This is a genomic window from Limnothrix sp. PR1529 (genome assembly GCF_002742025.1).
Lineage (GTDB): Bacteria > Cyanobacteriota > Cyanobacteriia > CACIAM-69d > CACIAM-69d > CACIAM-69d.
In genome coordinates, this window is record NZ_LIRO01000143.1 from 1 (window position 1) to 57,671 (window position 57,671).

Annotated in this window: 46 protein-coding genes and 1 tRNA gene; 26 read left to right on the plus strand and 21 right to left on the minus strand. The window is 56.1% G+C overall.

Annotated elements, in window-relative coordinates; translation table 11 throughout:
• Positions 1 to 75: 75 nt before the first annotated feature.
• Positions 76 to 1,374: an FAD-dependent oxidoreductase gene (locus tag AMR42_RS19345; protein WP_099535512.1), complete on the plus strand. Its 1,299-nt coding sequence runs from the start codon at positions 76 to 78 to the stop codon at positions 1,372 to 1,374.
• A gap of 18 nt (positions 1,375 to 1,392) precedes the next feature.
• On the opposite strand, the gene gcvH is transcribed toward AMR42_RS19345, so the two are convergent.
• Both gcvH and AMR42_RS19355 read right to left on the minus strand, forming a co-directional pair.
• On the minus strand, positions 1,393 to 1,785 hold the full coding sequence (gcvH, locus tag AMR42_RS19350) for a glycine cleavage system protein GcvH (protein WP_099535514.1): 393 nt from the start codon (positions 1,783 to 1,785) through the stop codon (positions 1,393 to 1,395).
• 167 nt (positions 1,786 to 1,952) lie between these two features.
• On the minus strand, positions 1,953 to 2,396 hold the full coding sequence (locus AMR42_RS19355; RefSeq protein ID WP_099535620.1) for a thioesterase family protein: 444 nt from the start codon (positions 2,394 to 2,396) through the stop codon (positions 1,953 to 1,955).
• A 678-nt stretch (positions 2,397 to 3,074) separates the two neighbouring features.
• On the opposite strand from AMR42_RS19355, the gene AMR42_RS19360 reads away from it, so the two are divergent.
• Positions 3,075 to 3,917 (plus strand): universal stress protein, encoded by an 843-nt coding sequence (locus tag AMR42_RS19360; RefSeq protein WP_099535516.1) that lies wholly within the window; start codon positions 3,075 to 3,077, stop codon positions 3,915 to 3,917.
• A gap of 104 nt (positions 3,918 to 4,021) precedes the next feature.
• On the opposite strand, the gene AMR42_RS19365 is transcribed toward AMR42_RS19360, so the two are convergent.
• From AMR42_RS19365 to AMR42_RS19375, 3 genes are all read right to left on the minus strand, one after another.
• On the minus strand, positions 4,022 to 4,492 hold the full coding sequence (locus AMR42_RS19365) for an NADAR family protein (RefSeq protein WP_099535622.1): 471 nt from the start codon (positions 4,490 to 4,492) through the stop codon (positions 4,022 to 4,024).
• Positions 4,493 to 4,680: 188 nt separating this feature from the next.
• Positions 4,681 to 5,532, minus strand: a complete 852-nt coding sequence (gene murI / locus AMR42_RS19370) for a glutamate racemase (RefSeq protein ID WP_099535624.1) — start codon at positions 5,530 to 5,532, stop codon at positions 4,681 to 4,683.
• A 386-nt stretch (positions 5,533 to 5,918) separates the two neighbouring features.
• Complete coding sequence (locus AMR42_RS19375; RefSeq protein ID WP_099535518.1) at positions 5,919 to 7,511, minus strand: adenylate/guanylate cyclase domain-containing protein; 1,593 nt, start codon at positions 7,509 to 7,511, stop codon at positions 5,919 to 5,921.
• Between the two features lie 520 nt (positions 7,512 to 8,031).
• On the opposite strand from AMR42_RS19375, the gene AMR42_RS19380 reads away from it, so the two are divergent.
• Positions 8,032 to 8,691: a hypothetical protein gene (locus tag AMR42_RS19380; protein WP_099535520.1), complete on the plus strand. Its 660-nt coding sequence runs from the start codon at positions 8,032 to 8,034 to the stop codon at positions 8,689 to 8,691.
• Between the two features lie 75 nt (positions 8,692 to 8,766).
• On the opposite strand, the gene AMR42_RS19385 is transcribed toward AMR42_RS19380, so the two are convergent.
• Both AMR42_RS19385 and AMR42_RS19390 read right to left on the minus strand, forming a co-directional pair.
• Positions 8,767 to 10,293 (minus strand): anthranilate synthase component I family protein, encoded by a 1,527-nt coding sequence (locus AMR42_RS19385; RefSeq protein WP_099535522.1) that lies wholly within the window; start codon positions 10,291 to 10,293, stop codon positions 8,767 to 8,769.
• 410 nt (positions 10,294 to 10,703) lie between these two features.
• Entirely contained in the window at positions 10,704 to 11,153 is a 450-nt protein-coding gene (locus AMR42_RS19390; protein WP_099535524.1) for a photosystem I reaction center subunit II PsaD, read from the minus strand.
• Between the two features lie 412 nt (positions 11,154 to 11,565).
• Here AMR42_RS19390 and AMR42_RS19395 point away from each other — a divergent pair, with 412 nt between their 5' ends.
• Positions 11,566 to 12,291 carry a response regulator transcription factor gene (locus AMR42_RS19395; RefSeq protein ID WP_099535626.1) on the plus strand — a complete coding sequence of 242 codons (726 nt, stop codon included), beginning with the start codon at positions 11,566 to 11,568 and terminating at the stop codon, positions 12,289 to 12,291.
• A gap of 354 nt (positions 12,292 to 12,645) precedes the next feature.
• Here AMR42_RS19395 and AMR42_RS19400 read toward each other — a convergent pair.
• Positions 12,646 to 12,719 (minus strand) — tRNA-Asp (locus tag AMR42_RS19400).
• Positions 12,720 to 13,049: 330 nt separating this feature from the next.
• On the opposite strand from AMR42_RS19400, the gene carB reads away from it, so the two are divergent.
• The gene (gene carB, locus AMR42_RS19405; RefSeq protein WP_099535526.1) at positions 13,050 to 16,349 is read left to right on the plus strand and encodes a carbamoyl-phosphate synthase large subunit; all 3,300 of its coding nucleotides are present in this window, start codon (positions 13,050 to 13,052) and stop codon (positions 16,347 to 16,349) included.
• A 159-nt stretch (positions 16,350 to 16,508) separates the two neighbouring features.
• Here the strand turns inward: carB and AMR42_RS19410 are convergent, their stop codons facing one another.
• From AMR42_RS19410 to AMR42_RS19420, 3 genes are all read right to left on the minus strand, one after another.
• Positions 16,509 to 17,606, minus strand: a complete 1,098-nt coding sequence (locus tag AMR42_RS19410; RefSeq protein WP_099535528.1) for an alkene reductase — start codon at positions 17,604 to 17,606, stop codon at positions 16,509 to 16,511.
• Positions 17,607 to 17,892: 286 nt separating this feature from the next.
• Positions 17,893 to 19,308 (minus strand): mechanosensitive ion channel domain-containing protein, encoded by a 1,416-nt coding sequence (locus tag AMR42_RS19415; RefSeq protein ID WP_099535530.1) that lies wholly within the window; start codon positions 19,306 to 19,308, stop codon positions 17,893 to 17,895.
• A gap of 125 nt (positions 19,309 to 19,433) precedes the next feature.
• A complete protein-coding gene (locus tag AMR42_RS19420) occupies positions 19,434 to 21,176 on the minus strand; it encodes an ABC transporter ATP-binding protein (RefSeq protein WP_099535532.1) in 1,743 nt (580 codons plus the stop codon).
• A gap of 437 nt (positions 21,177 to 21,613) precedes the next feature.
• Here AMR42_RS19420 and AMR42_RS19425 point away from each other — a divergent pair, with 437 nt between their 5' ends.
• From AMR42_RS19425 to AMR42_RS19435, 3 genes are all read left to right on the plus strand, one after another.
• The gene (locus tag AMR42_RS19425) at positions 21,614 to 23,647 is read left to right on the plus strand and encodes a serine/threonine-protein kinase (protein WP_099535534.1); all 2,034 of its coding nucleotides are present in this window, start codon (positions 21,614 to 21,616) and stop codon (positions 23,645 to 23,647) included.
• 294 nt (positions 23,648 to 23,941) lie between these two features.
• Complete coding sequence (locus AMR42_RS19430; protein WP_099535536.1) at positions 23,942 to 25,978, plus strand: serine/threonine-protein kinase; 2,037 nt, start codon at positions 23,942 to 23,944, stop codon at positions 25,976 to 25,978.
• 40 nt (positions 25,979 to 26,018) lie between these two features.
• The gene (locus AMR42_RS19435; RefSeq protein WP_199858253.1) at positions 26,019 to 26,678 is read left to right on the plus strand and encodes a DUF3124 domain-containing protein; all 660 of its coding nucleotides are present in this window, start codon (positions 26,019 to 26,021) and stop codon (positions 26,676 to 26,678) included.
• A gap of 98 nt (positions 26,679 to 26,776) precedes the next feature.
• Here the strand turns inward: AMR42_RS19435 and AMR42_RS19440 are convergent, their stop codons facing one another.
• The 7 genes from AMR42_RS19440 to AMR42_RS19470 all read right to left on the minus strand — a co-directional run bounded on the left by AMR42_RS19440 (position 26,777) and on the right by AMR42_RS19470 (position 33,948).
• Complete coding sequence (locus AMR42_RS19440) at positions 26,777 to 27,823, minus strand: hypothetical protein (protein WP_099535538.1); 1,047 nt, start codon at positions 27,821 to 27,823, stop codon at positions 26,777 to 26,779.
• 79 nt (positions 27,824 to 27,902) lie between these two features.
• Positions 27,903 to 29,162: a SufS family cysteine desulfurase gene (locus tag AMR42_RS19445; protein ID WP_099535540.1), complete on the minus strand. Its 1,260-nt coding sequence runs from the start codon at positions 29,160 to 29,162 to the stop codon at positions 27,903 to 27,905.
• A gap of 131 nt (positions 29,163 to 29,293) precedes the next feature.
• A complete protein-coding gene (gene sufD, locus AMR42_RS19450; protein WP_099535542.1) occupies positions 29,294 to 30,691 on the minus strand; it encodes a Fe-S cluster assembly protein SufD in 1,398 nt (465 codons plus the stop codon).
• 2 nt (positions 30,692 to 30,693) lie between these two features.
• The gene (sufC, locus tag AMR42_RS19455; protein ID WP_099535544.1) at positions 30,694 to 31,476 is read right to left on the minus strand and encodes a Fe-S cluster assembly ATPase SufC; all 783 of its coding nucleotides are present in this window, start codon (positions 31,474 to 31,476) and stop codon (positions 30,694 to 30,696) included.
• A 320-nt stretch (positions 31,477 to 31,796) separates the two neighbouring features.
• A complete protein-coding gene (gene sufB, locus AMR42_RS19460; protein ID WP_099535630.1) occupies positions 31,797 to 33,233 on the minus strand; it encodes a Fe-S cluster assembly protein SufB in 1,437 nt (478 codons plus the stop codon).
• A 135-nt stretch (positions 33,234 to 33,368) separates the two neighbouring features.
• Positions 33,369 to 33,716 (minus strand): ferredoxin-thioredoxin reductase catalytic domain-containing protein, encoded by a 348-nt coding sequence (locus AMR42_RS19465; RefSeq protein ID WP_099535546.1) that lies wholly within the window; start codon positions 33,714 to 33,716, stop codon positions 33,369 to 33,371.
• Positions 33,717 to 33,768: 52 nt separating this feature from the next.
• The gene (locus AMR42_RS19470) at positions 33,769 to 33,948 is read right to left on the minus strand and encodes a hypothetical protein (protein WP_099535548.1); all 180 of its coding nucleotides are present in this window, start codon (positions 33,946 to 33,948) and stop codon (positions 33,769 to 33,771) included.
• An 18-nt stretch (positions 33,949 to 33,966) separates the two neighbouring features.
• On the opposite strand from AMR42_RS19470, the gene sufR reads away from it, so the two are divergent.
• The 3 genes from sufR (at position 33,967) to AMR42_RS19485 (ending at position 35,806) form a co-directional block, all read left to right on the plus strand.
• Positions 33,967 to 34,647 (plus strand): iron-sulfur cluster biosynthesis transcriptional regulator SufR, encoded by a 681-nt coding sequence (gene sufR / locus AMR42_RS19475; protein ID WP_099535550.1) that lies wholly within the window; start codon positions 33,967 to 33,969, stop codon positions 34,645 to 34,647.
• Between the two features lie 262 nt (positions 34,648 to 34,909).
• Complete coding sequence (locus AMR42_RS19480; protein ID WP_234407109.1) at positions 34,910 to 35,182, plus strand: hypothetical protein; 273 nt, start codon at positions 34,910 to 34,912, stop codon at positions 35,180 to 35,182.
• 186 nt (positions 35,183 to 35,368) lie between these two features.
• Complete coding sequence (locus tag AMR42_RS19485; protein WP_199858254.1) at positions 35,369 to 35,806, plus strand: hypothetical protein; 438 nt, start codon at positions 35,369 to 35,371, stop codon at positions 35,804 to 35,806.
• 318 nt (positions 35,807 to 36,124) lie between these two features.
• On the opposite strand, the gene AMR42_RS21450 is transcribed toward AMR42_RS19485, so the two are convergent.
• Positions 36,125 to 36,220 (minus strand): cytochrome b6-f complex subunit PetL, encoded by a 96-nt coding sequence (locus tag AMR42_RS21450; protein WP_099535552.1) that lies wholly within the window; start codon positions 36,218 to 36,220, stop codon positions 36,125 to 36,127.
• 131 nt (positions 36,221 to 36,351) lie between these two features.
• Between AMR42_RS21450 and aroB the strand changes: the two genes are divergently transcribed.
• From aroB to AMR42_RS19515, 5 genes are all read left to right on the plus strand, one after another.
• Complete coding sequence (gene aroB, locus AMR42_RS19495; RefSeq protein WP_099535554.1) at positions 36,352 to 37,452, plus strand: 3-dehydroquinate synthase; 1,101 nt, start codon at positions 36,352 to 36,354, stop codon at positions 37,450 to 37,452.
• 129 nt (positions 37,453 to 37,581) lie between these two features.
• Positions 37,582 to 38,631: an MraY family glycosyltransferase gene (locus AMR42_RS19500; RefSeq protein WP_099535556.1), complete on the plus strand. Its 1,050-nt coding sequence runs from the start codon at positions 37,582 to 37,584 to the stop codon at positions 38,629 to 38,631.
• A gap of 10 nt (positions 38,632 to 38,641) precedes the next feature.
• Positions 38,642 to 39,391: a GUN4 domain-containing protein gene (locus tag AMR42_RS19505; RefSeq protein WP_099535558.1), complete on the plus strand. Its 750-nt coding sequence runs from the start codon at positions 38,642 to 38,644 to the stop codon at positions 39,389 to 39,391.
• A gap of 669 nt (positions 39,392 to 40,060) precedes the next feature.
• A complete protein-coding gene (locus tag AMR42_RS19510) occupies positions 40,061 to 41,431 on the plus strand; it encodes a cation:proton antiporter (RefSeq protein WP_199291579.1) in 1,371 nt (456 codons plus the stop codon).
• Between the two features lie 305 nt (positions 41,432 to 41,736).
• On the plus strand, positions 41,737 to 42,474 hold the full coding sequence (locus AMR42_RS19515) for a proteasome-type protease (RefSeq protein ID WP_099535562.1): 738 nt from the start codon (positions 41,737 to 41,739) through the stop codon (positions 42,472 to 42,474).
• A gap of 125 nt (positions 42,475 to 42,599) precedes the next feature.
• Here the strand turns inward: AMR42_RS19515 and AMR42_RS19520 are convergent, their stop codons facing one another.
• A complete protein-coding gene (locus tag AMR42_RS19520; RefSeq protein WP_099535564.1) occupies positions 42,600 to 43,211 on the minus strand; it encodes a nitroreductase family protein in 612 nt (203 codons plus the stop codon).
• 200 nt (positions 43,212 to 43,411) lie between these two features.
• Here AMR42_RS19520 and AMR42_RS19525 point away from each other — a divergent pair, with 200 nt between their 5' ends.
• Both AMR42_RS19525 and AMR42_RS19530 read left to right on the plus strand, forming a co-directional pair.
• Positions 43,412 to 43,879 (plus strand): DUF4079 domain-containing protein, encoded by a 468-nt coding sequence (locus AMR42_RS19525; protein ID WP_099535566.1) that lies wholly within the window; start codon positions 43,412 to 43,414, stop codon positions 43,877 to 43,879.
• Between the two features lie 274 nt (positions 43,880 to 44,153).
• Positions 44,154 to 46,283 carry an S-layer homology domain-containing protein gene (locus AMR42_RS19530; RefSeq protein WP_099535568.1) on the plus strand — a complete coding sequence of 710 codons (2,130 nt, stop codon included), beginning with the start codon at positions 44,154 to 44,156 and terminating at the stop codon, positions 46,281 to 46,283.
• Here AMR42_RS19530 and AMR42_RS19535 read toward each other — a convergent pair.
• Positions 46,280 to 46,510: a hypothetical protein gene (locus tag AMR42_RS19535; protein WP_099535570.1), complete on the minus strand. Its 231-nt coding sequence runs from the start codon at positions 46,508 to 46,510 to the stop codon at positions 46,280 to 46,282. The two genes, AMR42_RS19530 and AMR42_RS19535, sit on opposite strands and share 4 nt — an antisense overlap.
• A gap of 30 nt (positions 46,511 to 46,540) precedes the next feature.
• Between AMR42_RS19535 and AMR42_RS19540 the strand changes: the two genes are divergently transcribed.
• The 8 genes from AMR42_RS19540 to AMR42_RS19580 all read left to right on the plus strand — a co-directional run bounded on the left by AMR42_RS19540 (position 46,541) and on the right by AMR42_RS19580 (position 57,615).
• Complete coding sequence (locus AMR42_RS19540) at positions 46,541 to 49,318, plus strand: S-layer homology domain-containing protein (RefSeq protein ID WP_099535572.1); 2,778 nt, start codon at positions 46,541 to 46,543, stop codon at positions 49,316 to 49,318.
• Between the two features lie 207 nt (positions 49,319 to 49,525).
• The gene (gene corA, locus AMR42_RS19545; protein WP_099535574.1) at positions 49,526 to 50,728 is read left to right on the plus strand and encodes a magnesium/cobalt transporter CorA; all 1,203 of its coding nucleotides are present in this window, start codon (positions 49,526 to 49,528) and stop codon (positions 50,726 to 50,728) included.
• A gap of 333 nt (positions 50,729 to 51,061) precedes the next feature.
• Positions 51,062 to 53,614: a mannose-1-phosphate guanyltransferase gene (locus AMR42_RS19555; RefSeq protein ID WP_099535578.1), complete on the plus strand. Its 2,553-nt coding sequence runs from the start codon at positions 51,062 to 51,064 to the stop codon at positions 53,612 to 53,614.
• Positions 53,615 to 53,933: 319 nt separating this feature from the next.
• Positions 53,934 to 54,641, plus strand: a complete 708-nt coding sequence (locus tag AMR42_RS19560) for a Crp/Fnr family transcriptional regulator (RefSeq protein WP_099535580.1) — start codon at positions 53,934 to 53,936, stop codon at positions 54,639 to 54,641.
• Complete coding sequence (locus tag AMR42_RS19565; RefSeq protein WP_234407110.1) at positions 54,635 to 55,900, plus strand: class I SAM-dependent methyltransferase; 1,266 nt, start codon at positions 54,635 to 54,637, stop codon at positions 55,898 to 55,900. Before AMR42_RS19560 ends, AMR42_RS19565 begins: the two co-directional genes overlap by 7 nt.
• A gap of 162 nt (positions 55,901 to 56,062) precedes the next feature.
• Entirely contained in the window at positions 56,063 to 56,314 is a 252-nt protein-coding gene (locus tag AMR42_RS19570) for a BolA family protein (RefSeq protein ID WP_099535582.1), read from the plus strand.
• A 246-nt stretch (positions 56,315 to 56,560) separates the two neighbouring features.
• Positions 56,561 to 56,884, plus strand: a complete 324-nt coding sequence (gene grxD, locus AMR42_RS19575) for a Grx4 family monothiol glutaredoxin (RefSeq protein ID WP_099535584.1) — start codon at positions 56,561 to 56,563, stop codon at positions 56,882 to 56,884.
• Positions 56,885 to 57,051: 167 nt separating this feature from the next.
• A complete protein-coding gene (locus AMR42_RS19580; RefSeq protein WP_199291570.1) occupies positions 57,052 to 57,615 on the plus strand; it encodes a glyoxalase-like domain protein in 564 nt (187 codons plus the stop codon).
• The last annotated feature ends 56 nt before the right edge of the window (positions 57,616 to 57,671 follow it).

The window sequence follows — 57,671 nt, forward strand, 5'->3', positions numbered from 1 at the left end:
TGAGCGACTAGGGCATGGACTTGGCATGACATTGCTACCTATCCCACATTAATTTGATTCACTACCTAACCCCCTATGGCAGCCTGCTACGAACAACACGATTGGATCATTTTGGGCGGAACCGCGGCCGGACGGCTGGCGGCCCAACAGGCGACCCGATCGGGGTTGCGGGTGGCGCTGATTGAGCCGTTGGAACCGGAAACGCGCCCTTGGGCTGAGTTGCTGGTGAGTCAAGGGGCGGCCCTGGCGGCCGGGACGATCGATTGGCGATCGCTGCAACGCCAGGCCCAATGGCACGATCGCCTCTGGGGCGATCAACGGGCTGCCTTGGCGGCGGGTGGGGTGGACTGCCTGGTGGGCGATGGGTTGCTGATGCGACACCGGAACCAGTGGCGGGTGCAATTGGGCGATCGCCTGTTGGCGGGGCGGCGTTGTCTGTTGGCGTTACCGGGCCGATCGACCGTGCCCCTGTGGACAGAGCAGGCCCCCGTGACGGCCTACACTCCGGACACGATCGCCCAATTGGCCCATCGGGGGGTGCGGCCCGGCGAGCGCTGGTTGGTCACCGCCGACAGTCCCATGGCGATCGAACTGGCCCAGGTACTCCGGGGATTGGGGGCCCAAGTGACCTTGGCGGCGGCGGGCGATCGGGTCTTGGGAGGGTTACCGGTGGCCGCGGCCGAATGGTTGCAAGCGGAACTGGAAGCCCAGGCGATCGAGGTGATTTTGCGGGCTGCTCCCCAACAGTGCAAAGTGTTGGAGGGACAAACCTGGATTCAAGTTGGCGATCGGGCCCGGGAAGTGGATTGCTTGCTCACGGACGGTAACTATCAAGCTCTCTTGCCCAAGGGGTTTGAGCAGCTTTGTCCCCGGGCGATCGGGATTGGCGATTGGCCCGCCAATGACCGGTTGCAATTGCCCCTCGCACCAGAACTATATGGCTGCGGGGCCCTGCTGGGAGGCCACCCGATCGGGGCGATCGCCGCCACCGAAGCCCAATTGATCATCCGCAACAGCCTGCAAACCCCAATCCAACGCCCCCATTGCATCCGCTATGAACAGCAGCCTTGGGCCGTGCGGGGGCCGCTGCCCTTGGCGGTGGTGGGCGGTGGCGAAAGGCCAGAACTACGCAGCGCGGCCTTGGCCCTAGCGGCCGGTCGTTGCCAAATCCAGCACGATCGCCAGGGCCAATTGCAAGGGGCGCTGTTACTCGCGGCGGGGGCGATCGAAGCGATCAGCACCGTCGCCGCCCTGATTGCCCGATCGGGAACCATTGCCGATCTGGCCCACCTGCCCGCCACCGAGTCCCCGGCGATCGACCTGCTGCGGCGCACCGCTCAACAGGCCCTGATCGCCGCTCGCTCCCGCCAGTAAAGAGTCCTCGTACAGGCCCTACTCTTGTCCAGATACCAAGCTGGAGTAGGTATCCGCTGTCATTGCTCGATCCAGTTCCTGCGGATTGCTCATCCGAATTTTCACCAGCCATCCATCCCCATAGGGATCCTCATTCACCAACTCTGGAGAACTATCCATCTCGTTATTGGTTGCCACCACTTCCCCGGACACCATGGCATATAGCTCGCTGACGGCCTTCACGGACTCGATCGACCCCACCGAGTCACCGGCCTCGACCCTTTGTCCTACGGATGGCAGTTCCACAAACACCACGTCGCCCAGTTGGTCGGCCGCAAAGCCCGTGATCCCCATCGTGGCCTCGTCGCCTTCAACCCGGACATACTCATGGGAGTCGCTATATCTCAAATCATGGGGAAAGTGGTTAGCCATTGCTTTGCCATTCCTTGGGATTGTTGGAACTAAAAACTAAAAACTAAAAACTGTGAATTGCGACCTGTTGATCAACCTTGATGGGCCATACATGAGCCACCGGTCACGAACTGAGTGATGAATGACTGAATCGAGTCGCGCGTGAATGATCGTGAATCGCCCTTGGCCTACTGCACGGGCCCGGCGATCGACTGCAACACAGACACCAATTCCGGTGGCCAGCGGCGCATCACTCGCCCCGTTGCTCGATCGACCGGTACTAGGGTGACACAGGCCGTGGCATAACATTCCCCCGTCGCCGCCGATTCCACTTGGTAGTCAAACATCAAGCGTACTCCCTCGATCGGCTCCAGGGCCACCTTCACCACCACCTCTTCGCCCATCCGCGCTGGGCGGTGATATTGGATCCCCAGGTCAACCACGGGCAACTCACAGCCCATCTCCACCAGTTGCTCATAGGCCAACCCGCGCGATCGTAAATATTCCACCCGCGCCGACTCCATCCAAGAAAGATAAGTGCCATGCCACACCACCCCGGCATAGTCCGTGTGGTGGGGCTGAACCCGCGCCGGGTAAGCAAAACCCTGAAAATCCGTTGAATCTTGAGCCATCGGAGCTGAGGAGGCAGTTACAGAGGCATTCATAGCGCACATTGCAAAGCACATTGCAAAAATTGCAGAAGGATTTAATCGGCCAAGGTTCAGGCCGGGCCAATCCCCTTTGGTCGAGCCAGCGATCGCATGGGGCGATCGAACCGGCGATCGCATTGATTAAACCAGGATGAAACCGGCGATCATTAGGCGATCATCATGGGGCCCGAGGTCATTCAGAACACAATCCTCTTGTTAGCAAATGAAGCAGACAGCCTTCGGGCCCACCATCCCCATTTAACACCTCCAGACCCGATCCCGTTGTAATTCTTTAAGGTTTTAATTTTTCCAGCAATTCTTGAAAAATGTAACTATTACAAGGGGTTCTGGCGGCAACTCAGGAATTCGGTGGTAGGCTTTAAATGAACTGTTGAAGCCTGTGGAATCAACTCGTCGATGGTCAGCAAGTGGTGTGCCCACTGGGTTTGTGTCACCCCTGACCCGGTTGATTCACACAGCAAAGAGACATCCTTAAATAACACCAACTCTCAGCAATACCCATTTCAGGATATTTACTTGATATCCAGTTGGTTAGTCTTAGGTTGGCGTTAGCGTTTTATTGATTTTCTCTGGATCAAATTTCAACATTGTTCTTGAGTAGTTCTTGATCGGTCTAGCAACGCGACTCCTTCAGAAGCCATGATTAAAAAAATCTTGTTCGCTGACTCGGGCACGGGACAGTCAGAAGAAATGCTGAAATTTCTGATGGAGATCCCCGCGATCAAAGATGCCCATGTCACCATTTTGCACGTGGTTCCTGGTCGGATTGGGTCTGACCAAATGACCGAAAAGCTGGAAGCAGGCGGCAAGATGCTGGCCAAGGCGATCGAGTTTTTGGGTCTGCCGCCGGAACAGGTGTCGCCCATGTTGCAGCAGGGTGAACCCAAAGATTTGGTGCTGCGGGTGGCGGACAGTGTAGACGCGGACTTGATCGTGATGGGATCGCGGGGTCTGAAGCGGCTGCAATCGATTCTGGAAAACTCGGTGAGTCAGTATGTTTTCCAACTGTCGGGGCGGCCGATGTTGTTGGTGAAGGATGATATCTACGTCAAGCGGATTAACCGCGTGATGGTGGCGATCGATAAGTCCGATGCATCTCAGCAAGCGCTGCAATTGGGACTGTTTTTGACGCGGGACATCAAGGGCAGCCAATTGATTTTGACCCACGTGGATGCCAAGCGGAAGCCGGATGAGGTGATCAGCGGCGAGAGCGATGAGGTGCTGGCTGGGGCGATCGCGGAGGCGAAAAAGTTTGGGGTTGGCTACAAGGCCATTTCGGCCGGGGGCCGGGCTGGGGAAACCATTTGTCGCCTGGCGGATGATAACAATGCGGATCTGTTGCTGTTGGGGTCGCCCGATCGCCGGCCGTCGGTGGCGAAGGGACTGCCGGATCTCGATCGCCTGCTGGGATCGTCTCTATCGGACTATGTGCGGGTTTATGCCAACTGTCCGGTGTTGCTGACGCGGATTCCGAGTGCGTAAGGTTTTCAACTTAGGCGTTCGAGCTTAGGGCTTTGAGCAAGGGCCAAGCTTTCGGGGGCAAGGGGTTTAAACCCCTTGCCTGTTTGTTTATTCTGTTTGTTTATCTAGAGGAAACTGCGGCTCAAGGCCAGGTTCTCCCGCAGTTGATCGCGCGTTTCCATCAGCACCTTACCGAGTTCGTTTTTTCCGGTGCGATCGGCTCCACATCCCCAGTAATAATCTGTGGGTGAATCTTCAATGAGTTCTTCGCTGCCCGTGCTGAGCAACACTTGCGCCAATTCAGGGTGGCTGGAAAACTTGACCCACACCCCTTGGGCCATGATCGATCGCTTCACCCGATCCCAGTCCGATCGCAACTGATGGGCCGGGTTGCGCCCCAAGGCGGCCGCTTCCGATGCAGTCAGCGCCGATCGAATTCGATCGATCACGGCCGCCGATTCCGTGCCCACAAACTTCTGTGCCTGATAGAAATGTTCCACCGTTGGCCAGTCAACGCCATCAACAACAATCCAATGGGGTGAGAAGTTGGAAAAACACCCATAGGGTTCGCCAACTTTGTAGAAGTAAATGGTCATGGGAGATCGATCGGGCAACGGCGGACAGCCCATCAAACCCGGCAACTATTCCAGCCTGGGATCAATGGGCAGAGATGGACGAGGCGATCACTGTGTTCTCAAGTGTGTTCTCAAGATTTTTGGGAGCGTGCCTATTGCTGATCATCGCATGGCAATGATCCCTGAGGGCAATTTCCCGATCGCCCGGCCTAAGCTGACAACGGCGACTCGATCGGCAAGTAATCGCCTAAGGTTTCCGCCTCCAGCAGTTGCACCTGCTCCACCAACGGCGCACAGCCTAACCAGCGAGTTGCCAAACTGGCAAAGCGATCGGCCTCGCCCGTGACACAAAAGCGAGTGGGTTGCGGTTGATCCAAATGCTTCAGGTTGAGCAACTCCAGCTCTTGGGTTGCGGCGGCCACCACATGGACGGCCGGGTCGATCGTGACCACTCCCGGCGGCAGCAGCGGTTCAATCACCCCTGCCAGGTGTGGATAGTGGGTGCAACCATAAACCAACGTGTCGATCGACTGTTCCAGCAGCGGTTCCAGGTACTGTTGCGCGATCGCTCGGGTGTCGGGTTCGTGCAACCGCCCTTGCTCCACGATCGGCACAAATTCCGGACAGCCCACTTGCCAAACCTGCACCGTGGGATCAATCTCCACCATGGCCCGGCGATAGGCATCGCTGGCGGCCGTGATTGGCGTGGCGATCACCCCCACCCGGGATCCGCGATCGACCGCCACCCGAGCCGCCGGTAAAATCAAGCCCACAATGGGCAAATCAAACTCTGCGCGCACCACATCCAGCGCCAACGCCGAAGAGGTATTGCAGGCCATCACAACCATCTTCACGCCCTGGCGTTCCATCCAGGAGAGGATTTCGCGTGAAAATTGGACAATTTCGGCGGGCGATCGCATCCCGTAGGGCAAGCGGGCCGTATCCGCCAAATACAGCAGCGACTCGTTGGGCAGTTGGCGATATAACTCCCGCAAAACCGTTAGGCCACCCACGCCACTGTCAAACACGCCGATCGGCCGTCTGCGGGCATCCCTCGCGATCGCTCCTGAAATTAGCCCCTTCAAACTCCAGACCTCCAATCCTCAAGGACAAGCAACTGCCTCACCAATCACAACCGCACCATTAAACCGCGCCATTTTGCAACTCCACATCTGGAACGGCATCCGAGATCCTGTTCAGGAAACCCTAGCTTCGAGAAATCCTAGCCTTCAGGAAACTCCGGCGATCTCGCATTCATCGCAGTACCGACGGTAATGGATGGCGGGGAATGGATGAAGGCTGCAACAGCGATCGGGGCAAGTTCCCATCAATTACGCTACAGCTTGGCGGGGATGTCAACTCTGAAGCCGATCGGGAGTCAATGGTGAGTCAAGCGCCGGTTCCGGTGAGGGCCCGCAGGCTTTGGCTCAAGACATCAGCGCGATCATCAGCGAGATCGGGCCCGTCGCCGTCCTCGGTAGCGTTTGCGCTTATGAATCACCTTGCCCTTAATTAATTGCCAGGTATGTTCAGAAGGTGGAAAACCCGCCAAAACCGATCGCTGCAAATAGATATGAGTTGCGCGATCGGTCGGATTCATGCTGAGGCATTCCTCAAACAAAGAAGCGGCTTCCCGATATTGCCGACGATGGAATCGCAGGACTCCTTCCTCAAATAAACTACTGGATGCACGCTTGAGGGTTTGCAATTCAATCGGATCGGCATTCAGGACTTCATAAACCGCCACAGGTTGAGTTCTGCCGCGCACATACAGCCGATCGATAAACCGAATGCTGTATTTAGAGGGGTTATGCAACGCTGCCAATAGACGATGGGAAACCAAAATCGAAACACTATATTGCTTCGTTAATTCCTCTAGGCGAGAAGCCAAATTCACCGCATCCCCGATCGCGGTGGTTTCCATGCGGTGAACGCCCCCGATTGTGCCCAAAATCAGCGGCCCCGTATCCAAGCCAATGCCAATGCGAATGGCCGATCGCCCTGCCTGCAAGCGCTCCTGGTTATATTCACTCAGCGCCTTGAGCATCGAAATGGCCGCATCAACTGCCAGGTCAGCATCCCCTTCAAACAGGGCCATAATGGCATCGCCAATGTACTTGTCGATGAACCCATTATGTTGGGCGATCGCTCGCTCCATTCGACCCAAATAGGCATTCAAAAAACGCAAATTTTCTTGAGGGGACATGGTTTCCGAAAGGGTCGTAAAACCCCGAATATCGGCAAACATGACCGCCATGGTTCGTTCCGTATAGTCCCCCAGGCTCACTTCCGCCAAAGTTGACCGCTGCAACAATTGCAGAAATTGGGTGGGCACAAATCGCCCATCTAAACCATCCCAATCGGCCGAATCTTCCGGAATTTCTGCCAAATCTGTAATGTCAATCTCTGCCAAATCCGTTGCTTCAGGATTGGCCTCGTCATTCATTTCCTCAACTTCTTGATCATCAATTTCTTGATCATCAGCTTCTTGATCATTTTGATCATTCACTTGCCCATGAACAAGTTCGTTAACCGGTTCATTCAACCCTTGATGACGGTTACTGGGGCTATCTTCTCCCTGATGATCATTAACAAATGCAGAACCATCAGCTTCAAATTCAGAACTAATCTTGAAATTGGAATGGGGATGTTGATTGATATCGAAAGAATAATGAGAATGAGAATGGCGATTGGAAGAATGGCGATCGAAACGATTGACCAACCGCAAACGGGACTGGGAATCAGAATCCTGAGGAGAACAAGAATGGGCGATCGCCTGGGCGCAGGTTTGGCGGGCAATCCAAAACCCAATCACACTGGCTGCTGAGGTACTCAAAAAAGCCACCATTGCCACAGTGCTGACGGGGGGAGCCATCTGGCTCAGCTCTGGGGCGGTCTCCGAAAAAATCAGAAGTTGCCACCGCCAGGTGATGGCTCCACTGATGAGGGCCGCCAGGGCCGGCAAGGCAATGAGTAACCATTCCCACGACCAATTGCGAAGTCGCCCACTCAGGGCTTGATAGAACTGAAGTGTTGACATGACTCCCTGAGTGACAGCTTTGGCTCAGATGCTATTTGCATGATGCACACCTTGAGGGAAAAAAATCGGGAAGATGCAGGCAAAAAACGTAGACCGTAGGCGCAAATAGCGCTGTGCTTACCGTAGCCTGATTCGATTCCCTGTGCCAGGAATCGTCGTGGATCGTTGGCCTGTCGTGATTGATCCCAGATCTCGCCTCACAGGGCTGGCGCATGGAGAATGGAAAATCATGTGCTCCAAGAGAGTTGAATTGCAAATCTTAATTGCAAACCTTTACTTAACCGTTGCTTTAGATTTGGATCAACTTCTATCCCGCCTGTGGATGCTGTGGGGTGGAAATAGCAATAGGGTTGTGGGTTGTCCTGAACGGCTGTTTTGAAACGGCCGAATTGCCAAGGGCTGAATGGGTAACTGAGCCAAGGAGCGGCTAAATGGCTGAGTTTTTACTGGATGGCTACTGAATTGTCACTGAGTGGCCGTTGAACTTCTCAAGTGCTGAATTGCTGGGAGAAAAATCGTGATGCGTGCAGTCTTGACCTTGCTTTTGTTGGGTGCTTGTTCAATGGGAGGGCCCGTGACCGGAGCCGATCGCTCGCCGGTTGTGCCGATCGCTCCCCAATCGATCGCGCCGGTTGCCCAAGCTACGCCCACACCGCCCGCCCGCATCACCGAGACGATCATGGTTGAAGGGGAGTCGGAGTCGATCGAGCTGGAGCGGTTTGCGCCCGATCAATTTCCAGTGGTGACCTATTTGGCTCGGGGAGATTTTGCCCCGATCCTGAATCGCCAAGGGGGCCGCGCGATCGCCCGGTTTGTGGCCCAGGGGGGAGCAGTCCGCAACGAAGCGGCCTATGTCAGTGTGATTGTTCCGGAAACGCCCACCACACCGGAACAGTTGTGGCAAAGCTATACGGGCCCCAATGGCTGGTTGGCCACGAATCGGGCCAGCATTGTTCGATCGAGCGACGACCCCAAATTCAAGCGGTTTGGTTGGGTGAAGCGGGCGATCGCCTTCATGCGCACCGACAAAGGCGAGCCGATCGCCGGAGAGCTTTATCTAGGGGAAATGGCGGGTCGCCCCTTTGTGGTGCTCGTGCATTTGCCCATGGAATACCTGGAAGGCTATGGCCCTCGGGTGAGCTTGCTGCTGAAACATTTGGCAGTGCAGCCAGCGCCCTAATTCCAGCTTGCATCAAGGCGCTCAGGCGCTTTGAGTGGCGGTTCTTCTAAGCTACCAGGGTCAACCCTTGCTGAATTAACCTTGCAAGCAACGCAAGGCCTCCAGCACGCCGCGCGCCTTATTTAAGGTTTCCTGGTATTCCTTTTCGGGATCCGAGTCCGCCACCAGGCCCGCACCCGCTTGCACCGACACTTCGTGAGTGCCATCAGCACGGTTGCGCACCAAGGCCGTGCGCAGGGTGATGGCGGTGTTGAGTTGCCCCTCAAAGTCGTAGTAGCCATAGGCTCCGGAATAGGGGCCGCGCCGACAGCCTTCTAGGGCGTGAATGATCTCCATGGCCCGAATTTTGGGCGCACCGCTGACGGTTCCGGCAGGGAAGGTGGCAGCCAACACATCCCAAGCCGTGCGATCTCCCGCCACTTGCCCGATCGCGTTGCTCACGATGTGCATCACGTGGCTGTAGCGCTCGATCGTCATGAGTTGATTGACCGTGACCGTGCCGCTGTTGCAAACGCGCCCCAAATCATTGCGGCCCAAGTCCACCAACATCACGTGTTCGGCTACCTCCTTGGGATCCGCCAACAGATCCGCCGCCAGGGCTTCATCTTCGGCGTGGTTGGCTCCTCGGGGGCGTGTACCGGCGATCGGGCGAACGGTGGCTTGAATGGTTCCATCAACTTGGCGATCGGTCTTGACCATGATTTCCGGGCTGGAACCAATTAATTGCCAATCACCGAATTGGAAATAAGCCATGTAGGGCGAAGGGTTCACCAACCGGAGCGATCGATAGATATCGAAAGGATCCCCTTCAAAATCCGTGCTCAACCGTTGGGAAATCACCACCTGAAAAATATCGCCGGCCTTGATGTGTTCCTTGGCCTTGAGCACGTTGGCATGGAAGGCTTCGCGAGTGGTGTTGCTGCGAGGGTTCAAGGGCGGGCGATCGCTCTGGGTGGCCGGAGTCCAGCGCAGCAGTGATTCTTGGCGATCGATACTGCCTTGGAGGCGATTGATCAATTCATCCACCCGCCCACAGGCCACCTCATAGGCCTGGCGCAGCTCCACCGCCGGATCCCGCAAATCCGCATAGGCAATCACAAACACCTTGCGCTTCACCTGATCAAAAATCATCAGGCGATCGACCTGCATCCACAGCCCATCCGGCAAATCCGCCTCCGTGGGCCCATAGGCCGGCACACGCGGCTCAATCCACTGGATCAGCTCATAGCCCCAAAAGCCAAACAGCCCGCCAATTCCCGGGGGCAACTGTGGCAGCTTCACCGGCCGCACCGACTCCAAACAACTGCTCAAAATTTCAAACGGATTGCCCCGGTGCTCCACCACCGTCCCATCCCGGAACGTTTGCACCGCCAAATCTCCACGCGCTTCCAGCACCCACAGGGGGTCATAACCCAAAAGGCTATAGCGGCCAATGTTTTCGCCCCCTTCCACTGACTCCAGCAAGAAGCTGTAGCGTTGGCCCTGGCAAGTGCGCAACCAGGCCGAAACCGGCGTGTCCAAATCCGCAACCCACTCGCGATAAACCGGGACGAAGTTTCCTTGGCGGGCGAGTTCCGAAAATTGGCTAAAGTCGGGCAACATGGGTCAGCAGCAGATGAGCAAGTCTCAAAATACTAGCAACCGTCTGGATTCCTTGCACCAAAACTTCTCCGATCGGGCGATCGCCCCATGGTGTCGATGTCCCAGCGTAGGAATGCAATGGCACAGCACCGGTAATCAGCCAGCCCAAAACAGACAAGCACAACACAGACAAGCCCAAAACAAAAACGAGCCGCCCCAAAGCAAGGAAGCGGCCCGTTTATTGAGTCGATTTGGCAGTCTTGGAATCGGGGAAAATTCCCCAGCCCATGGACAAACACAGGGATCAAGCGGAGCGGTCAAGCAGAATTCTGAGCAAATTAGCGGTTTAAGTGCAGGAGTCAAAAACCGCCTTGCAATTCAAGCTCAACCCCTCGCCCATCCAAGCACCCACCATGGGCAACCCCAAAAACCTACACTTCGTAGGTTTGCTTGCCGCTGAACTTGACCGTTGCGGGCTGAGGGTTTTCGCCAATGCGGCGATCCTTCTTGCCGTTGAAGTCGCGACCAGCATTCACCTTTTCGGGGAAGGTGCCATCGGCGGGGTGGATGAACTCCTGTTCGCCGTTGGGATAAATACGATAGACCTTATAGTCTTCGATTTTGGGCTTGAACTTGGTGCGCAGTTGCTTACCAAGGGCGATGCACTGCTCCTTGCGGGCCAAGAACAGCAGGTTTTCGCCTGCATTCATGACGGCAGCGCCACCGGTGGGCATTTCAAAAACTTGTTCTTTGGTACTGGTCCAGGTAATGGCGTATTTCTCTTCGACGTTAGCCTTCGAGAGCAAGCCACCCGTGCTACCGCCAAATTTCGGCGTTTGGCCCGTGAGGCCGCTGGTTTCAGGTGTAGGATTTTCGGACATCGCTTTTTGTCTCGCTAGTCTCTAAAAAGTCTTGCGAATTTACGGGAAATCCTAGCACTGGCTTTGTGTTGAGCCATACCCCCCCGGCCAGAACTGTTACAGTTCTTTATTTGAGCCGATCGAGCTGAGAATGGCTGCTGCAAAGGATCTGCGGCGCGATCGCCCCGGTTTCCGAGCGCTATGCTGAGGACGAAAGACCCGCTTCACCCTGGAGCTAACCCGATCGCCCATCAGCACCCAGAAAGGGAAAGTGCGATCGGCCCATGGCCGGGATGGGGGTGTGATCCTGGGACAGGATGGGCTGAAGATCGGCTCAAAATGCTCAAAGCTTCGGTGTGATTTCGACCTGTTTTTCGACCTGTTATTGCGATGTGTTTGGTGTGATCGCGACACGGATGAGGCCCTGCAAATCATGCAAATTCTGATTGTGGAAGATGACACGGAGATTGCGGAGTTGTTGCGCGGCACGCTCGATCGCGAAGGGTTCACCTGTGGGGTTTGTCACGATGGGCAAGCGGCGATCGAGCAGTTTTATCGATCGCAGCCCGATTTAGTCATTTTGGATTGGATGATTCCGGGCATTGATGGCCTCGAAGTCTGTGCCCGCATCCGCCAAAAACCCGGCGACAAGGATCCTTATATTTTGATGTTGACAGCGCGGGGCGAAGAGTTCGATCGCGTTGTGGGCCTGTCAACCGGTGCAGATGACTATTTAGTTAAGCCTTTTAGCCCCCGCGAGATGGTGGCTCGGGTGCGGGCGCTGTTGCGTCGCAGTTTGCGCCAGGCCGGAACCGGGGGCGATCGGGACTTGACCCCCACCTACGCCACCCACCACTTCAGCCTCGACAGCGATCGGCGCGTGGCCCGTCGCCACCTGCCCGATCACGATTCCGAAGATCTTGACCTCACCACCTTGGAGTTCAATCTGTTGGCCACCTTCCTCAGCTATCCGGGCCGGGTCTGGAGCCGCAGCCAACTAATCGACAAACTTTGGGGCGATGACTTTTTTGGCGATGAGCGAGTGGTGGACACCCATGTGGCCCGCCTGCGCAAGAAAATTGAACCGGATCCCGGAAATCCCCAATTTCTGAAAACGGTGATTGGGGCCGGCTATAAGTTTGAAGACCCCGGGAATTAATCTCGAACTCGCCTGATTTTCCATGTCCCAATCGTCGTAACAAGGGGCTTAGGGCTGTCGTCAAATTTCCTGAAACCCTGATGACCTCGTTCTTTAAAGCAATCAGTCGTAGGGGCGGGGTTTCCCCGCCCAGTTCTCGTGATCCTTGGGTGCTCCCAGGGGTGGACAGGGTTGTGGCGATCGCCCAGGTTAGGGTTGGGAGACCCAACCCCTACGGCGATGGAAATGACGACAGGCCCTAAGGATCGATCGCACAGGATCAGCCTACCTGGTTGAGACTGAAGCAATACTGATCGATGCTCCGGCTTCAGGTTTAAAACCAATGCTCTTTGCTCTCAAATCTTATCTTTTGAACGGGTCTGACGGGGCTCGAACCCGCAACTTCCGCCGTGACAGGGCGGTGCTCTAACCAATTGAACTACAGACCCAAATTGCTTTCTGGCTTTTGGAGCGCTTTTGTTTTGCGTCCCGCGCCTTCAGCGATATACATATTTGCGGATAAACCCGAATTTGTCAAACGTTTTTCTGAAATTTTCTAAAAAAATTTTCTGGGCGGTCTTCCAGAAGATTTTCTAAAAAACTTTTTCGCCCCTTTGGCCGCCGATCGCGGGCCTGGGGTAGGAACCCAAAGCGAAACCGGGCCGGAGAACAGTGCGCCCTAAACATTGACGGGACGATCGCACCTCGTACAATAGGCAGGATCTCGGGCCGGGCGGCCCGTGGTCGATCGAAATCGCTAGTCCCCTGGGATTGCCCTTATGCCCCGCCGCGACGACATTCGCAAGATTCTGCTCCTTGGTTCCGGCCCGATCGTGATTGGTCAGGCCTGCGAATTTGACTACTCCGGTACTCAGGCTTGTAAAGCGCTCCGGGCCGAAGGGTACGAGGTCGTGCTGGTGAACTCCAACCCAGCCACGATCATGACCGACCCAGAAATGGCCGATCGCACCTACATTGAGCCGCTCACCCCGGAAGTGGTTGAGAAAATCATCATTAAAGAGCGGCCCGATGCCTTGCTGCCCACCATGGGCGGCCAAACGGCCCTGAACATTGCCGTGGCCTTGGCCAAGAGCGGCGTGCTAGCTCGCTATGGTGTGGAGCTGATTGGGGCCAAGCTGGCGGCGATCGAAATGGCCGAAGACCGCAAGCTCTTTAAGGAAGCCATGGAGCGAATTGGCGTGGGCGTTTGCCCCTCGGGGTTGGCCAACTCCCTGGAAGAAGCCCGTGATGTGGCACGTCAAATTGGCTCCTACCCGCTGATTATTCGCCCGGCCTTCACCATGGGCGGCTCCGGCGGCGGCATTGCCTACAACCAAGAGGAATTTGAAGAAATTGCCCAGTCGGGTTTGGATGCCAGCCCCGTTTCACAAATTCTGATTGAGCAATCCTTGCTGGGTTGGAAGGAATACGAGCTGGAGGTGATGCGCGATCTGGCCGATAACGTGGTGATTATCTGCTCGATCGAGAACTTTGACCCGATGGGGGTGCATACGGGCGATTCGATCACCGTGGCTCCGGCCCAAACCCTCACCGACAAGGAATATCAGCGGCTGCGGGATGCCTCGATCAAGATCATCCGCGAAATTGGGGTGGAAACCGGCGGCTCCAACATCCAGTTTTCGGTGAACCCGGAGACCGGCGATGTGATCGTGATTGAAATGAATCCTCGGGTGTCGCGCAGCTCGGCTTTGGCTTCCAAGGCCACGGGCTTCCCGATCGCCAAGTTTGCCGCCAAGCTGGCCGTGGGCTACACCCTCGATGAAATCTCCAACGACATCACCCAAAAAACCCCGGCTTCCTTTGAACCGACGATCGATTACGTCGTCACCAAAATTCCCCGGTTTGCCTTCGAGAAATTCCCCGGCACGCCCGCCGTGCTGACCACCCAAATGAAATCCGTGGGTGAGGCAATGGCGATCGGGCGGACGTTCCAGGAATCCTTCCAAAAGGCCCTGCGATCGCTCGAAACGGGTCGGGCCGGTTGGGGCTGCGATCGGGATGAAAAAATTCCCAGCCTGGAACAGGTTCGATCGAGCCTGCGCACCCCCAGCCCGGAGCGCGTCTTTACCCTGCGCTATGCCATGCAGCTAGGCATGAGTGTGGAAGATATTTACGAACTGACCGGCGTTGATCCTTGGTTCCTGGATAAGCTGCAAGAAATTCTGGAAACCGAAAAGCTGCTGAAGCGCACGCCCTTAAAGGACATGAGCGCTGCAATTCTGCTGGCGGCTAAGCAACAGGGCTTCAGCGATCGACAAATTGCCTACGCCACCAAAACCAGCGAAGACGAAGTGCGGGCCTATCGCAAAGGCTTGGGCATTGTGCCGGTTTACAAAACCGTGGACACCTGCGCCGCCGAATTTGAAGCCTATACGCCCTACTACTACTCCGCCTATGAAACCAGCAGCCTGGTGTTGACCGGTGACGAAGCGGAAACCGTGTCGGCGGAAACGGAAACCCTGCCGAGCGATCGACAAAAGGTGATGATCCTGGGTGGCGGCCCCAACCGAATTGGCCAGGGGATTGAGTTTGACTATTGCTGTTGCCATGCTTCCTTTGCGCTGCAAGCGGATGGCTACGAAACGATCATGGTTAACTCCAACCCGGAAACGGTTTCCACGGACTACGACACCAGCGATCGGCTCTACTTTGAACCGCTGACCAAGGAAGATGTGCTGAACATCATCGAAGCGGAACGGCCCAAGGGCGTGATTGTGCAGTTTGGTGGTCAAACACCCCTGAAACTGTCGGTTCCGTTGTTGACGGCTTTGCAAAGCAACCCCGACCTGCCAACGGAAATTTGGGGAACTTCGCCCGACTCGATCGACATGGCCGAAGACCGGGAACGGTTTGAGCATGTGTTGCGGGAACTGAACATCATGCAGCCCCCCAACGGCATTGCTCGCAGCTATGGTGAAGCCCTGGATATTGCCCGGCGGATTGGCTATCCGGTGGTGGTGCGGCCTAGCTATGTGTTGGGCGGTCGAGCCATGGAGATTGTCTATTCCGATGCGGATCTGGAACGCTACATGACCGTGGCGGTGCAGGTGGAACCGGATCACCCAATCTTGATTGATAAGTATCTGGAAAACGCGATCGAGGTGGATGTGGATGCGATCGCCGACCACGGTGGCAACGTGACGATCGGCGGGATCATGGAACACATCGAACAAGCCGGGATTCACTCCGGTGACTCCGCCTGCGCTATTCCCAGTTTCTCGCTGCCGACCAGCGCCCTGGACACCATCCGTGGCTGGACGATCGACCTAGCCAAGTCCCTGAAGGTGGTGGGGCTGATGAATATTCAGTTCGCGGTGGTCACGGGCGACAATGGCCAACCCCAGGTGTATATCCTGGAAGCGAATCCCCGGGCCTCGCGGACGGTTCCTTTTGTCTCCAAGGCGATCGGGGTGCCCTTGGCCAAAATGGCCGTGCGGGTAATGTCTGGCAAAACCTTGGCCGAACTGGACTTTGAACAGGAAGTGATTCCCGATCGCTTTGCCCTCAAGGAAGCGGTGTTGCCCTTTGAAAAATTCCCGGGCACCGATACGATTCTGGGGCCGGAAATGCGATCGACCGGGGAAGTGATGGGCGTGGATCCAGACTTTGGCACGGCCTTCGCCAAGGCAGCCCTGGGAGCGGGTCAACGCTTGCCCCTAACCGGCACAGTGTTTGTGTCGGTTAACAGTCGCGACAAGGCGGCGATCGTGCCGGTGGTGAAGGAACTGCTGGACTTGGGTTTTGAAGTGCTGGCCACCGAAGGCACGCGCAAAGTGCTCCATGAGCATGGCCTCAAAGCGGTGCAATTGACCCTGAAGATCCATGAGGGCCGGCCCAACATTCGCGATGCGATCGTCAACGGTCAGGTGCAGTTGGTAATTAACACGCCCGCCGGGGAGCAAGCCCAGTTCGACGATCGAGCTATTCGGCGCACGGCCCTGGTCTACAAAGTGCCCATCATCACCACGATCGCCGGGGCCAAGGCCACAGCCGCCGCCATTCGATCGCTCCAATCCCAACCCCTAACCGTGAAATCCCTCCAGGAATATTTGGTTTAGGTCAAGTAAAGGCGGGGAGGATATCCAGCATTAAGAGGATATCGAGCATCAAACAGACAAGGGGCTTAAGCCCCTTGTTTTTTAGCGGAATTCCTTGATTTCCTCAGCTTTTTTCAAGGGATTCCTAGCCCATTTCAGCGCTATGCAAGTCGAAGCGGCCTACGATGCTTGATAGGCGGGAAAATCCGCGTAGCCCTTTTCGTCAAAAGCGTACCAAACCTCCAACGGAGCTTCCGGAGCCAGGGGCCAATCATGGGCAAACCGCTCAACTAAGTCCGGGTTGCTGATGAAAGGTCGCCCAAAAGCAATGAAGTCTGCATTCCCCGAGGCGATCGCCGCTTCTGCTGTTTCTTGGGTGTAGCCACAATTGCCCATCAAGGGGCCTGAAAATACCGATCGAAACTCGCTCAGGGTCATCGGTTCACCCAAGTTATGGAACCCAATTGCTAGGCCATCCATAACGTGCAAATAGCCCAAATTCAGTGCATTGAGCTGTTGCGCCACGTAGGTAAAGGTTTCCCGATAATCCGGCGAACCCATATCGTTATAAATCCCATTGGGCGCAAGCCGAACCCCCACCCGATCGGACGGGAAAACTGTGATTACGGCTGCCACAATTTCGCTCAGAAACCGATAGCGATTCTCCAGGCTGCCACCGTAGCAATCGGTGCGGTGGTTGGTTTTGGATTGCAAGAATTGATCAATCAAATAGCCATTGGCCGCGTGAATTTCCACCCCATCAAAACCCGCCGCCTTGGCTCGTTCGGCGGCCCGGCGATAGTCTTCCACCACTGCCGCCACCTCGTCGGTTTCCAGAGCGCGCGGGGTTTCGTAGGGGTGTTTGCCCGTGGGGGTGTGGATGTGGTCGTTGCTGATGGCGATCGCGGAGGCCGAAACCGGCAGCGACTCATCGGCGCGGAAACTGCTGTGGGAAGCGCGGCCACAGTGCCACAGTTGCAAGAAAATTTTGCTGTCCCGATCGTGTACTGCTTGGGTGACCTGTTTCCAGGCTTCCGTTTGAGCGTCGTTGTAAATGCCGGGAGAGTTTTGCCAGCCAATGCCCTGTTCAGAAACGACGGCGGCTTCGCTAATCAAAAGGCCAGCACTCGATCGCTGGGCATAATATTCCGCCATCAAGGCATTGGGCAGGCGCTCCACCCCTGCACGGGCGCGGGTTAGGGGAGCCAAAACCACGCGATTTTTGAGGGTTAAGTCACCAAACGTGAAAGGACTTAGAAGCTGAGGAGATGAACTCACAGAACGATTCCCAATGAATGGCAGAGTTAATAGTCGTGACTTTCAATCTAGCAAATTCATTAGGACTTGGGACTCTACTGGCAGATTAAATTGCGTTTAAGTATTTGGATTTGAGCAATGGCCCCTACGAACTCTTTGACCATAATTTAGCCCAAGAGACATCACTCACTGATCACATGAGCGTGAAAAACAATTTAAGATGCTTTTGTTGACATCAAGACAGGAATTTAGTGAAAGATTTCGGTCAAAAATTTAAAAATATTCTGGATCAAACTCTAGGAAGCAATTAAGCAGACCAATGACTAACCCATTGGCGAAGTTGGTTTTGAAATCTAGCCATTAGGCTTTTCGGTTCCGAATCTTCCAAGAGACCCACTGTTTCTAAATGGTGGCGATAGCTTTCCAACACATCTTGACGATCGCCCATGGCCTGCGAAATCACCTCCAACAAATGGGGATGGTTATTCAGAAGTAGTTGAAACCCATCACGGTGAATCAAAAAAAGTTCGGTCGGTTCCGCCGCTCGCATGGTGGTGGGGTAAGGCACATTCAACATCAGCGGCAATTCACCAAAAAATTCACCCTCTGTGAAGGAAAACAACCGGCGGCTAATGCGTTGATTTTCAAAAATGGCTTCGATCGCCCCTCTCAAAACAATGCAAAATTCATGGGCCCCATCCCCTTGCTGATAAAGAATTTCGGCCGTTGTTAATTGCCGCCGGTAGCCTAATTGGATCAAAAATTCAATTTCCAGGGGGGTGAAACTTTGGAAGTAGTCGATCGATCGCAGCAGGTCTTTGAGGGGTTCGTTGGGAATAGTTGCCGGAGCGATCGCCCCGGCCTCGGCCGCTGAGGGTTCCGACTCGGCCGCAACCCAATGAGGAAGGGTTGGTGCAAGCTGGATCTGATGTTGCCGCAAACCATGGGCGATCGCAAAGTGGAGAGCACTGCGAATGCCAGCACGTTGATCAACACGATCGACCCAGGCCCAAAGTTCCAAACTGATGCTGCCTTCTTGAAAGCCTTGAAACATCACCTTGGGTGGGGGCGATCGCAAAATATGTGAGTGAGTAAAAGCCGCCGCCAGCAAAATTTCTGTCACGACTGAAAGATCGCTAGTCGGAACCACTTTCAAGGGAATTTCAATCCGGCTTTGGCAATCTTGATAACTCCAATTTTCAACCATTCGATTTGTTAATTCGCTGTTGGGCACAATTAATTCCGACCCACGAAACGTGCGAATTACAGTTGAACGAATCGAAATATCTTGGATATAGCCCAGCTTATTATTAAATTCAATCAGGTCTCCAACCTTGAGTTTTTGCTCCCCCAGCAGGGTCAAACCACTGGCCCAATTTTTGGTTAGTTCCTTCAGCCCTAAGCCAATGCCAACACCTAGACCGCTGACCACCAAAGCAAAGGACTCCAATTGTAATCCCATGGCTTGGAGCACCAGCACATAACCCAGAGCGCCCATGCTCCAGCTAAACAAAATAGCGACCGCTCCACGGGTTCCTTCGCTCATGCCCAAGCGTTTTAGGATGATGTTTTTTAACAATTGGCGCAGGCCTTTGGTGAATAGACTCACCAGCATCAGCAGCAACGCCACTTGAATCATCCACCCGATCGTGATCGGGGTGGTTCCCAACCTGAAAAGGGGAGCTTGTGTAATTTGCGACCAAGCAACTTGTAAAGCAGCCATGAAGACGTTCCCGATCGGGATTGGGTTGGGAAAGTGGCCAAATTCAGTATTCAGGAAGCATCGTTCAGGAAAGATTTTTCAAACCAAATTCTTCACAAGAACCCTTTCCCAAAAACTGCAACTCTTTATTCACGAAACTGGCGAGCATAGTAGGCGGCATAACGACCGTTTTGGGCCAGTAGCTGATCATGGCTGCCCGATTCGACAATTTGCCCTTTTTCAACCACCAAAATTCGATCGGCTCCACGCACGGTGGCCAGGCGGTGCGCAATGGTCAGGGTGGTGCGATCGCGCCGCAGTCGATCGAGCGCTTCTTGCACCAGGCTTTCGGATTCCGAATCGAGGGCGCTGGTGGCCTCGTCCAAAATCAGAACTTTGGGATCTCGCAACACGGCCCGGGCGATCGCAATGCGCTGGCGCTGGCCGCCGGACAAGTTGGCTCCCCGTTCGCCCACCCAGGTGTTGTAGCCCTCGGAGAGTTGGCTGATGAAGTCGTGGGCGTTGGCAATTTGGGCGGCTTGTTCGATGGCGCTGCGGCTGGCTTTGGGGTTTCCCAGGGCGATGTTGTGGGCGATCGAACCGGAAAAGAGGATCGTTTCTTGGGGCACGATCGCAATCTGTTGGCGCAGGCTGTTGAGGGTCACCTCTCGTAAATCGATGCCATCAATGCACACCTGGCCCCCTTGGGGATCATAAAACCGCAGCAACAGATTGACGATCGTGCTTTTGCCCGCGCCGGAAGCCCCCACCAGGGCGATCGCCTCACCGGGCCGCACGGTCAGATCCAACCCTTGCAGCACCGGTTCCGCCGCGCTCGGGTAGGCAAACTCGATCGCGCGGAATTCCACCCGGCCGGTGATGGTGGGCAGGGGTTGCGCCCCGGGGCGATCGCGCACCGTCGGCGGCACGGCCAGCAGCTCAAACAGCCGATCAACCGAGGCTTCACTTTCCTTGAATTCGTTGTAATTGCTGGTGGTGATTGAAATGGGGTCAATCAACAGGGCCACAGCGGTCACGTAGCTAATGAACCCCGCGCCGGTTAAGTTGCCTTGGCCAATTTGCCAGCTTCCCAACCAAAACAACACCAACACGCTCATGGCTTCCAAAAAGCCCACAATCACAAACTGAGCCGCCTTCGCTTGGGCCGCTTGCAGTTTGGCGTGTCGGGCCGCTTCAGCCTCTTGCCGGAAGCGATCGAGTTCCGTGCGTTCGGCCCCAAAGGCTTGCACCAACCGAATTCCCGCCAAAATTTCCGCGATCGTGGCCGCCAATCCCGCAATTCGATCCTGGCTGCGGCGAGCAAAGCTCAACAGGCGATCCCCAAACCAAGCGATCAAAACCGCAATCAAGGGCGCGATCGCAAAGGTAGCCAAGGTTAACTGCCAGTTGAGATAGATCATGTATCCCAACACCACCACCAGTTGCAGCACACAGGGCACAAACTGGTGAAACACTTTGCCCACCGCATCTCCCACCCGATCGACATCGCCCGTGAGTCGATAGGCCAGGTCACCCGTTTGCGATCGCTCAAAATAGTCCAGGCTCAGGGTTTGTAAATGTCCATACAGCCGCACCCGTAGGGTCATGGCCACCCGCAAAGCCGCCTTGGCCATCAAGGTATCTTGGCCATACTGAAACGCGCCGCGCACCAGAAAAATCAGGGCTGCTAAGCCCGCCAATTGCAAAATTTTGTCTGGCTGACCCGTGCCGATCGGCTCGGCCAACTGCCCCGGCAACCAGGCCAACACCGGCCAAAAAGCCGTGAACCCCACCGTGCAGGCCAACGCCAGGGCGATCGTCTTGGCCTCCGCGCGCACGAAGGGCCACAGTTGCCAATAGTGCGATCGCCCTTTGCCGGTTCGGGACATGGTTTACACCTGCTTTGTGGATAGAGCCAAAATGCTACCTGTTAATCAACCCCGAATCCCGATCGGGATCCAATCTCCTCCTGGGCTGATCCCCGCAATTGCCAGAATCGAAAGCAGGTTGAAAGGGGATTGGAAACGATCGATCTAGTCAACTTAAATGAATGCCCTAAGCATGGTCTAAAAAAGAATGGTCTAAAAATGGCTGATTCAAACGCTCCTTTGCAGCGAATCCCCCCATGGATCGTTAAAAAACATACCCATTCCTCCGAAGGATCCCCAAAGAGTTATGGTGTTAGCCGTCGTAGCCCTCGGGTGGGTGGTTTAAACTTGAAGCGTGCGACCATCCCGCGCGATCGCCCAATTTTGCCCCCGGATGCCGCTCGCTCCCTACAAACCCACTGCTTTGAACGCTGACACAGTAAACGCAGCCTGGCCCTATGGTGACGCTCTCAGTCGGTCAACTTCTCGACCGACGCTATCGGATCGTAGAAATCCTGTCGTCCGGAGCGTTCGGGCAAACTTACCTGGCTGCGGACTTGCGCCGACCGGGCTTGCCCCACTGCATCGTGCGGCAATTCCAATTCCCCAGTAAAAATTCCAAAGCGCTGCAAGTGGTGCAGTTGCTGTTTAAGAAAAAAGCAGAAACCCTCGAAAAGCTGGGCACTCACGATCGAATCCCGCAGCTTTTGGCCTGCTTTGAGCAGGAGGGACAACTTTTTTTCATTGAGGAACTGATCCAGGGGCAAACCATCGCCGAGGAGCTGAAGGCCAATCAGCCCCAACCGGAAGAGTATGTGGTGCGTTTCCTGCAAGATACGCTGGAAGTGCTGGATTTTGTCCACAAAAACGGGGTCATTCACCGTAACTTGCGGCCCGAAACCCTGATTCGCCGCACGATCGATGGGCGAATTGTCCCGATCGAATTTGGCTTGATTCAAGAAATTGCCAATCCCTCAGCCCGGGCTGATGCGATCACGCCGCCCCCTTCGCCGGATTCGGTGGTTTACATGTCGCCGGAACAGTTGCAGGGAAACCCGCTCTACAACAGCGATCTCTACGCGGTGGGGATGATTTGCGTCCAAGCCCTGACCGGGTTATCGCCCAATGCCCTGCCCAAACCCAAAGACAACAATGGCGATCGCCCGCCCCATTTGGATTGGCCCAACCACGGGCAAATTAACCCCGGACTGATTTCTCTGATTGAGCGGCTGATTTCTCCCTACTTCGATCGCCGCTATCAGTCGGCCGCCGATGCCCTGCGGGATTTGCAGGAACTCTATGGCCTGTCCATGGGCAGCGGGGTGAATCTCAGCGGCGCGGGCATGAGCGGCCTGCGGGCCCGGCTGGCCAGCAGCAGCCAAAACTCCCCCGCCCACAGCGAGGCCCAGGAGGCGGCCAAACGCCGTTGGCCCGATCGCCGGTTGTGGTTGGGGGTGGCGATCGCGGTGGTGGGTTTGGGGTTTGGGGCCTTGTTGTTGGCGGGGCCCCTGCGATCGCGCTATTGGGTCGATCGCGGCAGTGACCAACTGAAGGCCGAAAACTTGGAAGAGGCGATCGCCAACTACAGCCAAGCCCTCCAGGTGGATGCCAACAATGCGGAAGCGCTCTACCGACGGGGAGCCGCCTATGAGGAAATTGGGGAATATCAAAAGGCGATCGCGGATTTAGATCGGGCCATTCGCCTGCGGCCCAAACATGCCCCCAGCTATTTCCAACGGGCCAACGCCCGCTACCGTCTCAGCGATGCCCGCGCTGCGATCGAGGACTACGATCGGGCCCTGACCTACGACCCCAACTTGGTGCAGGCTTATCTGAACCGGGGCAACGTTCGGGGCGACATTGGCGACGACAAAGGGGCGATCGAGGACTACAACCGTGTGATTGCGGCCAAGGGAGTGCCGGCCCGCCTCCTGGCCCCCGCCTATCTGAATCGGGGCCTATCGCGATCAAACCTGGATGACCAACAGGGGGCGATCGACGATGCCACCAAAGCAATTCAACTGAACCCCAGCTATGCCCTGGCCTACCAAAACCGCGGCCTAGCCCATCGGCGGGCCGGCAACCTCCAGGCCGCCCTTCAGGACTTCAACATTGCGATCCAACTACAACCAGATGACCCAGACCCCTACTACAATCGGGGGCTAACCCGTTGGGATTTGGGCGAAGTGGAAGGCACGATCGAAGACTTCAACAAGGCGATCGAACTGCGGCCAGAACATGCCCTGGTTTATTACGATCGGGGCGTGGCTCGGCTCAAGCAGGGCGACCAAACCGGCGCACTCACCGACTTCCAACAATCGGCCAAGCTGTGCATCGACGAAGGCCGTTTGGGTTGTTACCGTGATGCCCAGTACCAAATCCAACAGATCCAAGCGGGCAAACTGCCCACCGATCTCAAATTGTCCGATGAGGAAGAACCCGAAGCCCCACCACCCGAACCCAGCCCCGCCGCCAGCCCTCCGCCCTCCTAGTCACGCGGCCGGCTTGCTTTCACCGGCCAAGCTATAGGTCAAGCCATCGGTCAAGCCATAGATTGAGTTAATTAAGTTAAATGACTGTTCCCGTTACCCGATCGTTAGGCAGCAAAGGGCTTCAGCCCCCCGGGATTGCGACTAACTCCGCAATCTGCGCCCAACGAATTAGACCTATCGCGCGACTAGGCGCGGCCATCCATTCACCTGCTGGGGTCTGTCTCACCCTCTAATTCCCCAGACCTCGTTTCTGGATCATTTAACCCGTTGTTTTTGCCCCATCCCTAACTGAACTTGGCCCCCAACACCCCACCTTCTCCTCCACCTCCGGGCGATCGACCTCCCAAATCATCCCTAGGCAAGGATCCTATTACCATCGGCCAACTGCTGGATAAGCGCTATCGCATCTTGCAAGTGCTTGGCTCCGGAGCCTTTGGCAAAACCTACCTGGCTGCGGATCTTCGCCGGCCGGGCTATCCCCAATGTGTGGTGAAGCAACTGCGCCTGTTGCGTCCCAACCCCACCGCCGCCAAAAACGCCCACCGTCTCTTTCAGCGGGAGGCGGAAATGTTGCAACGGTTGGGAACCCATCCCCAAATTCCCCGCCTGTTGGCTTTTTTTGAAGAAAACGAGCAATTTTATCTCGTCAAGGAATTTGCACCGGGCCACCCCCTCTCGCGGGAATTGGTGGTGGGGGAACCGCTCCCGGAACAACGGGTGATTTCCATGGTGGCGGAAATTCTGGAAATTTTGTCCTTTGTCCATGGCAACCGGGTGATTCACCGGGACATCAAACCCGCCAACTTAATCCGCCGCAGCGCTGACGGCCGGTTGGTGTTGATTGACTTTGGTTCCGTGAAGGAAATTTTGCAAACCGATGGGGAATCGGCCGCCGCCCGCACGATCGCGGCGGGTACTCCGGCCTACATGCCGATCGAGCAGTTTTATGGCAATCCCCAGTTCAACAGCGATATCTACGCTGTCGGGGCGATCGCGATTCAGGCCTTAGGGGGCTTTTCTTCGGAGGAATTGCAGGCCCTGCGAGGATCCCAGGAGCCGGTGAGCGGCCGTTTGAATTGGCGGGCCAGCATTTCTGTCAGCACGGCGTTTGGAACCGTCCTCGATAAGATGGTGCATCCTTCCTATCAACAGCGCTACGCCAGCGCCGAGGAAGTGTTGATGGATCTGTTGCCGTTGATGGGCGGGAATGTTGGCGAGTCCATCACCACCGCCGCCGAGGAAGAACTAGGCAACTCCATTCCTTGGGCTGAATGGTGGCGACGTTGGTGGCCTTGGGGGTTGGGGTTGTTGGGCACGGTGGTGGGGCTGGCAACCCTGTGGCAGTCGGGGTTGCCCCAGTTGGCCATTGCCCAGATGATTTTGTCGCGCTGGTCTCAAGTGCCCACGGGATTGGTGATGAACCAAAATGCGTCCCCCTCGGATTTGGTGGGGATTGCGCGGATGTTGGAGGGAAAAACCCCAGCTCCCGATCGCACCTGGGACTACAGCAAGGCCATCCACGATGCAACCCAAGCGCTGGTTTGGTCCGCCAGCAGTTCCGCCTATTTTTTGCGTGGTGTGGCCTACTACAACAGCGGCAACTGGAATGCGGCGTTGGCCGACTTAAACCAAGCCTTGCAGCTCGAAGCCAGTGACGCGATCGCCCGTACCTATCTGGCGGCCACGCAAGATCGCCTGGGCGATTTGCAAAGTGCTTTGGCCAGCTACGATCGAGCCATTCAAGACAATGGCAAGTTGAGTGCGGCCCACTTGGGTCGGGGGTTTGTGCGGTTGCAACTGAGCGATGCGAAAGGGGCGATCGCGGACTTTGACAAAGTACTGTCTCAGCAGTCCAGTTGGTCGGCGGCTTACCGTGGTCGGGCCTTGGCCAAAATGCTGGCGGGCGACTCCGAAGGGGCGATCACCGACAGTTCCCAAGCCATTCGGCTCGATCCCAACAACGCCAGGGCCTATCAGGTACGGGGACGTACTCACTTTGCCAGCGGCAATCTGCCCTCAGCCCTGGCCGATTTGACGGTGGCCATTCGTTTAGACAGCAAAGATCCGGAAAGCTACTACTACCGCGCCCTCACTCGCCAGGCCCTGGGGGAACCCCAAGGCACACTCAGCGATCTGAACCAGGCGATCGCCCTGGACGATCGCTATGCCATGGCCTATCAACAGCGGGGATTGGTGCAGGTGGGCTTGGGGAACCGGGCCCCGGCGGCGGCGGATTTTCGGCAGGCGGCCAAGCTCTGTCTCGATCGGGGGCAATTGGATTGTTATGACGCAGCCCGCCGTGAGCTAGAGAAATTGCAGGCCATGCCTTAAGGGCTGTTCTCTAGGTTATTCTCCAACCCCCCATACCCTCATGCTGTCGATCGGGAAAATCATCGGGAACCCATGGCTCGGGCAAGCCGCCAGCCGCATCCGGCCAACCGGACTGATGGGCGCGGTGGCGGGCCTGTTGGTGGGTTGCCAAGCGCCCCCATCGCCTTCTCTGTATTCGTCGTCCGTGCCGGCCGGTTCGCCCCCGGTGCAACCCTTGACGCGCATCACCCAATCCGGCGGTGGCATTGCGATCGCGCCCGATCGCCTGGCCGTCAGCACCGGTCAGGTCATCTTGGTGCCAGCCTACTCCCATGTGTATTACGGCGATCGGCAGGATGAATTCCTGCTGAGTATCACCCTCAGTATTCGCAACACCAGCCTCACGGAGTCGATTGTGGTGCGATCGGTGCGGTATTACGACTCCCAAGGCAAGCTGATCAAGCAATATGCCAGCAGTGCCTTGAAGTTGCCACCCTTAGCAAGCACAGAATTTTTCATTCCCCAAACCGATCGCAGCGGTGGTTCCAGCGCCAGTTTTGTGGTGGAGTGGGTCGCGGAGCAAAAACAGGTTACGGCCCCGATCGTGGAAGCGATTATGCTCAGCACCAGTTTTCAGCAGGGCGTTTCATTCACCAGTTCTGGCCGCGTAGTTCAAGAGCTTTCGGCCCCGCCAGCCGCCCGATCGCCCAATTCGCAGTGATGACAAGGGGGCACATCTGGTTGCACCATGGGACGGGTTCAGCGAGCAAAATTCTACTTTAGGAACCATGCTGTGGCCGCCGGAGCCAGGGCTGAGAACTACGGGGATCCTAAAGATTGCAGGGAAATGAACGCGATCGCCATGCCTAAATCCTCGTCATCGGTGGCCAACAACAGGCGCGTAGCGTTCGGCTCCGGAGCCAGGGCGATCGCTTCGATTTTGTGGTTGCCCGCTTGGATCAGATTTTGCGGGCGATCGACCGGCTGCCAAACCCATTGACCCTCAACCCAAGTCAGCGACCCCACCCAATATAGGGCCGACTGAAAAGGGCCCCGATCTCCGCCATCAATGGTGGCCAGACCCAACAGGCGACCATCGGCCAAATACACCAAATCCGAGAGCGATCGCTGGGTGGCCAAATCCAAGGGGCCGGTCACGGGGGCGATGCCTTGTAGCGCGATCGCGTTGCTGGCCGGGTCAAACCACCCCCAGTGGAGGGTGGCGGGGCGGCCCTGGCCACCGCGATCGGCAAACAGGATCGCCAGGCGATCGCCCCAGCGCACAATCCGCAGAGTTTCAATGTCGCGATCGGGTTCCGGGGTGGGGGGCAAGTTAAAAACCGCCCGAACGGTCAGTTCACCGGCCAGCGATCGGGGGTCTGGATTCAGGAAAACCTCGGCGATCGAGGAACCATGCTCCAACGCCGACAACCGATAGGCTCGTCCGCGACTGGTCACGGCCAGATAGTCCCCGGTTCCGGGAATGGCGCTGATGGCTTCGAGGTCGATCGGCAGTTCGGCATCGGGGGGCCAAGCGAGGGACGATCGGCCCCGGGGCGGTCGATCGCCCCATTGCACCTGACTGAGCCGATAAAGCGCCGTGCGGGCCCGATCGCCCTTGGTGTCGTGAACCGCCAAAAAGAACTCTTGATCGCCATCGGATCCCTGCCAGGCCAGGCCACTGATGCCCGAGAACCGATCGGCCCCGAGTTCTGTCCAGCGCAGGAGCAGAGGACTACGGGCCCACAGGGGGGCGTTGACCAGGCCGATCGCCCCGATGGTCACCAGCAACAGCAGCACCCATCGGCGAATTCGGCGCGCAAGGGTTGAGAGTCGAGAACGAAGCGGCGTGAGATCTGGCAGCATTCGGAGCAAAATCGACAGCGATCAATCGACTGGGGAGCGGCTTCCCTAGTGTGACCGATGGGCTGAAGCGGTTGCCAGTTTAGGTGACGGACTGGAAGAAGTTGATCGTGGCGTGCAGGGCTTGGGCAAACCGATCAATTTCTTCGATCGTGTTGTAAAAATACAGGCTGGCGCGGGCGGTGGAAGCAATGTTCAGGGACTTGTGCAGGGGTTGGGTGCAGTGGTGACCCGATCGAATGGCGATTCCCTCTTGATCCAAAAATGAGGAGAGATCGTGGGCGTGAATCCCATCCACGGTGAAGGCCGCCAGAGCCGCCCGGCCGGAACCATCCGCCTGGGGACGGGGGCCATAAATGCGCACTTCGGGAATGGCCCCAAGGCGATCGAACAGGTGGCGGGTTAATTCCGCTTCGTAGTGATGAATGGCATCCATCCCGATCGCGCTTAGGTAATCGATCGCCGCGCCCAGGGCGATCGCTTCGCCAATGGCCGGTGTGCCTGCTTCCAGTTTATGGGGCAAGTCCGCATAGGTCGATCGCTCCAAATCCACCTCGGCAATCATTTCCCCACCTCCCAAAAAGGGCGGCATCGATCGCAGCAATTCCAGCTTGCCGTAAAGGAAGCCAATACCCGTTGGGGCGCACATTTTGTGGCCAGAAGCCACCAGCCAATCACAATCCAGCGCTTGCACATCCAGGGCCAAGTGGGGCGCACTTTGGCAAGCATCCAGCAAGACTTTGGCTCCCACCGATCGAGCGGCGGCCACCACCTCGGCCACGGGCAAAACACAGCCCAAGGTGTTGGACACATGCACCAGGGAGACCAGTTTGGTGCGATCGGAAATCAGCGATCGCAACTGCTCCAAATCCAAAGATTCCGTGGCATCCAAGCCCACGAATTTCAGCACTGCCCCCGTGCGTTGGGCCACCAATTGCCAGGGCACTAAGTTGCTGTGGTGCTCTGCCACGGACAGGATAATTTCATCGCCCGCTTGCAGTTGGCTCATGCCCCAACTGTAGGCCACCACGTTGATCGCTTCGCTGGCATTGCGTGTGAACACAATTTCCTGAAACGATCGGGCATTCACAAACTTAGCCACCTTTTCCCGCGCCGCTTCATAGGCATCCGTGGCCCGCATACTTAGGGTGTGAACCCCGCGATGCACATTGGCGTTGTCCCACTCGTAATAGTGCCGCAAGGCATCAATCACCTGTCGGGGCTTTTGGGAAGTCGCCGCATTGTCCAAATACACCAGCGGCTGATCATGCACCCGTTGATCCAGGATCGGGAAATCGGGGCGCACCTGTTGGGCGATCGAGCGGGGCAAGGTGAGGGTCATGGCACAGGGAACAGAACAAGAGGATGAAGTAGACCTAATGACCAACCGGGAGCAAGGGTGATTGGCTCGCGATCAACCGATATCAGTGGCGATTGGTGAATGGCGATTGGTGAATGGCGATTAATGAGGCTCTAGCTTGCGCTGCCTGGATTAATCCGTTGGGCAATTTGGCGAGCCAAGGTCGATCGCAATGAGGCGATCGGGAGGCGATCCAAAATTTCCCCCGCAAACCCATCCAACAGGAGCGATCGAGCCGTGGCCAAATCCAAGCCACGACTACGACAGTAAAACAGCTCCGTTTCCTCCAGTTGGCTGACCGTGGAACCGTGAGAACACTTCACATCATCCGCAATGATTTCCAGTTGCGGCTTGGTGTCCACCCGCGCCTTGGGCGACAGCAACAAATTGCGGTTGAGCTGGGCGGCGTTGGTTTGTTGCGCATCGTGATCCACAAAAACCCGTCCATTGAAGACCGTGTGGCCCCGATCGTCCGCAATGCACTTGTGCAACTGATCGGCGGTTCCGTGGGGATGGCTCAACACCAGGGAGCTATGGGTGTCCGTTAACTGCTCACCCGTGGCCACCGACAACCCGTTCAGGATGGTTTCAGTGCCGGGGCCCGTTTGGGCAATGTCGATCGAGTGACGGGCGATCGACGCACCCTGGCTGATGGTGGTTAGGGTGTAGTGACTGTTCCAGTCTTGGGAAATGGCGGTTTTGCCGATGTGGATCGCCTGTTCGCCTTCCCGTTGCAGTCGCACATGGTGCAGGGTGGCGCAATTTCCCAGCACCACTTCCATCACGCTGTTGGTGCAATAGCCGCCTTGCCCGATCGCCACATAGTCTTCAATCAGGGTGCAATGGCTGTCGCCGGCCTTGGCCAACACCAAGCAACGGGGCTGACTGATTGCCGGTTGATCCGCCGTGGCCACATGTAGCAGGTGAATGGGTTTGGCCACCTGCACGCGGCGTTCCAGCTCAATCACCACACCATCGTTCAGACCGGCCGTATTCAGCACCGAGAAGGCATCCTGACTGCCTTGTTGGCCCAGGTGGCTCGCCAGGCGCTCCCGATCGGTCACGGCCGCCAGCGAGCCGATCGTGACACCATCGGGCAACCCGACCAAATTCGACAGTTCCGGCACAAACCGACCGTTCACCACCACCACCCGCACCGATGCTTCGGGAATGGCGAATGCCGCGATCGCCTCCGGTTCAAGGGTGGTCAGCTCCGGGGCCCGCAACGCGATCGCCAACATGGGCGATAGATCCGTAAACCGCCAATCCTCATCTCGCGTCGAAGGCAACGCCATTTCCTGCGCCACGGCCTGGGCCTGCGATCGCAGCCGCTGCACCAATTCCCAATCAGTTGCCGGAGTGGCCGCCGTCACCGTGGCCAGCAAGCCCGCGTAATAGGTCGATCGCTGGGCTGCCTTGCTCGGTGCTCGATCGCCCGGCGTTGAGTTCGCCGTCAGTGCGTCCAAATCTGCCTTGTTCAAGTCCGTTAAACCACTCAAATCCACGCCCATCGTTACACCCCCACCGGCTGCAACTCGTCCACCCAGTCGTAGCCTTTGGCTTCCAATTCCAGCGCCAATTCCTTATCGCCCGTCATCACGATTTTGCCGTCGTACATGACATGGACATAATCCGGCACGATGTAATCCAGCAACCGTTGGTAGTGGGTGATCACCAGCATCGCATTCTTTTCGTTTGCCAGTTGATTCACCCCCTCAGCCACAATTCGCAGGGCATCAATATCTAAGCCGGAATCCGTTTCATCCAGCACGGCCAAGGTGGGTTCGAGCAGCGCCATTTGCAGGATTTCGTTGCGCTTTTTCTCACCACCTGAAAAGCCTTGATTCACGCTGCGATCGAGGAAGGACGCATCCATCTGCACCACTTGCAGGCGATCGCGCACCACATCCTCAAAATCAAAGGGATCCACTTCCTCCAATCCCTGGTGTTTGCGGCGGGCATTGTAGGACGCACGCAGAAAATCCAAGTTGGAAACCCCGGGAATTTCTACCGGGTATTGGAAGGCCAAGAACACCCCCGATCGGGCCCGTTCTTCCGCTTCCAATTCCAAGAGGTTTTGTCCTTCAAAGACTACCTCGCCACCGGTCACCTCGTAGGCCGGATGTCCTGCCAAAATTTTGGAAAATGTACTTTTTCCAGAGCCATTGCGACCCATAATCGCGTGAATTTCGCCGGCCTTAATTTCCAGGTTCAAGCCCTTTAAAATCGGCGTGTCATTCACATTGGCGGTGAGGTTTTTGACCGAAAGGACGGTCGGTGCATTATCAACAATCATCGTGGCCCTTCAACCCTCAAAAACAGGCTTCCAATTCAACAAATAAGCTCAACAAATAAGCTCAACAAACAGGTTCAACAAACAAGGGACTTAGAGCCTGTCGTCATTTCCCTCGCCGTAGGGGTTGGGTCTCCCAACCCTAACCCGGGCGATCGCTCTAACCTTGTCCACCCCTGGGAACACCCAAGGATCACGGGAACTGGACGGGGAGACCCCGCCCCTACGACTGCTCGGTTGGGAGAACGAGGTTATCAGGGTTTCAGGCGATTTGACGACACACCTTAAGCCCCTTGTTTCCAATCCCGATCGACCCAGTGCCGTTAGCCCACCGAGCCTTCCAACTTCAGGCTGAGGAGTTTGTCGGCTTCCACCGCAAATTCCATGGGCAACTGGTTAAACACATCCTTACAGAAGCCCGAAATCATCATTGAAACGGCATCTTCGGCGGAAATGCCCCGTTGCGCCAAATAGAACAATTGGTCTTCGCCAATCTTGGACGTGGTGGCTTCGTGCTCCACCCTGGCTAACTCGTTCTGCACCTGGATGTAGGGATAGGTGTTGGCTTGGGCATTGCTGCCAATCAACATCGAATCACATTGGGAATAGTTGCGCGCCCCATCGGCATTGGGCCCCACTTTCACCAGGCCGCGGTAGCTGTTTTTGGACTTGCCCGCCGAAATGCCCTTGGAGACGATCGTGCTGCGGGTGTTTTTGCCGATATGCACCATCTTCGTACCGGTGTCGGCCTGTTGACAGTTATTGGTGAGGGCAACGGAATAGAACTCCCCGATCGAGTTATCACCCACTAGCACACAACTGGGATATTTCCAAGTGATGGCTGATCCCGTTTCCACCTGTGTCCAAGAAATTTTGGAATTCCTGCCTTTGCAGAGGCCGCGCTTGGTCACGAAATTATAAATTCCGCCCTTCCCGTTCGCATCCCCGGCATACCAGTTTTGCACCGTGGAATATTTGATGCTGGCATTGTCCAGGGCCACCAATTCCACCACCGCCGCATGGAGTTGGTTGCTGTCATACATAGGAGCCGTGCAACCTTCCAAATAGCTGACGGAGCTGCCTTCTTCAGCCACAATCAACGTCCGCTCAAACTGACCGGAATCCCCGTTGTTGATGCGGAAGTAGGTGGACAATTCCATGGGGCATTCAACGCCCTTGGGAATATAGACAAAGGAGCCATCGCTAAACACAGCGGAGTTGAGGGCCGCAAAGTAGTTATCCGCGATCGGGACAACGCTGCCCAAATATTTTTTAACCAGCTCCGGATGCTCCTTGAGGGCCTCAGAAATGGGGCAGAAAATTACCCCATGTTCTGCGAGCTTTTCGCGGAAAGTGGTGGCCACGGAAACGCTGTCAAAGATGGCGTCTACCGCCACATTAGCCAGCCGCTTTTGCTCCGAAAGGGGAATTCCCAATTTCTCGAAGGTTTCGAGCAGGGTCGGATCAACTTCATCTAGGCTCTGCTTCTTTTGCGTTTGCTTCGGAGCGGAGTAGTAAATGATGTCTTGATAGTTGATCGAGGGATAGTTCACATCAGGCCAGGTCGGCTCCGTCATCTTCAGCCACTGGCGGTAGGCCCGCAGCCGAAATTCCAGCATGAACTCTGGCTCGTTTTTCTTGGCCGAAATGGCGTAGATTGTCTCTTCACTCAGACCCCGAGGCAGGGTATCTGACTCGATGTCGGTGACGAAGCCGTACTTATAGGGTTGGTTAACGAGGGTGCTGACGGATGCGCTCATGGCTCGTGGGGACTGGCGTTCTTCTCGGAGGGGGCGGGGGCCATCGGCGGAATGGACGATCGCACCTTTGGCTACCGGGGCGATCGAACGGATTGTAACCACTCACCGCGCGGAAAATCGCGGGAGTTGGCAGCGCTAGCGCATGTTTAGGATTTCGTCGAGGCCGATTTCCTGCTGCTCGCCCCGGAAATCATTGTCAGGGGTTAGAAACAACATGCAGTGACATTCATAGCGCTCGCGCATGGGCACACAAGGACAGTTCCAATAGGCAGCGGCCACTTCGGCTTCCTTGTCTTCGTAGTGCCGACAGGGGCAAAGGGGCGAGCCGAGTTCGTCCTTGTGGCGGGCGAGACCTTCGATCACGACAGCGGTCACGCCCGGATCAGCGCAAAAGTAAGTGCCGGTACGTTTGGCGTAGCTTTCAGCGAACTTCCGAACTGCATCAAGGCTCTTTTCGCTGGCGTGGGTCGTTGCATTGTCCATGTCGGCGGGTCTCTAGAAATTAACGGTGGGGTTTGTATAATGACCTTGATTGCTAAAACAACTTGATTGTTGCGTAATCGTCTTTAGCGTACTTTAGCAACGCAAAAGTTGTCAAAGCCTGAGCGATCGAGGCCAGAATATAACAATAGGCTGTTTTCTTAACCGGTTGTTTTGAACGGGCCGATTCACGGTCGATCGACTGGCTGCCGCTGCCGAATGCTGCCCAATCCACGATCCACGGTCTGAGCGAATGAGTGCTCTTCAGCAAGCGTCCACGAAGCATGACATTTTGAAATACCTCCTCCAGCAGGGAGAAGCCACGGCCCAACGGCTGGCGGAGGCGCTGGGCATCAGTCCACAGGCCACCCGTCGCCACCTGAAGGATCTCGAAAGCGAGGGGCTGATTTTGCACGAGGCAGCCAGGGGCGGCACGGGTCGTCCCCAGCACCTTTATCGGTTGAGTCCGGCGGGGCGATCGCAATTTCCCGACAACTACGATGAATTTGCCGTGGATTTGCTCCACACCCTGACCGAAACGATCGGGAATGACCAAGTGCAGTCCCTGCTGCGGCAACAGTGGGTGCGCAAGGCCTTGGACTACCGCCGACATCTGGGCGCGGGAAATTTGCGCGATCGGGTGGCTCGGTTGGTGGACTTGCGCCGCGCCGAGGGCTACATGGCCGAGTGGGAAGCGATCGAGCCGGAAGCCGACGGCCACCCACGCTACTTGCTGGTGGAACACAACTGCGCCATTTCCACCGTGGCCGAGTCCTATCCCGGCGTTTGTGCCCATGAGTTGGAGATGTTCGCGATCGCCCTCCAGGGCTGCAAGGTGGAGCGCACCCACTGGATTGTGGGCGGCGAGCACCGCTGTGGCTACTCCATCCAAGAGTCGGAAACCACCCCCACCCCCGCGACCCGTGCCAACTAGGCTCGCTCCACCCGGCCCCGCAACCAGAGGGGCGCGATCAAGAAGAGGCGCAATAAGGAAGGGCGCGATCAAGGTGCAAGCGATCGGGTCAGAAATCGGGCTAAGGTTAACTAGCGGGGGGTTGCCGATTGCAGCACGCCTGTTCAACTCCGCCTGTTAATCCCACCCATTCCAGCCCGCCCATTGCCTCTCGGGTGCTGTCTCCCCAATCTGGGTGAACTGTGCCGAGCGATCGCGATGGAAACCATCCGCCTCGATGCCTATGCCGCTGAACAATCCTATGAATCCTCAGGGTTTGGAGTTTTTGACCCCCGAAGAGTCTGCAAAGGTCGATGCGGCTCTGTTGTCTCAGCCCGAAAAGTTTTTAACGCGGTTGACCCTCTCGTCTTTGAAACTGCTGCGCTACATTGCCGAGGACGAGGGCGTGGCGATCGAAGCGTTAACCCATGATCAGGTGATTGCTTGGTTTGAGCGCGATGCAAAGCGTAAGTGCGAGCAGGGAATTGATGCGACAGTGCTGAAGTGGGATGTTTAGATCGGTTTACAGACCTGTTCTGGCGGGTCTGTTTTTGATAGATTTTGGGTCTAATTTCCTTTTGAATTGCCTTTCAATTTCCCTTTTAGCTTCAACTTCACGTTCAATTTAAGTTCAATCTCACGTTCAATTTAAGTTCAATTCCCACTCTAATCCCAACTCTAATTCCCGATTTACAACAACACCATGCTTGACTGGCTCCACACCCTTCTGGGTCACGATCATCACGCCCTGTCCCAATCGATCCAAGCAAGTTGGCAGTTTGGGTTTTCTGCCTTGCAAACCAGCCCTGCCAGTGAATTTTCGCGGGGCTATTGTGTCCAAATTTGTGCCTTTCTGGTTCCGGCCAATTTGTTGGCGACAATTCAAGCGTTGGTAATGATGGTGATCGATCGCCCTCTGCGCGATCGATTGGTAATTGGTTTGGTCGGTAGTCTTTACGCCACCTTGATGGTGTTGCATGTGGCAACCTGGTTTGCGGTGGGCGTGGTGATGGCTCCGACCTATGTGTTGCTGTCGTTGGCGGTGGTTTGTTTGGTGATGAATGGAGCAATCATTGGAAAAGCAGTTCGATCGAGATCAAACTTGAGCAGCTCCGTCGCCGCTTCGGCCCCAGCTCTCTAGAACTGCACCCTTAAGACTGCTAGGACTGAACCAATCAAACTGCACCATTAAGACTGAACCAATCAAACTGCACCAATCGATACCCATCGATAAAGGCCAGAAGAGATGCCTTTTGCATAGGCACAAGTTCAAACCGATCACCATCCCTAAAGGATCAACTCAAAAAAGCTCTAAAGGTCAACCCAAAAAGCAGACAAGGGGCTTAAGCCCCTTGCCCCCCATCATCTTGTCAGCCCACAATCTTGCTGTGGAAGAATCAGGGCTGTCATCAATTGAATGAACCTGAATGAACCCAGATCAGCTTGACCTAGATCAAACCTAGATCAGCTTGATGGCCCGCAGGGTGAACATCATGCCCGCTGCCACGCCCAACATACCGCCAAAGAAGATGAAATAAGTAATTGCGCCAGACATGGGCCAAGCCTCCCAATGGATTCTGAAAAATGGGTTAGTCCCTAACCATTGAACCATCCCGCGCTAAAATACGGCCCGCTCTGGTTTTTTGCCGTTCGTTCACTGTTGCTGGCGCAATTGCGCTCTGGGTTATGGCCGCTACGATTCGCGTAAATTTACCCCAAAATGCCTACGACATCGCGATCGGGGCGGGCTTGCTCGATCATGTGGGCGATTGGATGCGCGAGCGATCGACCCAAACCAATCCCAAGGTTTTGCTGGTCTCAAACCCGCAAATCTTCAAGCGCTATGGTGATCGGGTGATCGCGTCTCTGCGGGCCGCGGGTTACCAAGTCCAAAGCTGCATTTTGCCCGCTGGTGAGCGCTACAAAACCCCCAGCTCTCTCCAAAAAATTTACGATGCGGCGCTCGATTTCCGTTTGGAGCGATCGAGCGTCATGTTGGCGCTGGGCGGCGGAGTGATTGGCGACATGACCGGGTTTGCGGCCGCCACTTGGTTACGGGGCATCGCCTTTGTTCAAGTGCCCACCTCGCTGTTGGCCATGGTGGATGCCGCGATCGGGGGCAAAACCGGCATTAACCATCCCCGAGGCAAAAACCTGATTGGGGCGTTTCACCAACCGAGGCTGGTGTTGATTGATCCCGAGGTGTTGGCCACCCTGCCGGTGCGGGAATTGCGGGCGGGCATGGCGGAGGTGATTAAATACGGCATTATCTGGGATCCAGACCTGTTCGATCGGCTGGAAGCGGCCCCACGCCTCGATCGATTTGCCGCCATTCAACCCCTGTTGGGCGAAATTTTGCAGCGATCCTGCCAAGCCAAGGCCGATGTGGTGGCCCAAGACGAAAAAGAAGGGGGCCTGCGGGCCATCCTCAACTATGGCCACACGATCGGCCATGCGATCGAGTCATTGACCAACTACCGCTTGGTGAACCACGGGGAAGCCGTGGCGATCGGGATGGTGGCGGCGGCCGAGTTGGCGGCCAAGATGGGCCTGTGGGATGGGGGCAACTGTGCCCGACAACTGGCGGTGATTCAAAAAACGGCCCTGCCCGATCGCGTGCCGGCCAGCCTAGATCCGGAAGCGATCGCTGACTCCTTGCTGTTAGATAAAAAAGTCAAAGACGGCAAAGTTCGCTTCATCTTGCCCACTCGGATCGGAGCCGTTGAAATGGTTGATCAAGTTCCCGCTGATGTGTTGTACCCAGTGCTGCGAGCCTTACAGGGTTAACAGCGGGGCCCCTGAGCACCGGTCTCTGGCTGGATGCTGGCTTTTCCCGGGTTCGGTCAGTGTTCGGCCAAATGTAGTAGACTCTGCCTGACGCGGGTTCTCGTTGCATTCTGAAACGTTGGTAGCCCCATGTTCCCGTATTTGTTTCATTTCATTGCGTTTCTGGCGGCGGCGGCCATTGTGATGTGGACAACGCCGATCGTCCGGGCTGCGGGCCTCAAAACTGGGCGCTTTGATCTCCCCAACGAGCGTAAAATGCACGATCGCCCCATGGTTCGACTGGGGGGAATTTCGATCTTTTGCGGCGCGATCGCAGCCCTCGGTCTGGTGTGGTGGCTGGGCGGCTTTGAAACCGCCAGTTCCCACAAAATCAATGAAATTATTGGTGTTTTAGGGGGTGGGATCGCCTTTTTTGCGATCGGGCTTGCGGATGACCTCTATGGTCTTTCTCCCTTCACGCGCCTGGCCATCCAAACCGCCGTCGCCACCGTCTGTTGGCATGTGGGCGTTAGCATCGACTTCCTCACAATTCCCGGCTTGGGCCTGGTGCAATTGGGCTGGCTGAGCTTGCCCATCACCGTCCTCTGGTTAGTGGGCATGGTGAACGCCATCAACTGGATTGACGGTCTGGATGGTTTGGCGGCCGGCGTTTCCGGCATTTCCGCCACCGTCATGATGTTTGTGGCTCTGTTTATGAACCAGCCGGCCGTGGGCCTGATTGCCGCAGCCTTGGCGGGTGCGGCCCTCGGATTTTTGCGCTACAACTTCAACCCTGCCCAAATCTTTATGGGAGACGGGGGAGCCTATTTTATGGGCTTTGTGCTGGCGGGGGTAGGGGCGATCGGCCTGGTGAAGGTGACCGCCGTAACTTCTGTGTTGCTGCCTTACCTGATTCTGGCGGTTCCGTTGCTGGATATGTCGGCGGTCATTCTCGATCGCCTGCGCAACGGTAAGCTGCCTTGGATTGCCGACAAGCGACACTTACACCACCGCCTTTTGGATGCCGGCCTGTCCCATCGGGCGGCCGTTTTGTTTATTTATGCCCTGACCCTGTGGGTGGGAACCCTGGCTCTGGCTTTTTCCGGAATGCCCAGCGGTCTTGGCTATGCCCTCGCGGCCACCGCCGTTTTGAGCTACATGGGCTGGCAAGTTTGGCGACAGGCCAAAAACCCCTCCTAGGGCTGACCGGATGGATCCGATCGCCCTACTGATCGGCCTGGGGCTGGGCGGAGCGATCGGCTGGTGGGGGCGTGCTGCTTGGCGATCGCCCAAACCCGATTCATCGCCCTCCTTGGATCAGCTTCAGCATTACCTGTGGCAGTGGCACGATCGCCACGCCCAATCCTTAGATCTGTCACTTGATCGACAGGCAACCCTAGAACAGCACTTGCAAGCCTTGGGCGATCGGTTAGGGGCGATCGAGCAACAGCTCAACACCTTGCCCGCTGTCTCGATCGACCCCGAACCCACCCCCCTAGCCTCAGAGATCGGGTTCGATTACCTGCCCCTCAACGACCTGCTCGGCAATGGACAATGGCAAGCCGCCGACACCGCCACCCGAGACTATTTGCTAGCGGCCTTGGGCAAATCAACCCAGGATTCCCTCACCCCCGACGATCTCCAGCACCTGCCACTCACGGACTTAGCCACCATCAACCAGCTTTGGACCTATTGGAGCGGTGGTCGGTTTGGTTGGACAGCCCAACAGGCCGCCTGGCAAGCGGCCCAAGGCGACTATGGGCAATTTTGCGATCGGGTTGGTTGGCGCAAAGGCGAATCCTGGTGCTACGCTGACGAACTTTCCTTCCGCGACAATGCACCCATCGGCCATTTGCCCACCATTGTTTGGACAAAACGCGCCTGCTATGGCCTAGGAGCCGTTCCCGTGTCGAGCCTGTTAGCTGCCCTGCTCGATCGCCTGGCTCAGGCCGATCGCTGAAGCCCATCTGGGCCACGGTTAATTCCCCAAAAGCGAAGGACTACGAGCAATTCACCCATCAACCAACCCATAAACCAACCTATCAACCAGCTCATCAACACCATCTAAAATTTGATTGGAATCCCCAGAAAAAACGGTAGATAACCAGTATTACTCAGGATTTTTGTATATAAATTTCCGTAGTAAAACTATTGATTATCAAAACTTATCCATGACTTATTCATGGGAAAAATTCAAAAAAATATCAACCTCCTCACGGCGCACTCAACTACTCCTCCAGGGGCCGATCGGGGCCTAAATTTTCTAAGTCAGCTTCCCAATCAGCTCAAGAATTGCGATCGCGCATTGCTATTCCCAACTATCAATGCTGCTTTAGCAAATCTATAAAAATCACTAATTAAGAAACGAATAGCCATTAGGAGCCAAATCATGCTTACTTTGCTCTCATCAACCGGGGCAATCGATCGTTAAAAATCTTGCAGAAAAAATATTCACCCCAAGCTAATTTTTCAACGATCACGAGTGATTCCTTTGTCGTAGATTAAAAAAGCGATCCGTGGGCAGGCCCACTCCCTTCCCACCCTTAGCTCCCAGTTGGAGTGATTGTTCTTAAACTTCGCAACCAAATCCATGTTCTTACAGGAAACCCTGGCGGCTTTCATCACACGGATGGATGGCATCGCTCCAAGTAATTTTGTTCCCCTGTTTGCGCCCCTGCTGGCCACCGCCGAAGCCGAAAACGCCCCGATCGTTTTGGCTGGCGTGCTTTTATCTCTGGTGATCATTTATTTGTCCAGCAAACTTGGCTCAGAACTGGCCAAGCGGCTAGACTTTCCCCCCGTTTTGGGCGAATTAGTTGCCGGGGTGATCGTTGGGGTGTCGGCACTGCACCTGATCGTGTTCCCAGAAGGGGGCTTGACGGCCAATGACTCGATCGTGATGCAGGCCCTCAGCCTGATTAACACCCTCACGCCCGAAGCCGTCACGGATATCTTTAGCTCCCAAAGCGAAGTCATTTCCGTGTTGGCGGAACTGGGCGTGATTGTGTTGCTGTTTGAAATCGGCCTGGAGTCCGACCTGCGGCAACTCAAAGAAGTGGGCATTCAGGCTACCGTTGTGGCCTGTGTGGGAGTCGCGGTTCCCTTTGTTGCGGGCACTGCGGGGCTGATGACCATTTTTGGTGTGCCCGCCATTCCCGCCATCTTTGCGGGCGCGGCCCTGACCGCCACCAGCATCGGGATTACCTCCAAAGTCCTGTCGGAGTTGAACCAACTCAAGTCCAAGGAAGGACAAATCATCGTCGGCGCGGCGGTGATTGATGATGTGCTGGGGATTGTGGTGTTGGCCGTGGTGGCCAGCCTGGCCAAGACCGGCGAAATTGACACCGGCAACGTGATCTATTTGATTGTTAGCTCCACGGTGTTTCTGTTTGGCTCCATTTTGCTGGGCGGTGTATTCAACAAGTTTTTTGTGAAGACCGTCGAAGCGCTGAAAACACGCGGCAACATCGTAATTCCGGCCTTTATTTTTGCCTTCTTCATGGCATTTTTAGGCAACGCAATTCATTTGGAAGCCATCTTGGGAGCCTTTGCAGCCGGGTTGGTGTTGGATGAAAGCGATGCCCGCAATGAGCTGGATGAGTTGGTGAAGCCGATCGCGGATTTGCTGGTGCCCATTTTCTTTGTGACGGTTGGGGCCCGCGCCGATTTGAGTGTGCTGAATCCGGCAGTTCCCGAAAACCGGGCCGGCCTGCTGATTGCCGTGTTCTTGGTGGCCGTGGCGATCGTGGGCAAGTTGGTGACCGGCTGGGCCGTGTTTGGGCAACCGGGCATTAACCGCTTGGCGATCGGGGTGGGCATGATTCCCCGGGGCGAAGTGGGTCTGGTGTTTGCGGGCATCGGTTCCGCCAGCGGTGTGCTGAGCAAGCCCCTGGAAGTGTCGATCATCATCATGGTGATCTTGACCACCTTCCTGGCTCCGCCGTTCTTGCGAGTGGCCTTTGGGCAGCAGGAATCGAGCACCAGCGAATCAACTCCCTAGGGATTTGTTCAGCGATTTGTCTAGTTCTCGAAATTCTCTAGGCAACAATTGCCCCTGATTGCAACGCGGATCAGACCACCGACCAGACCACGGATCACACTGCTGATCCCGATCGATTGCAATTGATTGCTCATCCTCAAACTGGATCACCGTCGGGGGCCTTGGCTCCCGATTTTTTTTGCTTGGTCTTGGCTTTTTGGTTGGCTTTTTGGGCCGATGATTGGGGCGATCGGGAACTGAGGAACCCCTCACTTTTCCCAAAATCTGGTAGATTCAGGCAGTCGAACAATGAGTCCTAAGCCGTTATGACCTATTGCCTTGGCATTGTTACCCAGGAAGGATTGGTGATGGCCGCCGATTCGCGCACCAATGCCGGTGTTGATAATGTTTCCACTTATAAGAAGTTATTTGACTTTTCCTTACCGGGCGATCGAGTCGTTGTTGTTTGCACCTCCGGGAATTTATCTCTCACCCAATCTGTTATTAGCCATCTTGAACAGGATTTAAAAAATCAAGCCAGCATCACGCTCCACTCCCTCGCCAGCATGTATGACCTGGCCCATTATGTGGGTCAAACCCTCCGAAAAATTCACCAAGAACATGCCGAGTGGCTCCGCAAAGACAATGTGGATTTTTCGGGAAACCTGCTCTTGGGGGGGCAAATTCGCGATGAAAGCCCCCAGCTATTTTTGATTTATAACCAAGGCAATTTTATCCATGCCACGGTGGAAACCCCATTCCTGCAAATTGGGGAAACTAAGTATGGAAAGCCCATCCTCGATCGCACCGTTAGCTTCAACACGCCCCTCAACTCAGCAGCAAAGTGTGCGTTGCTGTCTCTAGACTCCACCATGAAGTCCAATATTTCCGTTGGCCCCCCGATCAACATGGTGATGTATCGCAAAGACTCTTTTGAAATTCGCCATCGGCTGCGGCTACCGGCGGGCGATCCTTACCTCGCCAAAGTGGGGCAAGAATGGGCTGCTTCTTTGCGCAAGGCCTTTGATCAAATGCCCGATTTGGAGTGGGAATATACCAACTAATCCAACTCATCACAACTCATTCTCATCACAACTCATTGAAGACAAGGGGCTGAAGCCCCTTGTTACCACGACTGGCTCCGCAACTTTGACCCAATGTATTAAGCCTGTCGCGCTACTAGGTAAAGTTAAGCGCTGGGAAATTGGTTGCGAATCACCACCTCTGAAAGGGGCAATTGGCCACCCCGTTCCCGCGCCGGTTGCACGGCCTTGCCTACCGTAATCATCATGCCAATTAGATGGTCGGCCGGTAGCTGAATAATGTCAGCAACCGCCTGGGGATCAAAACCAATCATCGGACAGGTATCGTAGCCCATGGCTTTGGCAGCCAACATCAAGGTTTGGGCCGCAATCCCACAGGAACGCATGGCTTCATCCCGTTGCAGGGCCTCGCTTCCCTCATAGAACTGAATAATCATCGGCACCAGTTGTTGGCGAACCGCTTCGGGGGCATTTTGCCAATAGCGTTCCGGTTGCTGTTGCCAAGCGTTCAAATTTCCACACAACAACACCAACAGGGACGCATCGGTCACTTGGGCTTGATTCCAAGAGGCGGCCCGAATTTGTTGGCGCAATTCAGGATCGTCCACAATCACAAATCGCCAATTTTGAATATTGAACGATGTGGGCGACAGCAACACATGTTCCATTAGGGTCTGAATTTCCGATTCAGACATTTGATGATCGGGGTCGTAATGCTTGACGGCGCGACGTTGCTGAATAGCGGTCAGGGTATCCATGAGTTGTCCTGAATGGGGTGAATCGACTCAATTTAAGGGAAAACTGCGGGTCGCTGAGGCCATGGGCCGCCTCCTAGCGACTTTGGTCCAAGCTCAGGGTGGGGAAATCAAACCGGGGAATGAAACCGACGAAAATTTCTCCTCACCCTGCGTTAAGTTTAGTAACATTGCCCGCAACTGCGACGACTAGGAGAAACACCGTGAATCTGATTCCCGAAGACATTAAGCCCTATTTGAATTTGCTTCACCCGATTTTGATGTGGGTGTTGCTGGGTCTGACGGTTTATGCACTGTATTTGGGAGTCCAGGCCCGTCGGACTCGGACAGCGGAGGCGGAGGTGCGCAAGGAGTTGATTAAGGGGAAGTTTGCCAATCGCCACTACCAAATCGGTTCGTTGATTTTGGCGCTGATGGTGTTGGGGACGATCGGGGGGATGGCAGCGACCTATATCAATAACAACAAGCTGTTTGTGGGGCCGCACCTGTTGGCGGGCTTGGGGATGACGGGGCTGATTGCGGTGTCGGCGGCCCTTTCGCCGTTGATGCAAAAGGGTCAGGATTGGGCCCGCTATGCCCACATTGGTTTGAATGTGGCAATTGTGGGACTGTTTGGCTGGCAGGCGGTTTCGGGAATGGATATTTTCCAGCGCATTTTGCAGAATTTCTAGGCGCAGGTTGCTAACCCAAAGCCTGATGGATCCTGTGTAGGCGGCCGGTGCGATCGCGCCGGTTTTTTTGGGCCCCTGCTGCGGGGCCGATCGAGACCGGGTGGCCACCAATTTGGAGGCCGGCTCCCCCCTGCCCGTCCGGGCGATCGCAACGTTACCATGGCCAAATTGGGCCCAAACTTGCGCCACCTGCGTTTAAGGGCGTTTAAGGGCGATCGCCTCGCCCGGGGCCGCAGCACCTTCATCCGTTGTTAATACAGCATCGATATCAACCATGCCACAGACGTTTTATGTGAACCCGACCAGCGGTAATGACAGCGCTGATGGATCCCAGGGTGCGCCGCTGAAGACCATTGCGGCGGCCCTGCGCAAAACCCAAGCGGGCGATCGGGTGCAACTGGCTGCGGGAACTTACAGCAGCACCAGCGGCGAAGAATTTCCGCTGACGGTTCCTTCGGGGGTGACCGTGGTGGGCAACGAAGGAACGAAGGGCAGCGGCATTTTGGTGCGGGGCAGTGGTCGCTATGTTAGCCCCACCTTTGCGGGTCAAAATGTCCTTTTTCTATTGACGGATGATGCCCACCTGCGGGGGGTGACGGCGACTAATCCGGAAACTCGGGGAACGGCGGCTTGGGTAGAGTCGGCTCGCCCCACGATCGCCAACAATACCTTTGTGAACTCCAACCGGGAAGGGGTGTTCGTCAGCGGTTCCAGTGTGCCCCTGGTGGAAGGGAACTTGTTTGAAACCAACTCCGGTAATGGCTTGTCGATCGACCGGAACTCTAGCGGCACAATTCGCGGCAACACCTTCCGAAATACGGGATTTGGGATTGCGGTGGGGGGCAACGCCAGCCCCACGATCAGCGGCAATGTGATTACGGGGAACCGTAGCGGCGTGGTGGCTTCCCAAACGGCCCGCCCCATTTTGCGCAACAACACGATCGAGAACAACCGAGATGACGGTCTGACGGTCATTAATCAGGCCCTGCCGGACTTGGGCAGCACTGGCCAACCGGGCAACAATGTGTTTCGGGCGAACGGTAAGTACGACATCCAAAACGCCACCACAAACACGATCGTGGCCGTTGGCAACCAAATTGGCACGGTGTTGGGATCCGTGTCCTCGTCCGGTTCGGTGTCGCCCTCGCCTACGCCTGTGCCGATTCCGTCGCCGGGCCCCTCACCGACCCCAACTCCCACACCGGTTCCCGTACCTACGCCGGTTCCTGTGCCCACCCCGATCGATGATCTGAAGGGCCATTGGGCAGAGGCCTTCATTCGGGCTTTGATCAGCCAGGGGGTGGTGAAGGGGTTTGAGGATGGCTCTTTCCGGCCCAATAACAAGTTGACGCGGGCGGAATATGCGGCGCTGGTGGTGAAGGCGTTCGATCGCCCGCTGGTCAAACCTCCCATTGGTTTTAGTGATGTGCCAGCGGGTTTTTGGGCGATCGGGGCGATTGCTAAGGCCAGTCAAATGGGCTTCATTTCCGGTTTCCCCGACAACAGCTTCCGCCCGGGCCAGAACTTGACTCGCACCCAAGCCCTGTTGTCCATTACCAATGGTTTGGGCCTGTCGGGTGGATCGCTGAATCTGTTGGGCAATTTTGCCGATCGCGCGCAAATCCCCAGCTACGCCACCAACCCGATCGCGACGGCCACGGCCAATCGATTGGTGGTGAATTATCCCCAACTGAACGCCCTGCGTCCCCTAGAAGACATCACCCGCGCCGAAGTGGCCGCTTTGATTTATCAAGCACGGGTGTTGCTGAACCAAGCGTCGGCCCTCACATCGCCCTACATCGTACAGCCCGATACCAAGCTGCCGGCCTTTACGGACACGCGCAACCACTGGGCAGAGCCGTTCATCGAGGCCTTGGCGAATCGGGGACTAATCGGGGGCTTCCCCGATGGATCCTTCCGTCCCGATGCCACCATGACCCGCGCCCAGTTTGCCAGCGCGATCGCCAAGGTCTTTAATCCACCGGCCGAGCGACCGGGCAAAACTTTTACGGACGTGAATTCCAACTTCTGGGGCAATGCGGCGATCCAGCAGGCCTACCGGGCGGGCTTTATGTCTGGCACGTCGGAAACCACCTTCAGCCCCGATGCCACGTTGCAAAAGGTGCAAATTGCCGTAGCCCTGGCCAGTGGCTTGGATTGGCCAGACGGCACGGAGGCGGATTTGGCGGCCTTGAGCGATCAAGAAGCGGTGGCCAAGTGGGCCCGGCCCAAGGTGGCGGCTGTTTTGAAGCGCAAGGCGTTGGTCAGTTACCCCAGTGCCAACACCTTTGCTCCCGAGCGGTTTGCAACGCGGGCGGAGGTGGCGGCCATGTTGTACCAGGCCCTGCGCGATCGGGATGGATCGTTAACGGCCATTAATTCTCCCTACGTTCTTTCGGCTTAGGCCGATCGGGGGGAATCGGGGAGCGATCGGGAGCCGATCGGGGCTGGATGGGGAGTTGTGCGCGATCGCCCAACGTGATCGCCCAACGTGATTTGAGGCGTGATCAGCAAGGGCAATCGGCCGCAACCCACCCTCAACCAAGCATCCCAGATCCCCCCACCACGCCGCAGCACCCTGCGGAACAGCAATCCAGTCCAGCAATCCAGTTCAGCAATCCAGTCCAGCAATCCAGCAAAGCAACGTCGGTGAATCCTGCCATGACTCGGGACTATGACCTGATTGGTTACGGTGATGAAGTGCCAGGGGTTCTGGCCCTGGTGGCGGCGGCCCGGGAATATCGGGCCCGATCGGGCGGCCAACCACTCAAAACCCTGCTGCTCACGGCCGGCGACACCAGCTATGGCGTGGGCGGCCACCTAATCCGAGGACAACTGTGTTACCTAGACCGCACCCACCTCTCCCCTAAGCTCCGGGAACAATACGGCATGGGTCTTTATGGCGATCCCGCCAGCCTATATCAGGAGTTCTTGCAGCGATCGGGCGTGGTGGAAGTGGGCCTCGATTGGCGCAAGGGCGATCGGGCCCTGCGGGAAATGCTGTTGGAAGCGGGCGTGGATATTGTTGACCAGGCGAAAATCAGCCGCGTTCAAAAAACGGGCGATCGGCTTCTGTCCATCACCACCGACGATGGCGACACCTTCCAAGCCAAGCAATTCATCGATTCCACCGTGAATGCGGGCCTCTTGCAAAGGGCCCGGGGCCTGACCGTCCGAGGCTTTGGCACGTTGGGGCTACCCGATTCGGCCCTGCCCGTTTCGCTGGTTTTCGAGACCCAGGGCCTCACCGTAGACTTCCTGCGCCGGGCCGAGGCAGGTTGGATCCAACGATTCTGTAATCCCAAGGATACCGAAGCTCAAAAATATCTCTCGATCGCGGCCGGCGGCGATCCCAAGCGCGTGCAGTGGTTCATCTCCCGAATGCAAGATAGCGCCGGCCGACCGATGACCATGGTGGTTGGCCCCGACTACATCGATGTGCGCTGCCATGTCCTCTCGGTGCTCTATCACGCCTATCGCGGAACCGCCTGGAATTTGGAGCAAACCAAATTCATTCTCGACTCACCGAACATTGCCGTGCTGCCGGGCGGGCGCATGTCTTGGAACGCACTGCTTTGTTTTGTGACCGCCAACGAAGCGGAAGCCTTGGCCCAAAATGCTGGACTGCCCACCGCCCGGATGCAGCAGGAAGTGGAGCATGTGAGTCGGTGGCTCAAGAGCTTTGGGCAACAAATCGCCGTGACCCCGGCCCATGAGCTGTATATTCGCTATGCCGGCAGCATGGTCGATCCTATTCACCCCTTTTCTGGGGCCCAAATGCTGGCGGGCGGTTTGCCCACCCGTGAGGCCCTAGGCACGTTCTGCTACAAATTCGATGTGCGGGGCGGCATTCCTGGCCTGGGCAAAAAAGCGCTGGCTAAAAATCACAAGAGTTTGCAATTTTTGGCGGAGCCAGTGCCGGTGTTTAACTACGGCATTCGCCACGCCATTTCTAAATCCGTGCCCAATGTGGCGGTGGTGAGTCCGGCTTCTGGTTATTTCGGCATTGCTCCGGCGGCCGGGCGGATTGTGGAGTTGAATGCGGGCGTGGGCCAAGGTTTGGGGATTGCGGCGGCGATCGCCATTCAAGGGGGGCGCAACTTGGCCGATGTGACCAACGTGGAGGTCAATCAAATTCTGAAAACGCGGGGTCAGTTGCCAACCATCTACGGGATTGGGCAGGCCCTCTCCCAAAAGTTTGCGGACTTTGAAAAGGACATGTTTCCTAATCCGTTGCCGATCCCGCGGCCCGACCCGATCGATGATGTGTCCGAGCACTGGGCGAAAGACTTCATTCAGATCCTGCGCGATCGCAAAGTCATGGGGGGCTATGAAGACGGCTCTTTTCGCCCCAACAACACCATCAGCCGGGCGGAGTTTTCGGCGGTATTGGGTCGGGCATTTGATTTACCCCTGCGGAGGGCGGAGCGATCGTTCGTGGATGTGCCCAGCAACCATTGGGCCCATGGGGCGGTGCAAAAGGCCTGGCGGATGGGATTCTTAACGGGCTATCAGGGCGATCGATTCTTGCCCAATGCGGAAATTCGGCGCGGCGATGCGATGACCGCTCTGGTGAATGGTTTGGGGTTACCGGCGGGCGATCTGAAACTGCTGGGGCTGTACCAAGACCGGGCCACCATTCCTCCCTATGCAACGGGGGTGATCGCCACGGCCACCGAGCGGCGCATGGTGGTGAACTATCCCCAAAAACGCCAGATTCGGGCCCAAGATCCCCTCACTCGGGGAGAGTTGGCTACCCTGATTCACCAGGCTCTGGCGGCGCGGGGAACCGTTCCGCCGCTGAATTCCGAGCATATTGTGCAGCCGATCGACCCCAGCACCTTGCCCCTGTTTGCCGATTTGGAGGGACATTGGGCCCGGCATTTTGTGGAAGCCTTCGCGATCGAGGGTTGGATCAGCGGCTACAAAGACGGCACTTTTCGCCCCAATGACCCCATGACGCGGGCCCAATTTGCCGTGCTGGTAACTGCCGCCATCAAACCCCTAGCCCGGCGACCTGCCAAGGCGTTTCGGGATGTGCCCCGAGGTCACTGGGCCGATCGCGCCATTGAGCAGGCCTATGCGGCCGAGTTTCTTTCGGGCATGGGAGCCGATCAATTTCAGCCAGATGGCCCCCTCAAGCGGCTGCAAGTGGCTGTGGCCTTGGTGAGCGGGTTACGGTGGGCCGATGAAGCCGTGGCGGTGCTCAATAGCTTGAGCGATCGTGCGGCGATTCCCGCTTGGGCCCAACCCAAGGTGGCCACCGCCCTGCGTCGCCGGTTGTTGGTGAACTATCCCGATCCCCAACGGCTCGATCCCGATCGCACCGCAACCCGGGCGGAAGTTGTCGTCATGCTTTACCAAGCCCTGGTCGCCAGCGGCCGGCTCAAACCCCTGAACTCCGACATGATCAGCCAACCGGCTCCCCTGCCCACTTGAGATCCCATCAGACGATCGAGGACGGTGATCGAGGGCGCTTGTTTAGGGCGATCGCTAATGATTTCGTCCAAACCATCGCAGGCAAGAAAATTTAGCCTCTTGTCTCCAGGATTTCAACCCAAGATTGCCCCAAGATTGCCATTAATCCCCCCTTGGCAATTGGGGTGATTTTGGCAACATGGGGGTGCAAACCTGCTCAAAATCCCCATGCCTTTCCAAGCCATTCCTCGTCGCCTCAAACTCTGGCGTGGCCAGCGGCGCTCCAAGCTGTTTGGCATTCCTGCGCAAATCGTGCCGCCCGCCGTTTTTCCCTGGACCCAGGACGGATCCGAAGACTTTTTTGCCGAAGAACCCGGCAGTACCCCGGGGACATTGCGGATTGACCCCGATGCCGCCCCGTCAGAGCTAATCGCCATTGATTACAGTCGCACCCACTGGGAGCGACAACTTTTGGCTGCCCCCACTGACTGTGAACCCCTGCTCGATTCCGGATCGGTCACTTGGTTGGATGTGCAAGGGCTGGGTTCCGAGGAGGTGTTGCGCCAGTTGGGGCAAGTGTTTCGCCTCCATGCCCTCACTTTGGAAGATATTGCCAATGTGCCTCAACGGCCCAAGGTGGAATTTGAGGACGATCGCATCTTGGTGTTGGTGCATATGTTGTCACCCAGGGGCAAAGGTGGCGGTTATTTCACAGAACAAGTCAGCCTTTTGTTGGGCAGCAATTATGTTGTGACCGTGCAAGAAGAATCGGAGCACGATGCCTTAGAACCCGTGCGAGAACGCCTCCGAACCGATCGCGGAATTATTCGGCGGATGGGATCGGATTATTTGCTATGTGCCCTTTTGGACGCGATCGTGGATGGGTGCTATCCCGCCATGGATTATTACGCCCAGGAAATTGAACGATTGGAATGCGCCATTTTGTTTGAACCCGATCGCAAGTTAATGCGCGAAATTTATATGATTGAGCGCGATTTGTTGACCCTACGACGGTGGATGGCTCCCCAAACCCACGCGATCGCCCTGTTGATGCGCGAACAACATCCCCTGATCAGCCCAGACGTGCGGGCTTATTTGCAAGAGTGTTATGAACATGCCACGGATATTTTGGATGTGGTCACGCTCTATCAAGAATTGACTGTGAACCTGATGAATTTATACATGTCTGCTGTCAGCAACCGCATGAATGAAATCATGAAGGTGTTAACAATTGTTTCGGCAATTTTTATTCCCCTCACCTTTTTGGCGGGGATCTATGGCATGAATTTCAACACCGAAACTTCGTCTTGGAATATGCCAGAATTGAATTGGCGCTATGGCTATCTTGTCTGTTGGTTGGTGATGATTGTCACTGCCTGTGGATTGGTGCTGTATTTTTGGCGAAGAGGCTGGTTCAAGAATTCTTTTTAGAAAACTGGTGGGTGCTGTTGATTGTGGCCGCTGATGGTGGCTGCTCGGGCCATGGGCAGTTGGGCAATGGGAAAATCGGGGTTCAGTGGGTTAAGGGTGATCTGGATCGAGAGCGATCTGGATCGAAGATTAACCCCACCATTGCGAAGCACGATCGAGCGGCTCAGGGATCGAAGAACCGGGCCATAATGAAACTGAACCGGTTTACGTCTCAGCCGATCGGGCAGTAGCCGCACTTCGTGCAATTAAGCCCAAAACTTCTTGCTGCGGGCCCCTATTTCGGCATAAATCGCGATTGATCTGGATTTTGCAATCACCGATCGGGAGGTGGCTATGCGCGCAGTGTTAATGGCTGGTGGTTCTGGAACGCGCCTGCGCCCATTGACCTGTGACTTACCCAAGCCAATGGTTCCCATTTTGAACCGCCCGATCGCTGAGCATATTATTAACCTGCTCAAGCGCCACGGCATTTTTGAAATTATCGCCACCCTGCATTATTTACCCGATATTTTTCGGGACTATTTTCAAGATGGGTCAGATTTTGGTGTGCGTTTAAGCTATGCCGTTGAGGAAGATCAACCCCTTGGCACGGCCGGTTCAGTGAAGAACGTGGAAGAGTGGCTGAGCGGCACATTTTTGGTCATTAGCGGCGACAGCATCACGGATTTTAATTTACAAGCAGCGATCGACTTCCATCGCCAAAAGCAATCGAAAGCAACCCTAGTGTTGACAAGGGTTCCCAACCCCATTGAGTTTGGGGCCGTGATTGTGGATGCGGATCAGCGAATCGTTCGTTTTTTGGAAAAACCATCGGCCAGCGAAATTTTTTCAGACACAATTAACACGGGAATTTATATTCTAGAGCCGGAAGTTTTGCGTCATCTAGAACGTAATCAAGAAGCGGACTTTTCCACAGATTTATTTCCCCTGCTGCTGGCCGAAGGAGAACCCATTTATGGCTATATTGCCGAGGGCTATTGGTGCGATGTGGGGCATTTGGACACCTATCGCGAAGCCCACTATGCGGCCCTTCACGGCAAGGTCAAACTGGATTTCGCCTATCAAATGATTTCGCCGGGTTTGTGGGTGGGCGAAAATACCGCGATCGACGATCGCGCCAAAATTGTGCCCCCCGTTTTGATTGGTCACAACTGCCGAATTGGACCCCGTGCCACGATCGAATCCGGCACGGTCATTGGCGATAACGTCACGATCGGTACCGAAGCGGATCTCAAGCGCCCCATCATTTGGAACGGGGCAATCATTGGCGAAGAAGCCCACCTCTACGCCTGCACGATCGCCCGAGGGGTGCGAATCGATCGCCGGGCCCGGGTGTTTGAAGGCGTGGCGATCGGCTCCCTGTCCATGGTGGGCGAAGAGTCCCAAATCAACAGCCTGGTGCGTGTTTGGCCCAGCAAGCACATCGAGTCGGGAGCCATCCTCAACTTGGATTTAATTTGGGGCCAAACCGCCCACCGCAACCTGTTTGGTCAGCGCGGCGTAGCTGGCTTAGCCAACATTGACATCACGCCAGAATTTGCCGTCAAACTGGGAGCCGCCTATGGTTCCACCCTGCAACCGGGCGCACAGGTGACCGTTTCGCGCGACCAACGCAGCATCTCGCGGATGGTGACGCGATCGTTCATTTCCGGCCTGATGTCCGTGGGAGTCAATGTCCAAAACCTGGAGGCCACACCGATTCCCGTGGCTCGGAGTGTTGTACCCACCTTGGGAGTGGTGGGCGGTGTGCATGTGCGCATTGATCCCGATCGCCCCGATCGCGCCGCCATTGAATTTTTTGACGACAAGGGCATTAACCTCTCCAAAGGCAAAGAGAAAAAAATCGAAGGAGCCTATTTCAAAGAAGATTTGCGCCGGGTGCAAATTGACGAAATTGGCGATGTTTTTTACCCCAGCCAAACCCTTGAAATCTACCGCAGTTGCTTTGAAAAACACCTCAACCTAGAGGCCATTCGCTACAGCAACGCCAAGGTGGTGGTGGACTATGCCTATTCCGTATCCGGTGCTATTTTGCCCCAACTGCTGAGTAAGTTTGGTTGCGAAGCGGTGGTGCTAAATGCCAGCTTGACCCAAATGGTGGCCGATGCCGATGGCCGAGAAGCCCTGTTGGTGCAACTCGGCCGCGTGGTGGAAGCGATTTCCGCCACCTTTGGGGCCCAAATTTTGGCCAATGGGGAACAGTTAATTTTGGCCGATGAGGCCGGTGGCCTGATTCGTGGGGAGGCGCTGACGGCATTGATGGTGGAGGCCGTTTTGGCGGCCCATCCCCGATCGTCCGTGGCGGTTCCCGTGCGGGCTTCGGGCGTGATCGAACAAATTGCCCGCCGCCACGATGGCCGCGTCATTCGCACCAAATGTAATCCCACCGCCCTGATGGAAACCTGTCGTGCTTATCCCAACGTTGTGCTGGGCGGCAGTGGGGATATGGGTTTCATTTTTCCAGAATTGCACCCGGGTTTTGATGCCATGTTCTGTGTTGCCAAACTCATTGAATTATTGGCAATTCAAGAGCGCACCTTAGCGGATTTGCGAGCCGACAGTTTGCCCCGCATCTATCACAAATACTTCACGGTGCGCTGTCCCTGGACGGTGAAGGGAGCCTTGATGCGCCACTTGGTTGAATCCCACTCGCCCAGCACCTTGGAAATGATTGATGGGATCAAAGTCCACGATCGCGCGCGGGACAGTTGGATTCTGGTGCTGCCCGATGCCAGTGAACCCCTGGTGCATTTAATTGCTGATAGCCCCAGTCGAGAATGGGTGGAGCTGACCCTGCGGGACTATCGCCAATTGGTGCAGGAATTCATTGCGCGCGATCGGGGAATTGAAGAAATTGTGGAGTTTGAAAACCGCGTTTTGGCCTAACGCATTTTGACCTAGCGCATTTCATCTGAAGAAAGGGTAATCCTCGCTTTGAGGCTAGATGTTGCCTTGGCTAGGGAGTCGTGAATTAGGTCGTAGTAAATAATACTCACCCTGATAGCTGGATCTTGGCTGAAATCTTGATTCAGACCTTGGCTGCGGCCAGCCCTCCGCAGCCCCTGCCACAACCCAAGTAACAATTAATACAAACAAATCACTGGAATTGGGATTCCACCCAGAAACCGGTAGCATTCCGTAGCATTCAGTCGCCACCAAACTCGGCACAATCGAGTATTCTGTGAATGACTCTCGCGATCACCCCATGGAAGACCGTCCCACCTCCCGTGACACCCATGCGGACATTGAGCGGCTCATCGAATCGGCTCCGTTTTTCCGGGCGCTGCCGCGTGATGCCGTTGAGTTAGCCACTGCCCACGTTGTCACCCGCACCCACCCATCGAACCAAGTCATTCTGCTGGAAAATGACTGGGGCGGTTCGGTGTACTTCATCTTGGAAGGCTGGGTCAAAATCCGCACCTACAACCTGGAAGGCAAGGAAGTGACCCTGAATATTCTGGGTCGCGGTGAAATTTTTGGCGAAATGGCGGCCCTCGATGAAGTGCCCCGATCGACCGATGCCATTACCTTGGCCCCCACCACCATTGGCAGCATTCCCGCCCAAGACTTCATCACCCTTGTGGAAACGGAACCCCAGGCGGGCATCAAGTTGGCCCAACTGATGGGGCGGCGGTTGCGCCAGGTGAACCGGCGGTTGCGATTGCGGGAATCCGACAGCGTATCGCGGGTGGCCGATATTTTGATGTTTTTGGCGGAGGGTCAGGGTCGCAGCAGCGATCGGGGCGTGGAGATCCCCAACTTGCCCCATCGCGAACTGAGCAGCCTTAGTGGCCTGGCCCGCGAAACCGTGACCCGGGTGCTGACCAAGTTGGAAAAAAAGAGCTTGATTGAACGGGATGGGGATGTGCTGCGAATCCCCAGTTTGAACGCTTTGGAGCGAACCATTTGCTAGGTTGGTCGCGCCACGGGGCCCCAGGCCCAGCCGGAACCGCGGCCGGAGATCCGCCCCCGATCGCCCCGGCCATGGCCCAGGCCTTGCACGATCGCCTGGCTGCCGCCGGGGGACAAATCACCTTTGCCGACTACATGGCCCTGGTGTTGTATGACCCCCAGGTGGGCTACTACGCGGGATCGGGCGATCGGGTTGGCATTGGCCCCCAGGGCGATTTTGTCACCTCGCCCCACCTCTGCCCCGATTTTGCGGAACTGTTGGCCGATCAGGTGGCCGAATGTTGGGCAAGGCTGGGTTGTCCGTCTGCCTTTGACCTGGTGGAAATGGGAGCCGGCCAAGGGGTGATGGCGGCGGATTTGCTCGCCCATTTGCAAACGACCCATCCAGACTGTTGGGCCGCCACCACCTATCGGATTGTGGAAATTTCGCCGGTCTTGAGGGCTGTGCAGCGATCTCGCTTGGCGGCCTGTCCAGCGGCGGGCGATCGGGTCGTTTGGGTTACCTGGGAGGCGATCGCCCCCAACTCGATCACCGGCTGTTTTTTGTCCAATGAATTGGTGGATGCGTTCCCCGTTCATCGGGTGATTTGGCAAGGGGGGCAGCTCCAAGAATGTTACGTCACCGCCTCCGAAGGACACCTGAGCGATCGCGTGGGGCCCCTGTCCACGGAGCGGCTAGCCACCTATTTCCAGACCCTCAACATTGACTTTGCTCAGGGTGCTTATCCCGAGGGCTATTGCACAGAGGTGAACTTGGCCGCATTGGACTGGTTGGCAACCTTGGCCGATCGACTGCGATCGGGCTACCTGCTCACCATTGACTATGGCTACGATGCGCAGCGGTTTTACCACCCCAGCCGATCGGGCGGCACGCTACAGTGCTACACCCGCCACGCCCACCACAACGATCCCTACTGGTTGCCGGGCCAGCAGGACTTGACGGCCCACGTGGACTTCAGCGCCCTGCAACATTGGGGCGAACAACAGGGCCTGCAAACCCTAGGATTCACACGCCAAAGTTTGTTTTTAATGGCCCTTGGATTGGGCGATCGACTAATGGCCCTCAGTCAGGGCGGGGCGATCGCCCAAGCGATCGATTTTCAGCAAATCTTGCACCGTCGAGATGTGTTGCACCGCCTCATCGATCCCACGGGTCTCGGCAACTTTGGAGTTCTGATTCAGGCCAAGAACCTCCCACCGGGGGCGATCGATCCTCCCCTCAAAGGCCTGCAAGAACCCATGGGTCTGGGCTTTATGTAGGGTTTGTGTAGGGGGAATCTCCAGCCCGATCGCCCGGTTCCAGCACTGCTTGTCCAGTGGCCGACTACAATCAAGAATGCCGTCCTTTTGGGGCGGGGTTATCAGATCCCGTAATTTTCTAACGAAAAACGGATTCAATCTTTATCCCTTTGAACAGCAACCATGGTCACGCCCGATCGCATCACAACTGCCATCAAGGCCAACCTGCCCGACGCAGAAATTCAGCTTGCGGGTGACGGCGACCACTACGAGGCGATCGTTGTCTCTGCGGCCTTCGCGGGCAAAAGCCGTGTCCAGCAACACCAACTGGTCTATGGCGCACTGAATGAAGATCTCCGCAGCGGGGCGCTTCATGCCCTCGCCCTCAAGACCTTTACCCCCGAAAGCTGGGCCGCACAACAAGCCACCGTTTAGGGGGTCTCAGCCGGGGCAAAACATCAGCAGTTCCTGAGAATGAGGAACCTCTAGAAACCCAAAGTTTCTGGAAACTGGCCAAGTGAAGATGCAGAAAGCGTCAAAAAAAGGCAAAAATTAGCCAAAATTGGCCAGGATGAATCCTTAGCTGTTGCATCCCAATCACCAAGGCAAGGAGCCGCAGTTCCTTGTTTTGTTCTAACTTTGTTCTAACCACGTCCACTATTACGATCGCGGATAGCCACCATGACCCCTGAAACGAAACAACGCATCGAAAGCTTGGTGCAAAACAACAAAGTGATGCTGTTTATGAAGGGCACAAAATTGATGCCCATGTGCGGCTTTTCGAACACTGTGGTGCAAATTTTGAATGCGGTGGGTGTGCCCTTCGAGTCTTTGAATGTTCTGGATGAGCCAGACATTCGGGAAGGCATCAAGGAGTTTTCCAACTGGCAGACTATCCCGCAACTTTACATCGATGGCAACTTCATCGGTGGTGCTGATATTGCCGTTGAACTGTTCAACAGCGGCGAGCTGCAACAACTGTTGGAAGTCGCGATTGCTTCTTAATTGCTTCTTAGATGAAGCCTAAAAAGCACCTTGAAGCCATTGCCTTCTGGTCATTTGGGGCAAGGGGCTTAAGCCCCTTGTCTTCGTTATACGCCCCTTGTCTTTGTTATAAGCCTCTTGTCTTCGTTAATTGATTAGGCAATTCACCCATTTCCATCCCTAACTCCATGACCCTCCATCCCCTGATGTTTGCCATTTTTGGCCTGTCGTTGGATACGATTTTCTCTACCCAAGGCATCATGGTGCTGCTGTTGATGGCCTATGGGGGAGCCATGTGGATGTTTCTGTCCAGCGCGCCCAAAGTTCACACCATCATGGTGTCGGATTTGGAAATTGCCCGACAGTTCTATGAGGGAGATTTGGAATTGGCGGTGGCTGATGTGCCCTTGCAGTATTACTACAACTACGAACAAACCCTTGGGGCCACCACGATCGACCCGCTTTATATGGCCCCCAGCACCTTTGCGCGCGTTGCCAATCCGGCTCCTGTGCCCGATGGTTTGTGGTACCAACTCAAGAAAAATGTGCAGCTCCATGTAATTGCTGGAGCCAGTTTGGGCGATCGCAACCACCAACGCCACGTTTGTTTCGATCGCGACTGTCTAGAACAAATTCTGTTGCGAATTCAGGTGCGGGGAATTCGGCACAAAATTCGCCAAGAGTTACCGCTCAATTTCTTGGTCAAGGATTGGTCGGGTCGCACCTTGGAATTAACCGAAGCGGGTCAGTAGCCATCAAGGGCGATTAATCAACCTTGATCAGTCAACATTGATCAGTACTGATCAAT

Coding starts and splice junctions, on each gene's coding strand:
- AMR42_RS19385 (WP_099535522.1), bottom strand. CDS start 10,293: ATGTTGCCCGACTTTAGCCAATTTTCGGAACTCGCCCGCCAAGGAAAC.
- AMR42_RS19520 (WP_099535564.1), bottom strand. CDS start 43,211: ATGGATACCCTGACCGCTATTCAGCAACGTCGCGCCGTCAAGCATTAC.
- AMR42_RS19570 (WP_099535582.1), top strand. CDS start 56,063: ATGGTCACGCCCGATCGCATCACAACTGCCATCAAGGCCAACCTGCCC.
- AMR42_RS19375 (WP_099535518.1), bottom strand. CDS start 7,511: ATGTCAACACTTCAGTTCTATCAAGCCCTGAGTGGGCGACTTCGCAAT.
- AMR42_RS19480 (WP_234407109.1), top strand. CDS start 34,910: ATGCCGCTGAACAATCCTATGAATCCTCAGGGTTTGGAGTTTTTGACC.
- carB (WP_099535526.1), top strand. CDS start 13,050: ATGCCCCGCCGCGACGACATTCGCAAGATTCTGCTCCTTGGTTCCGGC.
- sufC (WP_099535544.1), bottom strand. CDS start 31,476: ATGATTGTTGATAATGCACCGACCGTCCTTTCGGTCAAAAACCTCACC.
- grxD (WP_099535584.1), top strand. CDS start 56,561: ATGACCCCTGAAACGAAACAACGCATCGAAAGCTTGGTGCAAAACAAC.
- AMR42_RS19485 (WP_199858254.1), top strand. CDS start 35,369: ATGCTTGACTGGCTCCACACCCTTCTGGGTCACGATCATCACGCCCTG.
- AMR42_RS19555 (WP_099535578.1), top strand. CDS start 51,062: ATGCGCGCAGTGTTAATGGCTGGTGGTTCTGGAACGCGCCTGCGCCCA.
- corA (WP_099535574.1), top strand. CDS start 49,526: ATGCCTTTCCAAGCCATTCCTCGTCGCCTCAAACTCTGGCGTGGCCAG.
- AMR42_RS19510 (WP_199291579.1), top strand. CDS start 40,061: ATGGATGGCATCGCTCCAAGTAATTTTGTTCCCCTGTTTGCGCCCCTG.
- AMR42_RS19360 (WP_099535516.1), top strand. CDS start 3,075: ATGATTAAAAAAATCTTGTTCGCTGACTCGGGCACGGGACAGTCAGAA.
- sufD (WP_099535542.1), bottom strand. CDS start 30,691: ATGGGCGTGGATTTGAGTGGTTTAACGGACTTGAACAAGGCAGATTTG.
- AMR42_RS19515 (WP_099535562.1), top strand. CDS start 41,737: ATGACCTATTGCCTTGGCATTGTTACCCAGGAAGGATTGGTGATGGCC.
- aroB (WP_099535554.1), top strand. CDS start 36,352: ATGGCCGCTACGATTCGCGTAAATTTACCCCAAAATGCCTACGACATC.
- AMR42_RS19420 (WP_099535532.1), bottom strand. CDS start 21,176: ATGTCCCGAACCGGCAAAGGGCGATCGCACTATTGGCAACTGTGGCCC.
- AMR42_RS19355 (WP_099535620.1), bottom strand. CDS start 2,396: ATGGCTCAAGATTCAACGGATTTTCAGGGTTTTGCTTACCCGGCGCGG.
- AMR42_RS19390 (WP_099535524.1), bottom strand. CDS start 11,153: ATGTCCGAAAATCCTACACCTGAAACCAGCGGCCTCACGGGCCAAACG.
- AMR42_RS21450 (WP_099535552.1), bottom strand. CDS start 36,220: ATGTCTGGCGCAATTACTTATTTCATCTTCTTTGGCGGTATGTTGGGC.
- AMR42_RS19530 (WP_099535568.1), top strand. CDS start 44,154: ATGCCACAGACGTTTTATGTGAACCCGACCAGCGGTAATGACAGCGCT.
- AMR42_RS19505 (WP_099535558.1), top strand. CDS start 38,642: ATGGATCCGATCGCCCTACTGATCGGCCTGGGGCTGGGCGGAGCGATC.
- AMR42_RS19560 (WP_099535580.1), top strand. CDS start 53,934: ATGGAAGACCGTCCCACCTCCCGTGACACCCATGCGGACATTGAGCGG.
- sufB (WP_099535630.1), bottom strand. CDS start 33,233: ATGAGCGCATCCGTCAGCACCCTCGTTAACCAACCCTATAAGTACGGC.
- AMR42_RS19415 (WP_099535530.1), bottom strand. CDS start 19,308: ATGGCTGCTTTACAAGTTGCTTGGTCGCAAATTACACAAGCTCCCCTT.
- AMR42_RS19345 (WP_099535512.1), top strand. CDS start 76: ATGGCAGCCTGCTACGAACAACACGATTGGATCATTTTGGGCGGAACC.
- AMR42_RS19435 (WP_199858253.1), top strand. CDS start 26,019: ATGCTGTCGATCGGGAAAATCATCGGGAACCCATGGCTCGGGCAAGCC.
- AMR42_RS19445 (WP_099535540.1), bottom strand. CDS start 29,162: ATGACCCTCACCTTGCCCCGCTCGATCGCCCAACAGGTGCGCCCCGAT.
- AMR42_RS19540 (WP_099535572.1), top strand. CDS start 46,541: ATGACTCGGGACTATGACCTGATTGGTTACGGTGATGAAGTGCCAGGG.
- AMR42_RS19580 (WP_199291570.1), top strand. CDS start 57,052: ATGACCCTCCATCCCCTGATGTTTGCCATTTTTGGCCTGTCGTTGGAT.
- sufR (WP_099535550.1), top strand. CDS start 33,967: ATGAGTGCTCTTCAGCAAGCGTCCACGAAGCATGACATTTTGAAATAC.
- gcvH (WP_099535514.1), bottom strand. CDS start 1,785: ATGGCTAACCACTTTCCCCATGATTTGAGATATAGCGACTCCCATGAG.
- AMR42_RS19440 (WP_099535538.1), bottom strand. CDS start 27,823: ATGCTGCCAGATCTCACGCCGCTTCGTTCTCGACTCTCAACCCTTGCG.
- AMR42_RS19500 (WP_099535556.1), top strand. CDS start 37,582: ATGTTCCCGTATTTGTTTCATTTCATTGCGTTTCTGGCGGCGGCGGCC.
- AMR42_RS19465 (WP_099535546.1), bottom strand. CDS start 33,716: ATGGACAATGCAACGACCCACGCCAGCGAAAAGAGCCTTGATGCAGTT.
- AMR42_RS19380 (WP_099535520.1), top strand. CDS start 8,032: ATGCGTGCAGTCTTGACCTTGCTTTTGTTGGGTGCTTGTTCAATGGGA.
- AMR42_RS19395 (WP_099535626.1), top strand. CDS start 11,566: ATGCAAATTCTGATTGTGGAAGATGACACGGAGATTGCGGAGTTGTTG.
- AMR42_RS19365 (WP_099535622.1), bottom strand. CDS start 4,492: ATGACCATTTACTTCTACAAAGTTGGCGAACCCTATGGGTGTTTTTCC.
- AMR42_RS19425 (WP_099535534.1), top strand. CDS start 21,614: ATGGTGACGCTCTCAGTCGGTCAACTTCTCGACCGACGCTATCGGATC.